This is a genomic window from Bradyrhizobium sp. Gha (assembly GCF_900113735.1).
In the GTDB taxonomy this organism is placed as follows: domain Bacteria; phylum Pseudomonadota; class Alphaproteobacteria; order Rhizobiales; family Xanthobacteraceae; genus Bradyrhizobium.
The window spans coordinates 57,218-111,338 of sequence record NZ_FOQM01000026.1 but is presented as its reverse complement, the minus strand read 5'-3'; the positions used below and the strand labels follow the sequence as shown (position 1 = coordinate 111,338).

Annotated in this window: 57 protein-coding genes and 2 pseudogenes (2 of these 59 cut by a window edge); 33 read left to right on the top strand and 26 right to left on the bottom strand. The window is 64.4% G+C overall.

Features of this window, described 5'->3' with window-relative positions:
* Positions 1 to 250, bottom strand: a pseudogene (locus tag BM222_RS27055) (IS110 family transposase); the annotation flags it as partial.
* Positions 251 to 452: 202 nt separating this feature from the next.
* Here BM222_RS27055 and BM222_RS27050 point away from each other — a divergent pair.
* The 6 genes from BM222_RS27050 (at position 453) to BM222_RS27030 (ending at position 6,289) form a co-directional block, all read left to right on the top strand.
* Entirely contained in the window at positions 453 to 2,108 is a 1,656-nt protein-coding gene (locus tag BM222_RS27050) for an acetolactate synthase large subunit (RefSeq protein WP_092234724.1), read from the top strand.
* A gap of 191 nt (positions 2,109 to 2,299) precedes the next feature.
* Positions 2,300 to 4,126, top strand: a complete 1,827-nt coding sequence (locus BM222_RS27045) for a chloride channel protein (RefSeq protein WP_177243489.1) — start codon at positions 2,300 to 2,302, stop codon at positions 4,124 to 4,126.
* Between the two features lie 24 nt (positions 4,127 to 4,150).
* Positions 4,151 to 4,498 carry a Lin0512 family protein gene (locus BM222_RS27040; RefSeq protein ID WP_092234748.1) on the top strand — a complete coding sequence of 116 codons (348 nt, stop codon included), beginning with the start codon at positions 4,151 to 4,153 and terminating at the stop codon, positions 4,496 to 4,498.
* A gap of 4 nt (positions 4,499 to 4,502) precedes the next feature.
* On the top strand, positions 4,503 to 5,195 hold the full coding sequence (locus BM222_RS27035) for a GNAT family N-acetyltransferase (RefSeq protein WP_092234722.1): 693 nt from the start codon (positions 4,503 to 4,505) through the stop codon (positions 5,193 to 5,195).
* Between the two features lie 164 nt (positions 5,196 to 5,359).
* A complete protein-coding gene (locus tag BM222_RS41335; RefSeq protein ID WP_177243488.1) occupies positions 5,360 to 5,503 on the top strand; it encodes a hypothetical protein in 144 nt (47 codons plus the stop codon).
* A gap of 81 nt (positions 5,504 to 5,584) precedes the next feature.
* Positions 5,585 to 6,289 carry a glutathione S-transferase family protein gene (locus BM222_RS27030; RefSeq protein ID WP_092234719.1) on the top strand — a complete coding sequence of 235 codons (705 nt, stop codon included), beginning with the start codon at positions 5,585 to 5,587 and terminating at the stop codon, positions 6,287 to 6,289.
* Positions 6,290 to 6,297: 8 nt separating this feature from the next.
* Here the strand turns inward: BM222_RS27030 and BM222_RS27025 are convergent, their stop codons facing one another.
* Positions 6,298 to 6,669 carry a tRNA-binding protein gene (locus tag BM222_RS27025; protein WP_092234717.1) on the bottom strand — a complete coding sequence of 124 codons (372 nt, stop codon included), beginning with the start codon at positions 6,667 to 6,669 and terminating at the stop codon, positions 6,298 to 6,300.
* Positions 6,670 to 6,776: 107 nt separating this feature from the next.
* On the opposite strand from BM222_RS27025, the gene BM222_RS27020 reads away from it, so the two are divergent.
* Positions 6,777 to 7,142 (top strand): ArsC family reductase, encoded by a 366-nt coding sequence (locus tag BM222_RS27020; protein WP_092234715.1) that lies wholly within the window; start codon positions 6,777 to 6,779, stop codon positions 7,140 to 7,142.
* Positions 7,143 to 7,149: 7 nt separating this feature from the next.
* Here BM222_RS27020 and BM222_RS27015 read toward each other — a convergent pair whose 3' ends face one another.
* Positions 7,150 to 7,833 (bottom strand): PAS domain-containing protein, encoded by a 684-nt coding sequence (locus tag BM222_RS27015; protein WP_092234713.1) that lies wholly within the window; start codon positions 7,831 to 7,833, stop codon positions 7,150 to 7,152.
* Between the two features lie 304 nt (positions 7,834 to 8,137).
* Here BM222_RS27015 and BM222_RS27010 point away from each other — a divergent pair, with 304 nt between their 5' ends.
* From BM222_RS27010 to BM222_RS26980, 7 genes are all read left to right on the top strand, one after another.
* A complete protein-coding gene (locus BM222_RS27010; RefSeq protein WP_092234711.1) occupies positions 8,138 to 8,893 on the top strand; it encodes an ABC transporter ATP-binding protein in 756 nt (251 codons plus the stop codon).
* Positions 8,886 to 9,632 (top strand): ABC transporter ATP-binding protein, encoded by a 747-nt coding sequence (locus tag BM222_RS27005; RefSeq protein ID WP_092234709.1) that lies wholly within the window; start codon positions 8,886 to 8,888, stop codon positions 9,630 to 9,632. Before BM222_RS27010 ends, BM222_RS27005 begins: the two co-directional genes overlap by 8 nt.
* A gap of 53 nt (positions 9,633 to 9,685) precedes the next feature.
* Positions 9,686 to 10,906, top strand: coding sequence for an ABC transporter substrate-binding protein (locus tag BM222_RS27000; RefSeq protein WP_092234707.1), 1,221 nt, complete (start codon positions 9,686 to 9,688; stop codon positions 10,904 to 10,906).
* A 71-nt stretch (positions 10,907 to 10,977) separates the two neighbouring features.
* A complete protein-coding gene (locus BM222_RS26995) occupies positions 10,978 to 11,841 on the top strand; it encodes a branched-chain amino acid ABC transporter permease (protein WP_092234705.1) in 864 nt (287 codons plus the stop codon).
* A gap of 1 nt (position 11,842) precedes the next feature.
* Complete coding sequence (locus BM222_RS26990) at positions 11,843 to 12,811, top strand: branched-chain amino acid ABC transporter permease (protein ID WP_092234703.1); 969 nt, start codon at positions 11,843 to 11,845, stop codon at positions 12,809 to 12,811.
* Between the two features lie 155 nt (positions 12,812 to 12,966).
* Positions 12,967 to 13,611, top strand: a complete 645-nt coding sequence (locus BM222_RS26985; protein ID WP_092234701.1) for a DUF47 domain-containing protein — start codon at positions 12,967 to 12,969, stop codon at positions 13,609 to 13,611.
* Between the two features lie 12 nt (positions 13,612 to 13,623).
* Positions 13,624 to 14,628, top strand: coding sequence for an inorganic phosphate transporter (locus tag BM222_RS26980; protein WP_092234699.1), 1,005 nt, complete (start codon positions 13,624 to 13,626; stop codon positions 14,626 to 14,628).
* Here the strand turns inward: BM222_RS26980 and sugE are convergent.
* Entirely contained in the window at positions 14,621 to 14,935 is a 315-nt protein-coding gene (gene sugE, locus BM222_RS26975) for a quaternary ammonium compound efflux SMR transporter SugE (RefSeq protein WP_092234697.1), read from the bottom strand. The genes BM222_RS26980 and sugE overlap by 8 nt on opposite strands.
* Positions 14,936 to 15,107: 172 nt before the next feature.
* Between sugE and BM222_RS26970 the strand changes: the two genes are divergently transcribed.
* The 7 genes from BM222_RS26970 (at position 15,108) to der (ending at position 22,708) form a co-directional block, all read left to right on the top strand.
* A complete protein-coding gene (locus tag BM222_RS26970) occupies positions 15,108 to 16,727 on the top strand; it encodes a peptide chain release factor 3 (protein ID WP_092234695.1) in 1,620 nt (539 codons plus the stop codon).
* A 231-nt stretch (positions 16,728 to 16,958) separates the two neighbouring features.
* Positions 16,959 to 17,537 carry a UCP034077 family protein gene (locus BM222_RS26965; protein ID WP_092234693.1) on the top strand — a complete coding sequence of 193 codons (579 nt, stop codon included), beginning with the start codon at positions 16,959 to 16,961 and terminating at the stop codon, positions 17,535 to 17,537.
* Between the two features lie 70 nt (positions 17,538 to 17,607).
* Positions 17,608 to 18,192, top strand: a complete 585-nt coding sequence (locus BM222_RS26960) for an NnrU family protein (RefSeq protein WP_092234691.1) — start codon at positions 17,608 to 17,610, stop codon at positions 18,190 to 18,192.
* Between the two features lie 70 nt (positions 18,193 to 18,262).
* The gene (locus tag BM222_RS26955; protein WP_092234689.1) at positions 18,263 to 19,858 is read left to right on the top strand and encodes a class I adenylate-forming enzyme family protein; all 1,596 of its coding nucleotides are present in this window, start codon (positions 18,263 to 18,265) and stop codon (positions 19,856 to 19,858) included.
* Positions 19,859 to 20,027: 169 nt separating this feature from the next.
* Positions 20,028 to 20,681, top strand: a complete 654-nt coding sequence (locus BM222_RS26950; RefSeq protein ID WP_092234687.1) for a tetratricopeptide repeat protein — start codon at positions 20,028 to 20,030, stop codon at positions 20,679 to 20,681.
* 30 nt (positions 20,682 to 20,711) lie between these two features.
* Positions 20,712 to 21,275 (top strand): hypothetical protein, encoded by a 564-nt coding sequence (locus BM222_RS26945; RefSeq protein WP_092234685.1) that lies wholly within the window; start codon positions 20,712 to 20,714, stop codon positions 21,273 to 21,275.
* 50 nt (positions 21,276 to 21,325) lie between these two features.
* Complete coding sequence (der, locus tag BM222_RS26940; protein ID WP_092234682.1) at positions 21,326 to 22,708, top strand: ribosome biogenesis GTPase Der; 1,383 nt, start codon at positions 21,326 to 21,328, stop codon at positions 22,706 to 22,708.
* Positions 22,709 to 22,867: 159 nt separating this feature from the next.
* Here der and BM222_RS26935 read toward each other — a convergent pair whose 3' ends face one another.
* The 6 genes from BM222_RS26935 to BM222_RS26910 form a co-directional block, all read right to left on the bottom strand.
* Positions 22,868 to 24,103 carry an ABC transporter substrate-binding protein gene (locus BM222_RS26935; RefSeq protein ID WP_092234680.1) on the bottom strand — a complete coding sequence of 412 codons (1,236 nt, stop codon included), beginning with the start codon at positions 24,101 to 24,103 and terminating at the stop codon, positions 22,868 to 22,870.
* Between the two features lie 190 nt (positions 24,104 to 24,293).
* Positions 24,294 to 25,034 carry an SDR family NAD(P)-dependent oxidoreductase gene (locus BM222_RS26930; RefSeq protein ID WP_092234676.1) on the bottom strand — a complete coding sequence of 247 codons (741 nt, stop codon included), beginning with the start codon at positions 25,032 to 25,034 and terminating at the stop codon, positions 24,294 to 24,296.
* A gap of 137 nt (positions 25,035 to 25,171) precedes the next feature.
* The gene (gene purF / locus BM222_RS26925) at positions 25,172 to 26,683 is read right to left on the bottom strand and encodes an amidophosphoribosyltransferase (RefSeq protein ID WP_092234674.1); all 1,512 of its coding nucleotides are present in this window, start codon (positions 26,681 to 26,683) and stop codon (positions 25,172 to 25,174) included.
* A 28-nt stretch (positions 26,684 to 26,711) separates the two neighbouring features.
* A complete protein-coding gene (locus tag BM222_RS26920; protein WP_092234672.1) occupies positions 26,712 to 27,341 on the bottom strand; it encodes a CvpA family protein in 630 nt (209 codons plus the stop codon).
* A 169-nt stretch (positions 27,342 to 27,510) separates the two neighbouring features.
* A complete protein-coding gene (radA, locus tag BM222_RS26915; protein ID WP_092234669.1) occupies positions 27,511 to 28,959 on the bottom strand; it encodes a DNA repair protein RadA in 1,449 nt (482 codons plus the stop codon).
* An 18-nt stretch (positions 28,960 to 28,977) separates the two neighbouring features.
* Positions 28,978 to 29,706: a sulfite exporter TauE/SafE family protein gene (locus BM222_RS26910; protein ID WP_092234666.1), complete on the bottom strand. Its 729-nt coding sequence runs from the start codon at positions 29,704 to 29,706 to the stop codon at positions 28,978 to 28,980.
* A gap of 509 nt (positions 29,707 to 30,215) precedes the next feature.
* Between BM222_RS26910 and BM222_RS26900 the strand changes: the two genes are divergently transcribed.
* Positions 30,216 to 30,584, top strand: a complete 369-nt coding sequence (locus BM222_RS26900) for a GFA family protein (RefSeq protein WP_092234660.1) — start codon at positions 30,216 to 30,218, stop codon at positions 30,582 to 30,584.
* Between the two features lie 6 nt (positions 30,585 to 30,590).
* Here BM222_RS26900 and BM222_RS26895 read toward each other — a convergent pair whose 3' ends face one another.
* Positions 30,591 to 31,361 (bottom strand): exodeoxyribonuclease III, encoded by a 771-nt coding sequence (locus BM222_RS26895; RefSeq protein ID WP_092234657.1) that lies wholly within the window; start codon positions 31,359 to 31,361, stop codon positions 30,591 to 30,593.
* 42 nt (positions 31,362 to 31,403) lie between these two features.
* Here BM222_RS26895 and BM222_RS26890 point away from each other — a divergent pair, with 42 nt between their 5' ends.
* Positions 31,404 to 31,622 (top strand): cysteine rich repeat-containing protein, encoded by a 219-nt coding sequence (locus BM222_RS26890; RefSeq protein WP_092234654.1) that lies wholly within the window; start codon positions 31,404 to 31,406, stop codon positions 31,620 to 31,622.
* A gap of 11 nt (positions 31,623 to 31,633) precedes the next feature.
* Here BM222_RS26890 and alr read toward each other — a convergent pair whose 3' ends face one another.
* From alr to BM222_RS26870, 3 genes are all read right to left on the bottom strand, one after another.
* Positions 31,634 to 32,911 carry an alanine racemase gene (gene alr, locus BM222_RS26885; protein ID WP_177243492.1) on the bottom strand — a complete coding sequence of 426 codons (1,278 nt, stop codon included), beginning with the start codon at positions 32,909 to 32,911 and terminating at the stop codon, positions 31,634 to 31,636.
* A gap of 46 nt (positions 32,912 to 32,957) precedes the next feature.
* Positions 32,958 to 34,469, bottom strand: a complete 1,512-nt coding sequence (locus tag BM222_RS26880; RefSeq protein WP_092234647.1) for a replicative DNA helicase — start codon at positions 34,467 to 34,469, stop codon at positions 32,958 to 32,960.
* A 757-nt stretch (positions 34,470 to 35,226) separates the two neighbouring features.
* A complete protein-coding gene (locus BM222_RS26870; RefSeq protein WP_177243487.1) occupies positions 35,227 to 36,477 on the bottom strand; it encodes a cyclopropane fatty acid synthase in 1,251 nt (416 codons plus the stop codon).
* Positions 36,478 to 36,749: 272 nt separating this feature from the next.
* On the opposite strand from BM222_RS26870, the gene BM222_RS26865 reads away from it, so the two are divergent.
* Positions 36,750 to 37,799 (top strand): hypothetical protein, encoded by a 1,050-nt coding sequence (locus tag BM222_RS26865; protein ID WP_177243486.1) that lies wholly within the window; start codon positions 36,750 to 36,752, stop codon positions 37,797 to 37,799.
* 163 nt (positions 37,800 to 37,962) lie between these two features.
* Here the strand turns inward: BM222_RS26865 and rplI are convergent, their stop codons facing one another.
* The 4 genes from rplI to rpsF form a co-directional block, all read right to left on the bottom strand.
* Positions 37,963 to 38,562, bottom strand: a complete 600-nt coding sequence (rplI, locus tag BM222_RS26860; protein WP_092234641.1) for a 50S ribosomal protein L9 — start codon at positions 38,560 to 38,562, stop codon at positions 37,963 to 37,965.
* Positions 38,563 to 38,610: 48 nt separating this feature from the next.
* Positions 38,611 to 39,579 (bottom strand): DUF2232 domain-containing protein, encoded by a 969-nt coding sequence (locus tag BM222_RS26855; protein WP_092234638.1) that lies wholly within the window; start codon positions 39,577 to 39,579, stop codon positions 38,611 to 38,613.
* A gap of 130 nt (positions 39,580 to 39,709) precedes the next feature.
* Positions 39,710 to 39,949, bottom strand: a complete 240-nt coding sequence (gene rpsR, locus BM222_RS26850; protein WP_007592020.1) for a 30S ribosomal protein S18 — start codon at positions 39,947 to 39,949, stop codon at positions 39,710 to 39,712.
* A gap of 5 nt (positions 39,950 to 39,954) precedes the next feature.
* On the bottom strand, positions 39,955 to 40,449 hold the full coding sequence (gene rpsF, locus BM222_RS26845; protein ID WP_092234635.1) for a 30S ribosomal protein S6: 495 nt from the start codon (positions 40,447 to 40,449) through the stop codon (positions 39,955 to 39,957).
* A gap of 347 nt (positions 40,450 to 40,796) precedes the next feature.
* On the opposite strand from rpsF, the gene BM222_RS26840 reads away from it, so the two are divergent.
* From BM222_RS26840 to gmk, 9 genes are all read left to right on the top strand, one after another.
* Positions 40,797 to 41,501, top strand: a complete 705-nt coding sequence (locus tag BM222_RS26840; RefSeq protein ID WP_092234632.1) for a TetR/AcrR family transcriptional regulator C-terminal domain-containing protein — start codon at positions 40,797 to 40,799, stop codon at positions 41,499 to 41,501.
* A 3-nt stretch (positions 41,502 to 41,504) separates the two neighbouring features.
* Complete coding sequence (locus tag BM222_RS26835; RefSeq protein WP_092234629.1) at positions 41,505 to 42,530, top strand: fatty acid desaturase family protein; 1,026 nt, start codon at positions 41,505 to 41,507, stop codon at positions 42,528 to 42,530.
* A gap of 169 nt (positions 42,531 to 42,699) precedes the next feature.
* The gene (fabD, locus tag BM222_RS26830; RefSeq protein ID WP_092234626.1) at positions 42,700 to 43,659 is read left to right on the top strand and encodes an ACP S-malonyltransferase; all 960 of its coding nucleotides are present in this window, start codon (positions 42,700 to 42,702) and stop codon (positions 43,657 to 43,659) included.
* A gap of 69 nt (positions 43,660 to 43,728) precedes the next feature.
* Positions 43,729 to 44,466: a 3-oxoacyl-[acyl-carrier-protein] reductase gene (gene fabG / locus BM222_RS26825; protein ID WP_092234624.1), complete on the top strand. Its 738-nt coding sequence runs from the start codon at positions 43,729 to 43,731 to the stop codon at positions 44,464 to 44,466.
* A gap of 310 nt (positions 44,467 to 44,776) precedes the next feature.
* A complete protein-coding gene (locus BM222_RS26820) occupies positions 44,777 to 45,016 on the top strand; it encodes an acyl carrier protein (protein ID WP_008130699.1) in 240 nt (79 codons plus the stop codon).
* A 106-nt stretch (positions 45,017 to 45,122) separates the two neighbouring features.
* The gene (fabF, locus tag BM222_RS26815; protein WP_092234622.1) at positions 45,123 to 46,388 is read left to right on the top strand and encodes a beta-ketoacyl-ACP synthase II; all 1,266 of its coding nucleotides are present in this window, start codon (positions 45,123 to 45,125) and stop codon (positions 46,386 to 46,388) included.
* 124 nt (positions 46,389 to 46,512) lie between these two features.
* Complete coding sequence (gene mltG, locus BM222_RS26810; RefSeq protein ID WP_092234619.1) at positions 46,513 to 47,787, top strand: endolytic transglycosylase MltG; 1,275 nt, start codon at positions 46,513 to 46,515, stop codon at positions 47,785 to 47,787.
* A 114-nt stretch (positions 47,788 to 47,901) separates the two neighbouring features.
* On the top strand, positions 47,902 to 48,789 hold the full coding sequence (locus BM222_RS26805) for a YicC/YloC family endoribonuclease (RefSeq protein ID WP_092234616.1): 888 nt from the start codon (positions 47,902 to 47,904) through the stop codon (positions 48,787 to 48,789).
* A gap of 3 nt (positions 48,790 to 48,792) precedes the next feature.
* Entirely contained in the window at positions 48,793 to 49,452 is a 660-nt protein-coding gene (gmk, locus tag BM222_RS26800; RefSeq protein ID WP_092234613.1) for a guanylate kinase, read from the top strand.
* Here gmk and BM222_RS26795 read toward each other — a convergent pair.
* Entirely contained in the window at positions 49,385 to 50,596 is a 1,212-nt protein-coding gene (locus tag BM222_RS26795; RefSeq protein ID WP_092234610.1) for a hypothetical protein, read from the bottom strand. The genes gmk and BM222_RS26795 overlap by 68 nt on opposite strands.
* 345 nt (positions 50,597 to 50,941) lie before the next feature.
* Entirely contained in the window at positions 50,942 to 51,118 is a 177-nt protein-coding gene (locus BM222_RS41330) for a hypothetical protein (RefSeq protein WP_177243485.1), read from the bottom strand.
* 36 nt (positions 51,119 to 51,154) lie between these two features.
* Positions 51,155 to 51,340: a hypothetical protein gene (locus BM222_RS26790; RefSeq protein WP_092234607.1), complete on the bottom strand. Its 186-nt coding sequence runs from the start codon at positions 51,338 to 51,340 to the stop codon at positions 51,155 to 51,157.
* A 283-nt stretch (positions 51,341 to 51,623) separates the two neighbouring features.
* Positions 51,624 to 51,851 (bottom strand): hypothetical protein, encoded by a 228-nt coding sequence (locus BM222_RS26785; RefSeq protein ID WP_092234604.1) that lies wholly within the window; start codon positions 51,849 to 51,851, stop codon positions 51,624 to 51,626.
* 74 nt (positions 51,852 to 51,925) lie between these two features.
* Positions 51,926 to 52,984, bottom strand: coding sequence for an alcohol dehydrogenase (locus BM222_RS26780; protein ID WP_092234601.1), 1,059 nt, complete (start codon positions 52,982 to 52,984; stop codon positions 51,926 to 51,928).
* Between the two features lie 22 nt (positions 52,985 to 53,006).
* Complete coding sequence (gene rsmA, locus BM222_RS26775) at positions 53,007 to 53,864, bottom strand: 16S rRNA (adenine(1518)-N(6)/adenine(1519)-N(6))-dimethyltransferase RsmA (protein ID WP_092234598.1); 858 nt, start codon at positions 53,862 to 53,864, stop codon at positions 53,007 to 53,009.
* Positions 53,864 to 54,121 (bottom strand): annotated as a pseudogene (locus BM222_RS26770) (4-hydroxythreonine-4-phosphate dehydrogenase PdxA) (its annotated part continues 6 nt past the right edge of the window); the annotation flags it as partial. The pseudogene BM222_RS26770 and the gene rsmA, both read right to left, overlap by 1 nt.
* Positions 54,067 to 54,121, bottom strand: the end of a protein-coding gene (locus BM222_RS26765; protein ID WP_177243484.1) for a SurA N-terminal domain-containing protein. 875 nt of this gene lie beyond the right edge of the window; 55 of the gene's 930 nt are visible here — the last part of the coding sequence; the start codon falls outside the window, past its right edge — the gene reads right to left on this strand; it ends in the stop codon at positions 54,067 to 54,069. The gene BM222_RS26765 and the pseudogene BM222_RS26770, both read right to left, overlap by 61 nt.

Sequence of the window (54,121 nt, the reverse complement as noted above, 5' to 3'; positions counted from 1 at the left end):
CCTCCTGGATGGTGATGATCGCATAACTCTCGCCCGTTCGCGCCTGTGCCTTGCGCTTCAGCTCTGCCAACAGCTTCAAAAGGTCCGCAATGTCGCCGGCTTTCACGCTGTGTCTCGACATCTTCTCGCCCTTGCCCGGCGACAGCGATGTAACCAGCCATGTCGAACGGCTCAGTTCCAATGACACAAAAATTGCGCCAAACTGTGTGCGGATAGCGGCCAGTCCGGCGGAAGGATGATCGAGCAACATCGTCGTCTCCAGGTTGGTGTGTTAGCAACCTCAGTCTGGCCTCAGACCAGGTCGCTATCCACTCCCCATGGAATCTTCGCTACGCTCGCAATGACGACGTGGAAGCAGCTGCGCCATTCTTTGTGAGTTGTGCATGCGGCCCACTCGGCTACCATGCGGGGCGCTCCTTGATCACCCGGAGCCGGCAGCACGCGGAGACGACATGAGCGAGCGGGACCACAAGGTCAAAGGATCGGACTTGTTCGTCGCGGCGCTGGAGAACGAAGGCGTCGACCGCATCTTTGGTGTCCCCGGCGAAGAAAATCTCGATCTCGTGGAATCGCTGCGTACCTCCAGGATCGATCTGGTCCTGACCCGCCATGAGCAAGCCGCCGCCTTCATGGCCGCCACCCACGGAAGGCTGACCGGCAAGCCCGGTGTCTGTCTCTCGACGCTCGGCCCGGGCGCGCTCAATTTGTCCACCGGGGCTGCCTATGCAAATCTCGGCGCGATGCCGATGATCCTCATCACCGGGCAGAAGCCGATCATGAGCAGCCGGCAGGCGCGCTTCCAGATCGTCGACGTGGTCGCGACCATGAAGCCGCTGACGAAGCTGTCGCGGCAGATCGTCAGCGCGAGCTCGATTCCAACGGTGGTGCGCGATGCCTTCCGCGTGGCGATGGAGGAGCGGCCGGGACCGGTGCATCTCGAATTGCCCGAGGACATCGCAGGCGACGAAGTCGATGCGGTTCCCGTGATCCCGGTCCACCCGATCGAGATTCCCGTCGCGCACCGCGCCGCGCTCGACCGGGCCGCCGAGATGATCCTTTCCGCAAAGCGACCGCTGGTGATGATGGGCGCCGCGACCAGCCGGCCGCGCTCGACCCATGGCATCGCCAGCTTCGTGCGGCGTACCGGCATTCCGTTCTTCACCACGCAGATGGGCAAGGGCACCGTGCCCGGCGGCACCAATCTTTACATGGGCACTGCGGCACTGTCCGAACGCGACTATGTGCATGACGCCATCGACGCCGCCGACCTGATCGTTGCGATCGGGCATGACCCGATCGAGAAACCGCCCTTCATCATGGGGCCATCGGGCCCGAAGGTCATCCACGTCAGCTACACGTCGGCCAGCGTCGAGCTGGTCTATTTTCCTGATGCGGAGGTGGTCGGCGATGTCGGCCCGAGCCTGGAGCTGCTGGCCGACCGGCTCGAAGGCAAGCTGTCGCAAGCCGCGGCGCTGTTGCCCTTGCGGGAGGAGATCCTCAACCACATCGCCGACCGCGCCACCGAGACGCGCTGGCCGCCGACGCCGCAGCGCATCGTGCACGACATCCGCCAGGTCATCCCCGAGAACGGCATCGTCGCGCTGGACAACGGCATGTACAAGATCTGGTTCGCGCGCAACTATCGCACCCGCGTCGCCAACACGCTGCTGCTGGACAATGCGCTGGCAACGATGGGCGCCGGCCTGCCGTCGGCGATGATGGCGGCGATGCTCCATCCCGACCGCCGCGTGCTCGCGGTCGCCGGCGACGGCGGCTTCATGATGAACAGCCAGGAGATGGAGACCGCCGTCCGCCTCAAGCTCAATCTCGTCGTGCTGGTGCTGGAGGACAACGCCTACGGCATGATCCGCTGGAAGCAGGCGGTCGATCACTTTGCCGATTACGGCATGACCTTCGGCAATCCGGACTTTTCGCTGTACGCCAAGGCCTACGGCGCCAACGGTCACCGCATCGACAGCATCGAGAGCTTTGGTCCGACGCTTGATGCCGCTTTTAGGGCAGGCGGCGTGCACCTGGTCTCGATCCCGATCGACTATTCGGAGAACGTGCGGGTGCTGGTCGACGAGCTGCGCGCGCGGCAGAAATAGGGACGCAGGGACCTCATCCCGAGAAGCCCGCTGAAGGCGGGCCTCGCGAAGGATGGCTGCAAAGGAAGCGCTAACCAACCTCGGAGATGCATGATCTCCTGATTGCAGGCCGGCTCATAGCAGCCATTCCTTGATATGTATCGTAGTACGATATATTGCACCTGCGAAGATTCTCCCGAAAAGAGCTATCCATGTGCCAGACCCCCGACATGACCGGCGGCCTCCCGCGTCCTCGCGGCAAGCCCGGAGATTTTACCGCCGACCGCCGCGTGCTTGTCCTGATCGGCATGGCGCTGCTGGTCGGCAGTCTTGGCGCCGGGGCCGCCTGGGTGCTGCTGAAGCTGATTGCGCTGGTGACCAATCTGGTCTGGTTCGGCCATTTCAGCACCGAGAACGTCTCGCTGGCGAATGCCCATCCGGGAATCTGGATGGTGCTGGCGCCGGCGCTGGGCGGTCTCGTGATCGGGCTGATGGCGCGGTTCGGATCCGACAAGATCCGGGGTCACGGCATCCCCGAAGCGATCGAGGTGATCCTGATCGGCGGCAGCCGGATGCAGCCGAAGGTCGCGATTCTGAAGCCGTTGTCGTCGGCGGTTTCGATCGGCAGCGGCGGTCCGTTCGGCGCCGAGGGACCGATCATCATGACAGGCGGCGCGATCGGCTCGATCTTCGCGCAATGTTTCCACCTCACCGCGGCGGAGCGCAAGACGCTGCTGGTCGCGGGCGCAGCCGCCGGCATGACGGCGATCTTCGGCACGCCGATCGCGGCGGTGCTGCTCGCGGTCGAACTGCTGCTGTTCGAATGGAAGCCGCGCAGCTTCCTGCCCGTGGTGACGGGGGCGGTGATCTCGGCGGCCTGGCGCCCGTTGCTGTTCGGAACAGGACCGCTGTTTCCGTTCGCGCAGCATCCGGACCTGCCCTGGTGGGGCCTGGCGGCTGCGACCGGCGTCGGCATCGTCGCTGGCCTGCAATCGGGACTGATGACGCGACTGCTCTACGCCGTCGAGGATCTGTTCGATCATCTGCCGGTGCACTGGATGTGGTGGCCGATGCTCGGCGGCCTCATCGTCGGTCTCGGCGGCTTGATTGATCCGAGCGCTCTGGGCGTCGGCTACGACGTCATCGCCGATCTCCTGTCCGGCCATATGGCGCGCGACGAGGCGATCCGGCTCCTGCTGGTGAAATCCGTGATCTGGGTGGTCGCGCTGGGCTCGGGCACCTCGGGGGGCGTATTGGCGCCATTGCTCATCCTCGGCGGCACGGCCGGCTGGATGGAGGGGCTCGTGCTGCCGGGTGGCACGTCGTGCTGGGCCCTGGTCGGCATGGCCGCGATGATGGGCGGCACGATGCGCTCGCCGCTCACCGGCGTGATGTTCGCGATCGAGCTGACCGGGAATATCGACATGCTGCTGCCGCTGCTGGCGGCGACCGGCGCGGCGCATGCCGTCACCGTGCTGTTGCTCAAGCGCTCGATCCTGACCGAGAAGATCGCGCGCCGTGGTCAGCACATCACGCGCGAATACGCGATCGATCCGTTCGAACTGCTGCGCGCGGCCGATGTCATGGTCACCCACGTCGATACGCTGCCGGTCGACATGTCGATCGACGCGGCAGTGGCGTTCTTCACCTCGGATCAGCGGCGCCACAAATCCTATCCCGTCGTCGCGGCCGATGGGCGGCTGACGGGGATGGTGACCCGTGCCGATGTGCTGCGCTGGCGCACCGAGGGCGATCATCAGGCGGCAACGCTCGACGACGTGGTGTCCGACACCTCGGTCGTGCTGGCGCATCCTGACGACGTGCTGGGCCGGGTCGCCGACCTCATGGTCGCTTCCGACCTCGGGCGGCTGCCGGTGGTCGATCGCGCCACTCATCGCGTGGTCGGCCTGGTCGCGCGCAAGGATTTGCTGCGGATTCGCGCGGTCGTGAACGCGCAGGAGGAGGATCGCAACGCCTATTTCCTGCGTGAAAAGGCGCTTGTGCCGGAGGCGCGGATCGCGGAAGGTCAGCCCCTCTGAACTCCAGCACCGACAGGAATGAGCATGGCGCGCGTTCGTTGTGTTACCGAGATGGGCATGGGCGTCGACGTTCACGGCAGGGACGCCACCAAGGCAGCGAAGCGGGCGGTCTCGGATGCCATCAGGCATTCGAGCCTCGGCTTCTTCCGGATGATCGGCAAGACCGCCAACGACATGTTCGTCGATGTCACGATCGGCGTTCCCAATCCCGAAGCCGTCGACAAGGAGGCGGTTGCGAAGGAGCTTCCCTACGGCACCGTGACCGTGACCGCGGTGAAGGGCGGGCTGGAGATTCCCTCGGCGACGGAAGTGGCGAATGATCCCATCCTCATCGCCAATGCGGCCGTGATCGTCAGCTTCGACAAGGATTGAGCCGGTGTCCGACAGCGATGAGGCGCTGCTCGATCGTCCGATCTGGAGCGCGCTGACGACGAGCCACAAGCATCTGGCCGAAGGCGGCGCGCGGGCGCTGCGCTATCCCGTGGACATGACGCCGTTTGCCGACATGGTCGACATGTCGGCGGAGAGCTTCACCGCGCTCGGCGATCTCATGTCGCCCTCGCAGGTTGCGGCGCTGTTCACGCTGGAGCCGGTCGATGTTCCCGCGGGCTTCAAGGTTGTGCTGGCCGAGAGCGGCGAGCAGATGATCGGCTCGCCCGCCGACAGCCCGTTGCGCGACGCGGAGATCGTGACGCTCGGCGCGGCCGACGTTCCCGCGATGATGGCGCTGACGACACTGACCAGGCCCGGGCCGTTCGCCGCGCGGACGCACGAGCTCGGCACATTCCTTGGCATCCGAGCCGGTGGCGAATTGGTTGCGATGACCGGCGAACGCATGAAGCCGGGAAAGTTCGTTGAGATGACCGCGGTCTGCGTCCACCCCGATTATCGCGGGCGCGGCTACGCGCAGGCGCTGCTCGCAGCTGTCGCGCGCCGGATCGAGGCCCGCGGCGAAATTCCGTTCCTGCATGTGTTTTCGAACAACGCGTCCGCCATTGCGCTCTATCAGCGCCAGGGCATGCGCATCCGTCGCCGCCTGCACGTGACGGCCTTCATGAAGGATGCGTAAACGCCTTTGGACAGGCCCCTTCGTTTCCCGCGAAAGGGCGCTACATCCACTGAAATGTCTGGCCGGCAGTCCGGGAAAAACAGGCAATTTATTTGAAGCATGCAGGAACTGGCGATGGTCGGTCTGCGTTCCCCGTGCGAACCGAATTGAGAGAATCTCGTGCGATGAATGATGCCAGTCAGTTCGCTACCGCGATGCTCGCGCTCGTTTTCATCGGAGCGTTGCTCCTCACCGGGCAACTCTTCATCGAGCAGCGCGCCCAGAGCGAGGTGGTCTACGCCACCAATCATCTGCTGCGACCATTGTAATCAGGTCGAATGACTCGATCTTGCGCCGTTCGATGGCTCGCCTAGACTAACCGGCATCTCAGGAACCACGCCGGGGTGCCGATGTCCGATCTCTCAACCTTTCCGATCACCAAGCGCTGGCCTGCCAAGCATCCCGATTTGCTTCAGCTCTATTCCTTGCCGACGCCGAACGGTGTCAAGGTCTCCATCATGCTGGAGGAGATCGGACTTCCTTACGAGGTTCACCTCGTCGACTTCGGCAAGGACGATCAGAAGACGCCGGAATTCCTCTCGCTCAATCCGAACGGCAAGATCCCGGCGATCCTCGATCCCAATGGCCCCGGCGGCAAGCCACTGCCGCTGTTCGAATCGGGTGCGATTCTGCAATACCTCGCCGAGAAGACCGGCAAGCTTCTGCCGCAGGACGCCGCGCGGCGCTACCAGACCCTCGCATGGCTGCACTTCCAGATGGGCGGCGTCGGGCCGATGTTCGGCCAGGTCGGCTTCTTCCACAAATTCGCCGGCAAGGATTTTGAGGACAAGCGTCCGCGCGAGCGTTACGTCAGCGAATCCAGGCGCCTGCTCGGTGTGATGGAAGCGCATCTTTCCGGCCGGCAATGGTTTATGGATGACGACTACACCATCGCCGACATTTCCATGCTCGGCTGGGTGCGCAATCTCATCGGCTTCTATGGTGCCGGCGACCTGGTCGCATTCAGCCAGTTCACGTCCGTCGCTGCCTGGCTCGAGCGCGGGCTGGCGCGGCCTGCCGTGCAGCGCGGATTGAACATTCCGAAGCGGCCGTGAGACGATCCCTAGAACAGCCGTCCGCCGTTTGGCACCGGCTTGCTCGGCTGCATTAGCACGACCTTGCCGTCGGCATCGGGGAAGCCGAGCGTCAGCACCTCAGAGACCACAGGCCCGATCTGGCGCGGCGGGAAATTGACGACGGCCGCGACCTGCTGTCCGACCAGCGTTTCGAGCGGGTGATTCTCGGTGATCTGCGCCGAGCTCTTGCGGACGCCGATGGCCGGGCCGAAGTCGATCCACAGCCGCCATGCCGGCTTGCGCGCCTCGGGAAACGGTTTGGCATCGACGATGGTGCCGACGCGGATATCGACCGCGAGGAACGCGTTGAAGTCGATGGTCGGCGAGGCGGATGCGGCGGGATCGTGAGTGACGTGCATGATGGGTCCGTTCGGAAGAGATCGAAAGCGTTGCTCGCAATGTTGTCGCGCGATCAGGAGTTTCGTACAACGCTACTGCACGTCACGACGTATGCGCGAGGATCGTCTTGCCCAACATCATCTACGGCATCAAGAACTGCGACACCATGAAGAAGGCGCGCACCTGGCTCGAGACCCATGGCGTGGCCTATGAGTTCCACGACTACAAGTCTGCGGGTGTGGAGAAGGACAAGCTCATGCAGTGGAGCGACAAGCTCGGCTGGGAGACGCTGCTCAATCGCGCCGGCACCACCTTCAAGAAGCTGCCCGATGCCGCCAAGGAAGGTCTGACTGAGAAAAAGGCGCTGACCCTGATGCTAGCGCAACCATCGATGATCAAGCGGCCGGTGCTGGAAATCGGCGGCAAGCTGCTGGTCGGCTTCAAGCCTGATGTCTACGACAAGGAAATCGGCGCCGCCTCGCGCAAGCGCTAGTCGGGAGCTAGTTCAGCTCGACGATCTCGGCGCTGACATCAGGGCCGCCGGACTGTTCGGCAAATTCGACGATGCCGGCCGCCGCGATGCGGCCCGGCGCTCGGTGAAACAGGTCGCGGTCGATCACCATGCTCAGTTTCGGACGCGGTGGCGCGTCATTTCCGCGCAGCAGATTCTTGATCTCGAAGCCGCCATCCTCGCAGAAGGTCTTGAGGGATGCGATGATGTGACTGACCTTGTCATCGGTCAGGAACGGGAGCAGTAGCCGTTCATAGGCGACGACGCGGCCATAGATGTCGTCGACGTCGGCAACGCTGTAGACCGGAAGACCGCGTGCGACGCATTGCTGATAGACCGGCATCACGAAGGGCGCGAGGCGCGGCCCAACATAATCGTCCAGCAGGATGCCCTTGCCGGTATGGCCATAGGCGCGCGAGATCCGCGTGCCCTCGCTCTGGATGGTCAGGCGCGCCGTCGGCGTCGAATCGTCCACGGTGAAGTAGATCAGGTCGGACAGCTCTTCCTCGAGGCGCGCGGGCTGATACTCCCAGATCGCCGGCACAGTCTGCTGGCGCGCGTAAAGTCGCAACCACGTGTTGAGCAGGTCACGCTGCTTGATCGACTTGACGACGGAGGGAAGGGCGCTGGTGAAGTCCAAAACAAGAATCTCGGCGCATGAAAACCCACGCATGATCCCGCTTACGGGAAAATTTTTGATGAAGGATGGCGTGCGGGGCCAAAGAGCGTTAACGACGACTTGACCGGCGTCTTGCGAACCGGGAGGCCGGCAGGCGACATCACAAGACCTCCAACTAAGGGAGCATAAGACTCCCGGCCGGAGGCCTGACCTGCTCAGCTTTCCGCCTTGCCTAACCCCCATCACCTCCGGCATATTCCGCGCCCGGAGGCGGCGTTTCGGGAAGGCTCCAAGGCCCCCGGAAAGCCGAAGGAACAAGGACAGCTCCGCGCACTTGCGCGGGCGGGGGGAAATCTGTTTGGCCGATGAGTTCATTCTCGAAACGGAAGGCTTGACCAAGGAGTTCGCGGGCTTCTTCGCCGTCCGCGACGTTGCGCTCAAGGTTCGCCGCGGGAGTATCCACGCGTTGATCGGCCCCAACGGCGCCGGCAAGACGACGTGCTTCAATCTTCTGACCAAATTCCTCAAACCGTCTGCCGGAAAGATCCTGTACAAGGGACAGGACATCACCGCGATGGCGCCGGCGGACGTGGCTCGCATGGGGCTGGTCCGCTCATTCCAGATTTCGGCGGTGTTTCCGCACCTGACCGCGCTGGAAAACGTCCGCGTCGCACTCCAGCGCCAGCATGGCAGCTCGTTCGATTTCTGGCGCTCGAAATCGGTGCTCAACCGTTTCAACCACCGCGCGCTGGAATTGCTGAACGATGTCGGCCTGAGCGAGTTTGCCAATACGCCTGCGGTCGAGATGCCCTACGGGCGCAAGCGCGCGCTGGAGATCGCAACGACGCTGGCGCTCGATCCGGAGATGATGCTGCTGGACGAGCCCATGGCCGGCATGGGTCACGAGGACATCGACAAGATTGCAGCGCTGATCAAGCGCATCTCGGCGAAGTACACCATCCTGATGGTGGAGCATAATTTGAGCGTTGTCGCCAATCTCTCCGACATCATCACCGTGCTGACGCGCGGGCAGGTGCTCGCGCAAGGCAACTACGCCGATCTCACCAAGGACGAGCGCGTCAAGGAAGCCTATCTGGGAGCCGGTCATGCCTGAGACTGCGATGGCCGAGGCTCCGGCAAGGGCCGCAATCGGCGGCAACATCCTTCAGGTCCGCAACCTCGAGGCCTGGTACGGCGAGTCCCACATCCTGCACGGGATCAATTTCGACGTGAACGCCGGCGAGGTCGTCACCCTGCTGGGGCGCAACGGTGCCGGCAAGACGACCACGCTCAAGTCGATCATGGGCATCATCGGCAAGCGTGCCGGGTCGATCAAATTCAACGATCAGGAGATCATGCGCGCGACCTCCGACAAGATCGCTCGCATGGGCATCGCGTTCTGTCCGGAGGAGCGGGGAATTTTCTCCAGTCTCGACGTGCGGGAGAATCTCCTGCTGCCGCCGGTGGTGCGCCCGGGCGGATTGCCGCTCGAACAGATCTTCGACCTGTTTCCGAACCTGAAGGAGCGGCTCAGCAGCCAGGGCACCAAGCTGTCCGGCGGCGAGCAGCAGATGCTCGCGATCGCGCGCATCCTGCGCACCGGCGCCAGCTTCCTGATGCTCGACGAGCCGACGGAAGGCCTCGCGCCTGTTATCATCCAGCAGATCGGTCACACCATCGCGCGGCTCAAGAAGGAGGGTTTTACCATCCTGCTGGTCGAGCAGAATTTCCGCTTCGCATCCACCGTCGCCGACCGCTATTACGTCGTCGAGCACGGCAAGATCATTGATGGATTTTCCAACGCGGAGCTTGCCGCCAACATGGACAAGCTCCACACCTATCTCGGCGTCTAGGACGGCCCGCGACGGCCCAGAGAGACGGCGAAGAATTTCATAAGGGAAGTGGCATGAAAAAGTCGATTGCATCGTTGTTGCTTGGTACGGCGTTGGCCGTGACCAGCGCTGGCGCCGCCTTCGCACAGGACAAGACGGTCAAGATCGGGGCGCTGTCGGATCAGTCCGGCCTCTATGCCGACCTCGGCGGACCCGGCTCAACGCTCGCCGCCCAAATGGCGGTCGAGGATTCCGGCCTCGCCGCGAAGGGCTGGAAGATCGACATCATCTCGGGTGATCACCAGAACAAGCCCGACATCGGCACCGCGATCGCGCGGCAGTGGTTCGACGTCGACAAGGTCGACATCATCGTCGACGTGCCGAATTCGGGCGTGGCGCTCGCCGTGAACAACGTCGTCAAGGAAAAGAACGGCGTCTACATCAATTCGGGCGCGGCGACCTCGGACCTCACGAACGCGCAATGCTCGCCCAATACCGTGCACTGGACCTACGACACCTACATGCTGGCCCACACCACGGGCCAGGCGCTGGTCAAGGCTGGCGGTGACAGCTGGTTCTTCCTGACCGCCGATTATGCTTTCGGTGCGGCGCTCGAGCGCGACACCACGGCCGTCATCACCGCCAATGGCGGCAAGGTCGTCGGCGGCGTCAAGCATCCGCTGAATACGCCTGATTTCTCGTCCTTCCTGCTCCAGGCGCAGGCTTCCAAGGCCAAGATCATCGGCCTTGCCAATGCCGGCGGCGACACCACCAACACGATCAAGCAGGCGGCCGAATTCGGCATCGTCAAGGGCGGCCAGAAGCTCGCGGCGCTGCTGCTGTTCCTCACCGACATCAAGGCGATCGGCCTGGAAACCGCGCAGGGCCTGAACTTCACCGAGACCTTCTACTGGGACATGAACGATCAGACCCGCGCCTTCTCGAAACGCTTTGCCAGCAAGATGAAGAACAGCGCGCCGCCGACCATGGTACAGGCCGGCGTTTATGCGGGCGTGCGCCACTATCTCAAGGCGCTGGATGCGCTGGGCGGCAATCCCCATGACGGCATCAAGGTCGTCGAGAAGATGAAGTCGATGCCGACCGAGGACGATCTGTTCGGCAAGGGCGAGATCGAGCCCAACGGCCGCACCATTCACAACGCCTATCTGTTCGAGGTGAAGAAGCCCGCGGAGTCCAAGGGGCCGTGGGACTTCTACAAGCTCATCGGGACGGTGCCGGGCGACCAGGCCTTCACGCCGCTCTCCGAGAGCAAGTGCGCGCTGCTTAAGAAGTAAGGCCAACCGCCCGCCGGCACGTCACGGCGGGCACTCGTTTGGGAACGCCGAAGGGACTGGGTGCTGGATCGATGCAGGCTCTCTACGCACAGCTACTGGTGGGACTGATCAACGGCTCGTTCTACGCGCTGCTCAGTCTCGGGCTCGCCGTGATCTTCGGCATGCTCAACATCATCAACTTCGCCCATGGCGCGCTCTACATGATGGGTGCGTTCGTCGCCTATTTCCTGCTGAACCTCGGCGGCGTCAATTACTGGTGGGCGCTGCTCCTGGCGCCCATCATCGTCGGCATCTTTGGGATGATCCTGGAACGGACCATGCTGCAATGGCTGACCGGGCTCGATCATCTCTACGGGCTGCTGCTGACCTTCGGGATCGCGCTGATCGTCCAGGGTGTGTTCCAAAACTATTTCGGCTCTTCCGGCCTGCCTTATGCCATTCCGGACCAGCTCAAGGGCGGCATGAATCTCGGCTTCATGTTCCTGCCCGTCTACCGCGGCTGGGTCGTCATCTTCTCGCTGGTGGTGTGTCTGGCGACCTGGTTCCTGATCGAGAAGACCCGACTCGGCGCGTACCTGCGCGCCGCCACGGAGAATCCGACGCTGGTGCGTGCCTTCGGCATCAATGTGCCGCGCATGATCACGCTCACTTACGGCCTCGGCGTCGGCCTCGCCGCGCTCGCCGGCGTGCTCTCGGCGCCGATCAACCAGGTGCGGCCGCTGATGGGCGCCGACCTCATCATCGTCGTGTTCGCGGTCGTCGTGATCGGCGGCATGGGCTCGATCATGGGCTCCATCATCACCGGCTTCGCGCTTGGTGTGATCGAAGGTCTCACAAAATATTTCTACCCCGAGGCCTCCAACACCGTCGTGTTCGTGCTGATGGTAGTGGTGCTCTTGGTGAAGCCAACGGGATTGACGGGAAGGGCAGCCTGATATGACAGCCTTGACGGACGACACGCTGCCGACGAGCCCGCGCGCGATGCGTGACGAGATGATCGCGTTCGTGGTGATGGCGCTGTTGCTGGCGTCGGTACCTTTTACGGGAGTCTATCCGTTCTTCGTGATGCAGGCGCTGTGCTTCGCGCTGCTCGCCTGTGCCTTCAATCTCCTGATCGGCTATGGGGGCCTGTTGTCGTTTGGCCACGCGATGTTCATGGGCACCGCCGGCTACTGCAGCGGGCACGCGCTGAAGGTGTGGGGACTGCCGCCCGAACTCGGCATCCTCGTCGGCATCGCCGCGGCATTCGTGCTGTCGCTCGTCACCGGCTACATCTCGATCCGCCGTCAGGGCATCTACTTCTCGATGATCACGTTGGCATTGTCGCAATTGCTGTATTTCATCTATCTCCAGGCGCCGTTCACTCATGGCGAGGATGGCATCCAGGGCATTCCACAGGGGCACTTGATCGGCGTGTTCGACCTGTCCAAGCCGACCATTCTCTATTACGTCGTGCTGGTCGGCTTCCTTGCCGGCTTCCTGCTGATCTACCGCATCATCAACTCGCCGTTCGGTGAAGTGCTCAAGTCGATCCGCGAGAACGAACCGCGCGCAATTTCGCTCGGCTACCGGACCGACCAGTACAAGTTCCTGGCGTTCGTCCTGTCGGGCACGCTGGCGGGCTTCGCCGGTGCGCTGAAAGTGTTCGTGGCGCAGAACGCCTCGCTCACCGACGTGCACTGGTCGATGTCAGGCGAGGTCGTGCTGATGACGCTGGTTGGCGGTCTCGGCACCATCTTCGGCCCGGTCGTCGGCGCCTTCGTCATTATCGCCATGCAGCAATATCTCGCGGGCTTCGGTCAGTGGGTGACGGTGATCCAGGGCTCGATCTTCGTGATTTGCGTGCTCACATTCCGCCGCGGCTTAGTCGGTGAAGTCGCGCATTACTTCCGGCGGTCGCTCTAAGTTATTGATTTATCCCGTGGTTTTCAGCCGCTTGAAAGCGGTGGATGATCCGGCTGTGGGGGTGTGAGATAACACGCGCGCAGGGCAAAAATGGTCTATGACGCTTTTGTGACGGCCCGTTCGGCCGGGCCATTTCCAACCGGTAGACCAGTCCCATGATGCGATGGTTTCGCGCTTTCCTCCCGAAGGAAGAACGGTTCTTCGACCTGTTCGACCGCCACGCCCAGACCGTGATCCAGGGTGCAATCGCGCTCCAGGGCATGCTGAAAGGCGGCGAGGAGACGCCGGTCTATTGTCAGCGTGTCAGCCAGTTCGAGAACGACGCGGACAATGTGACACGAGAGGTGCTGACGGCGGTGCGGCGCACCTTCATCACGCCGTTCGACCGCGGTGACATCAAGAACCTCATCACCTCGATGGACGATGCGATCGACCAGATGCAGCAGACGGCCAAGGCCGTGATGCTGTTCGAGGTCCGCAGCTTCGAGCCGCCGATGCGGGAGATCGGCGAGTTGCTGATCGAATGCGCCAATCTGGTGGGACGTGCGCTGCCGCTGATGCAATCGATCGGGCCGAACGTCGCGATGTTGACTGCGATCACGGAAGAGCTGACCAAGCTGGAGGGCCGCGTCGACGATCTCCATGACATCGGGCTGAAGGAGCTTTTCCTCAAGCATCGCGACGGCAGGGCGATGGATTTCATCGTCGGTGTCGAGATCTACGACCACCTCGAAAAGGTGGCCGATCGCTTCGACGACGTCGCGAACGAGATCAACAGCATCGTCATCGAGCAAGTATAGGGCAGGGCCGCCGTGGATGCTGCGTTGGGTGCTCCTGTCCTGGTCGGACTGATCGCCGTCGCGTTGCTGTTCGACTTCCTGAACGGTCTGCACGACGCCGCCAATTCGATCGCGACCATCGTCTCGACCCGCGTGCTGCGGCCGCAGTTCGCGGTGATCTGGGCGGCGTTCTTCAATTTCGTCGCCTTCATGGTGTTCGGCCTGCACGTTGCCCAAACCATCGGCACCGGCATCATCGATCCCGCGATCGTCGACGCCCAGGTGATCTTCGCGGCGCTCGTCGGCGCCATCGTCTGGAATCTCGTGACCTGGGCGCTGGGCATTCCGTCTTCCTCGTCGCACGCGCTGATCGGCGGCCTGGTCGGAGGTGGCATGGCCAAGGCTGGAATTCATGCTGCGGTGTGGAGCGGCTTGACCAAGGCGGTGCTGGCGATCGTGCTGTCGCCGCTGGTCGGCTTCCTGCTCGCAATGATGCTGGTCGCAATCGTGTCATGGGCTTCGGTGCGCTCGACGCCGTTCGCCGTCGACCGTGCCTTCCGCATCCTGCAATTCGCCTCCGCTTCGCTCTATTCGCTCGGCCACGGCGGCAACGACGCTCAGAAGACGATGGGCATCATCGCCGTGCTGCTCTATTCTCAGGGCCATCTCGGCGGTGAATTCACCGTGCCGTTCTGGGTGGTGCTGTCCTGCCAGGCCGCAATGGCGATGGGGACGCTGATGGGTGGCTGGCGCATCGTCCGCACCATGGGCCTGCGCATCACCAAGCTCACCCCGATGCAGGGCTTCTGCGCCGAGACCGGGGGCGCCGCGACCCTGTTCATGGCGACCTTCCTCGGGGTTCCCGTCTCGACCACACACACCATCACTGGCGCCATCGTCGGCGTCGGCGCGGCCCGCCGCGTCTCGGCGGTGCGCTGGAACGTGGCGAGTTCGATCGTCTATGCCTGGATCATCACGATCCCGGCCTCGGCCATCGTCGCGGCGCTGAGCTGGTGGGCGGTCCAGATCTTCAAGTGACGAGTTTCAGCCCGACGATGCCGGCCACGATCAACCCGATGCTGGCAAGGCGGAGCGCGGTGGCGGGCTCGCCGAGCAGGAAGATACCGAGCGTCGCAGTGCCGACCGCGCCGATCCCGGTCCAGACCGCATAGGCGGTTCCGACGGGCAGCGACTTGAGAGCTAAACCGAGCAGGATCACGCTGCCCGCCATGGCCGCGAGCGTGACGACGGAGGGCACGAGCCTGGTAAAACCCTCGGTATATTTCAGGCCGATCGCCCAGGTGATCTCGAGAAGACCGGCGACGAAAAGGAGACTCCAGGCCATGACGACCCTCCATTTAAGGCAGGGTCGTCCCCGCTAGGCCATGCTGACGAGCAGGGAGGCCGTCCTCCCCCAAGGCCAGTTTGGCCAAGGCCGATATGGGGCTGGCCGAAGCACTCCGCAATCACCACATGAGGCTTGATTGGGCCCATTTTCCCTGCCAAACGCTCCCGCCATGTCCGACATTGCCGCCACAGCCGACTCGACGGCCCGTTCCCCGCTTGCCACCGAAGTGGCGCGCCGACGCACCTTTGCGATCATCTCGCACCCGGACGCCGGCAAGACCACGCTGACCGAGAAGCTGCTGCTGTTCGGCGGCGCCATCAACCTGGCCGGTCAGGTCAAGGCCAAGGGTGAGCGGCGTAACACGCGCTCGGACTGGATGAAGATCGAGCGCGAGCGCGGCATCTCGGTCGTGACCTCGGTCATGACCTTCGAGTTCGAAGGCCTGGTCTTCAACCTGCTGGACACGCCGGGCCACGAGGACTTTTCGGAGGACACCTATCGCACGCTGACCGCGGTCGATTCCGCCGTGATGGTGATCGACGCAGCCAAGGGCATCGAGGCGCGGACACGCAAGTTGTTCGAGGTCTGTCGTCTCCGCGACATTCCGATCATCACGTTCATCAACAAGATGGATCGCGAGAGCCGCGACGTGTTCGAGCTGCTCGACGAGATCGAGAAGACGCTGGCGCTCGACACCACGCCAATGACCTGGCCGGTCGGCCGCGGGCGCGACTTCCTCGGGACCTACGACGTCGTCAATGGCGGCGTGCGCCTGCTCGAAGGTGGCGGCGCCAAGACCGGCGCCGCGCAGCAGATCGAGATCGCCGAACTCGCCAAGCTGAATGCGAATCTCGATGTCTCCGCCGTGAAGGACGAGCTCGAACTCGTCACGGAAGCTTCAAAGCCGTTCGAACTCGACGCCTTCCGCGAGGGCCATCTGACGCCGGTCTACTTCGGCAGCGCGCTTCGCAATTTTGGCGTCGGCGACCTCCTGGAAGGCCTCGGCAAGTTCGCTCCCGAACCCCGCGCCCAAGACAGCGACCAGCGCAAAGTGGAGGCGACCGATCCGCGCATGAGCGCCTTCGTGTTCAAGATCCAGGCCAACATGGATCCGAACCATCGCGATCGCATCGCGTTCGCGCGGCTCTGCTCCGGCAAGCTCAGCCGCGGCATGAAGGCGAAGCTGGTACGCACAGGCAAGAGCATGCCGCTGTCGAGCCCGCAATTCTTCTTTGCTCAGGACCGTTCGGTGGCGGACGAGGCCTTTGCCGGCGACGTCGTCGGCATTCCCAATCACGGCACGCTGCGGATCGGGGATACGCTCACCGACGGTGAAGATTTCAACTTCGTCGGCGTGCCGAGCTTTGCGCCTGAAATCGTCCGCCGCGTCCGTCTGACCGACGCGATGAAGGCGAAGAAGCTGAAGGAAGCGCTTCAGCAGATGTCGGAAGAGGGCGTCGTGCAGGTGTTCCGTCCGCGTGATGGTGCACCCGCGCTGGTCGGCGTGGTCGGCGCGCTGCAGCTCGACGTACTCAAGGCCCGGCTTGAAGCGGAATATTCGCTGCCGGTCGAATTCGAGGTCAGCGAGTTCCAGCTCGCGCGCTGGGTCTCGTCGGAGGATCGCAAGAAGCTCGACACTTTCATCGCGGCGAATACGTCGAGCATCGCCGATGACGTCGACGGCGATCCCGTTTATCTGGCCCGGAACGAATTCTATCTCGGCTACACCAGGGAGCGCGCCGACGGCATCGAGTTCACCAACGTCAAGGACGTGAAGAAGAAGGGGTAGGGCGAAGCCCGGCCGCTTGCCTCCACACCCTCAGCTGTCATTCCCCGCGAAGGCGGGGAATCCAGTACGCCGCGCCTCTCGGCTCTACAATGACCGCCTCTGGAATACTGGTTCGTCCGGTCAAGCCGGACGACGACACCGCAGTTGAACGCGAGCATGTGAACGCGCGCAGGCTTGACGCCGTCACGAACGGTGCCACGTTTCACAGATGCGACATCGCGAGATCAAAGCATGTGGCGCGGCATTCTCGTTTTTACAGTGTTGGCGACATCAATCGTTGCCGCCAACGCGCAGCACCGCCAGATCAATCCGATCCCGTTTGCGCATGAGCCGTGCAGCGTTCTCGACGGTCCGCCCTGCACGCCGTACTATTGCAGTCCGCTCGAGCCTGGCCCGTGTATTCCCGAGATCGATTATCCCTACGGCCAGAACCTCCAGCTCACGATCGAGAGCGTGCCCCCAGAGGCTGATCGGGCCAAGTATCAAAAGCCGGATCACGACATCGATACGATCGGCGATCTTTTTGCGGAGCTGCGTACGTGCTGGTCGCCGCCATCGGACAATGCGCGCGCCGGCATGCAGATGGCTGTCCGCTTCAGCTTCAACAAGGCTGGTGGTCTGATCGGCCCGCCGCGCCTGACCTTTGCGACTGCGGGCGTCCCCGCCGATACGCGAACTTCCTACCTCAACGCGATCAATTCATCGTTGAATGCCTGTCTCCCGCTGAAGTTCACCAGCGGCCTCGGTGACGCCTTGGCCGGACGGCCAATTGCGATCCGCTATGTCGATAATCGAGAGCTTGGAAAGTAGCCCGTCAGTTGCGAGCGGCGGCCAATCAATGATACCTCAGAGGCGGGGCGCTGGTTGAGGGAGGACGATCGTGGGTCTGCTGGTTATGATCCTGGGGCTGGCGCTGTTTTTTGCCGCCCATGTCTTCACAACGAAACGCGGCGCGCGCGCGCAGGCGATCGCGAGGCTTGGCGAGGGGACCTACAAGATTCTCTATTCGGTGGTCTCGCTTGCGGGCCTGGCGCTGATCGTCTGGGGTTTTGCGCATTATCGTGCCACCGGCTGGATCGACGTCTGGTATCCGCCGAAGGCGATGAAGCACCTTACGGTCGCGCTGATGCTGCCTGCCGTGATCCTGGTGGTCGCGTCCTATCTGCGCGGCCGCATCTATGCGACCCTGAAACATCCGATGCTCGCCGGCATCAAGCTGTGGGCGTTTGCGCATCTGCTGGCCAATGGCGATGTTGGCTCCATCATCCTGTTCGGCTCGTTCCTGGCTTGGGGCGTGTATGACCGTATTTCGCTGAAACACCGCAAGGATGCCGGGGCCCCGCCGATTCCCGTGGGCGGCATCACCAACGATCTCATCGCGATCGCGGTCGGCATCGTCGCCTATCTGGCGCTGGCGTTTGCGTTTCATCCTGTCGTGATCGGTGTTCCCGTGATGGGTGGCTAGCCGATCAGCGCAAGACATCACCTCGGTGTCCACGGGAAGGCTGGCAAAAGCAACAAGACGAGGGTATCCGATGGACTGGTCGCAATCTCAGATTCCGCCGATGCGGTTCGAGGCGCGCTTTGGCGATCGGGTGCTCCCGGCCTTCGTTGATCGACCGGCTAGTCTCTGGGCGATGATCGCCGAGGCTGCCGCGCGTAACGGGGACGGCGAAGCGCTGGTCTGCGGCAATGTACGTCTGAGCTGGCGGCAGGCGCTGGAGCAGTCCGCGCAGATTGCGACGGGATTTCGCAAGCTCGGCCTGCAGCGCGGCGATCGCGTCGCGATCCTGCTCGGCAACCGCATCGAATTTCCGCTGCTGCTGTTTGCCGCCGCGCACGAGGGGCTGGTTACCGTGTTGCTCGGCACGCGACAGCAGAAGCCGGAGATCGCCTATGTCCTGTCCGACTGTGGCGCAAAGATCCTGATCCACGAAGCTGCACTCACCGAGCGGCTGCCCGATTCGCAGGATGCGCCTGATGTGATGCACCGTATCGCCATCGACAGTGATCCGGCTCAGTCTCGCTTTGCGGTGCTCGCCGACAATGCGCCGGCTCGGGCCCCGGTCGACGTGAGCGAGGAGGATACCGCGATGATCCTCTACACTTCGGGCACGACGGGAAAGCCGAAGGGCGCGATGCTGGCCCATTGCAACATCGTGCATTCCTCGATGGTGTTCGTGTCCTGCTTGCAATTGACGGAAGCCGATCGGTCGATCGCAGCCGTCCCGCTCGCGCACGTCACGGGCGTCGTCGCCAACATCACGACCATGATCCGCTGTGGCGGCGCACTGATCATCATGCCCGAGTTCAGGGCGACCGACTACCTCAAGCTCGCCGCGCGCGAGCGCGTTACCTACACGGTGATGGTGCCGGCGATGTACAATCTCTGCCTGCTGCAACCGGATTTCGAGAGCTACGACCTGTCGAGCTGGCGCATCGGAGGCTTCGGCGGGGCGCCGATGCCCGTTGCGACCATCGAGAAGCTCAAGGCGACAATTCCAGGGCTGAAGCTGGCGAATTGCTATGGCGCGACCGAGACGACGTCACCGTCCACCATCATGCCCGGCGAGCTGACGGCGAGCCATATCGACAGCGTCGGCCTGTCGTGTCCGGGGGCGCACATCGTTGCGATGGCGGACGGGCGCGAGCTGCCGCCCGGGGAGATCGGCGAGCTCTGGATCCAGAGCGCTTCCGTCATCAAGGGCTATTGGAACAACCGGGAGGCCACGGCTGAGAGTTTCACGGCCGGCTACTGGCATTCCGGCGACCTCGGCTCGGTGGATGCCGAAGGCTTCGTCCGGGTGTTCGACCGGCAGAAGGACATGATCAATCGCGGCGGCCTCAAGATCTATTCGGCTGAGGTCGAATCCGTGCTGGCCGGCCATCCCGCCGTGGTCGAGAGCGCGATCATCGCAAAACCCTGCCCGGTGCTCGGCGAGCGCGTTCATGCGGTCGTGGTCACGCGCGTACAAATCGGCGGCGACGATCTGCGGGCGTGGTGCGCCGAGCGCTTGTCCGACTACAAGGTGCCGGAGACGATGACCGTGACCGCCGAGCCGCTCCCGCGCAATGCCAACGGCAAGGTGGTGAAGCGGCAGCTGCGGGAGCTGCTGGTCGGGTCTGAATAGGACCGGATCGGGGTACCCGGATATCCCGGACCGCGCGTTAACACCTTGATCGGCCTTGCTTTGCCTTGCCAGCGCCATATCGATAGGGTATCGCCGCCGCCACGTGGGGACGGGCTTTAGACGCGCGCGATCTGGCGCGCGCTCCCGGCCGGGCATGGGATTAGCTTAAGTGTCTGAATTATTTGACGAAGTCGACGAGGAAGTACGTCGCGAGCAGCTCAAGAAGCTGTGGGACAATTATTCGCACTATTTCATCGCGCTGATGGTGCTGGTCGTGGCGGCCGTGGGCGGCTGGCGCGGCTATCAGTATCTCGAGGCCAAGAAGGCCGCCGAAGCCGGCGCGATCTTCGAGAAGGCCGTGGAGCTGTCGGAGCAGGGCAAGCATCCGGAGGCCGAGACGGCCTTTGCCGATCTTGCTGCCAAGGCACCGTCCGGCTACCGCACCCTGGCGCGGCTTCGTGCCGCGGCCGAAGCATCGGCGCGCGATCCCAAGGCTGCAGCCAAGATGTACGACGATATCGCCGCTGACACGGGTCTTGGCAGCGAGTGGCGCGATCTTGCGAAGATTCGCGCCGCCGGTTTGCTGGTGGACAGCGCGAGCTATGCCGACATCCAGCAGCGGCTGGAGGCCTCCGCCGAACCCAAATCGACCTACCGCCATAGCGCCCGCGAGTTGCTGGCGCTGTCGGCCTGGCGCAACAACGACATGACCGCAGCCCGCAAATGGGTCGACGCCATCGCCGAGGACGGCGAAACGCCGCCCGGCCTGCGTTCGCGCGCCGAGGCGCTCCAGGCCTTGCTGCCGCCCGTCGCCAAAAGCTGACGGTCCTGAGAGTCCAGACGAGATATCGATATGCGCCGCACGCCTCGCTTGATCGCTGCCGCCGTCCTGATCGCCTTCACGGGCGTGCTGGGCGGCTGCTCCAGCTTCGATCCGAGCGATCTGCTCGATTTCCTCGACACCAAGAAGAAGCTGCCCGGCGATCGCAAGCCGGTCTTCCCGGAGGGCGTGCCGGGTCTCGAGCAGGGCGTGCCGAAGGAGCTGTACAAGGGTGCGCAGCAACAGCAGGATGCGAACGCGCCTGCCGTCGCGGCGCTGCCGGCCGAACCGCCGCCTGCTGAGCCGGCGAAGCCGTCGAAATCCCCCAAGGGCAAGAAGACCAGACAGCCGGCCGCGACCGCGGCGACACCGGCTGAAGCGCCGGCCGGCGAAATCGATGGCGAGGCTCAGCCGGAAGCTGCGCCAGCGCCTGCCGCCCCGCCGCCCAAGCACAAGATCGTCCGCAAGCGCACCACCGCGCCGCCGCCGGACCAGCAATCCGCACAGCAGCCGGTACAGCCGGCGCAGACCACCCAGCAACCGCAGACGCAAGGGGCTTTCCCGGCGCCAATGCCCAGCGGCAGTTTCTCCCGCTGATATTTCTCACAGAATTGACAGTCGCCACCTCCGCGGCGCACGAATGACCAATGTCCTTTACGATTGCCATCATCGGCCGACCCAATGTCGGCAAATCGACGCTGTTCAACCGTCTGGTGGGACAGAAGCTCGCGCTCGTCGATGATCTGCCCGGCGTCACCCGCGACCGCCGCGAGGGTGAGGCCAAGCTCGGCGACCTCGAATTCACCATCATCGACACTGCCGGTCTTGACGAGGGCGCCAAGGGCTCGCTGACGGCACGCATGCAGGAGCAGACCGAGGCCGCGATCGCGCAGGCCGATGCGCTGTTCTTCGTGATCGATGCCCGGATCGGCCTCACCCCGACCGACCGCGCTTTCGCCGACTTCGCCCGCAAGGCCAACAAGCCGGTGCTGCTGGTCGCCAACAAGAGCGAAGGCAAGCATGGCGATGCCGGCGCCATGGAGGCATTTGCGCTAGGCCTCGGCGATCCCATCCAGATCTCGGCCGAGCACGGCGAGGGCATGGGCGAACTTTACGACGAACTCGCCAAGCTGCTGCCGGAGCCCGTCGACGAAGACCAGATCGAGGACGACGAGCCGCTCACCGAGGAAGAAGCCGCGACGCGCCCGATCCGGGTGGCCGTTGTCGGCCGTCCCAATGCCGGCAAGTCGACCCTGATCAACCATTTGCTCGGCGAGGAACGCCTGCTGACCAGCCCGGAGGCCGGCACCACGCGCGATTCCATCGCGGTCGAGATCAACTGGAAGGGCCGCGATTTTCGTGTGTTCGACACCGCAGGTCTTCGCCGGCGCTCGCGCATCGAGGAGAAGCTGGAGAAGCTCTCGGTTGCGGACGCGCTGCGCGCGGTGCGCTTTGCCGAAGTCGTCGTGATGATGATGGACTCCCAGAATCGCTTCGAGGAGCAGGATCTGCGCATCACCGACCTGATCGAGCGCGAGGGCCGCGCGGTCGTGCTGGCCGTCAACAAATGGGATCTGATGGAGACCAAGGGCGGCGGCGCGATCTCAGGCCTGCGCCGCGATGCCGACCATTGGTTGCCGCAGCTCAAGGGCGTGCCGATCGTCGCCGTATCCGGACTGATGGGCGAAGGCATCGATCGTCTGATGCAGGCGATCCAGGATGCCTATGCACTGTGGAACAGGCGCGTGCCGACGTCTGCGCTCAATCGCTGGTTCGAGCAGGCGGTCCAGGCCAACCCGCCGCCTGCCGTGTCCGGCCGCCGGTTGAAGCTGAACTACATCACACAGACCAAGGCGCGGCCGCCGAGCTTCGTGTTGTTCTGCTCGCGCGCGGATGCGGTGCCGCAGTCTTATCTGCGCTATCTCATCAACTCGATGCGCGAGGCCTTCGACCTGCCGGGTACGCCGGTGCGCATCACCCTGCGCGAGAAGACCAATCCCTTCGCCCACAAGCGCAAGCGGCCATCGTGAGCGTGCTGCTCGACACGCCCGCGCTTGGTGGGATCGCATCTCGACCGGTGAGGGCGGTGAGCAGTCGCTGAATCGCCATTCCGGGCGACGCGGAGCATCGAACCTCTCGAGATCCCGGGTCTGGTGCTAGCGCACCATCCCGGGATGACTGTTACGCGGTCACTTCTTCACCAGCGGACACTCGCTGTCCTTGAGAGGCCTGGCGGCATCTTCCGCGGAGATGGTGGCGACCAGCTTGTAATAGTCCCACGGTCCCTTCGATTCCTCCGGCTTCTTCACCTCGAACAGATAGGCCGGAATGATACGGCGGCCGTCCTCGCGCAGCGGGCCCTTGCCGAACAGCGCATCGGCGGTCGGGATTTGCTTCATCTTGGCGACGACCTTGGCGCCGTCATGCGGATTGCCGCCGAGCGCCTCGAGCGCCTTGAGGTAATGGATCACGCCGGCATAGTTGCCGGCCTGGGTCATTGACGGCATCGCGTGGTTGGCGACCTTTTCCTGGAACTTCTTCGACCAGGCGCGGGTGCCGTCGTTGAGATCCCAATAGAAGGATTCGGTGAAGGTCAGGCCGTGTGCGGTCTTGAGGCCGAGCGAGTGGACGTCGTTGATGAAGAGCAGAAGCGCCGCGAGCTTCTGGCCGCCTTCGACGATGCCGAACTCGGCCGCCTGCTTGATTGCGTTGGTGGTGTCGCCGCCGGCGTTGGCGAGCCCGACGATCTTCGCCTTGGAGTTCTGTGCCTGGAGCAGGAACGACGAGAAATCCGAGGTGTTGAGCGGGTGCTTGACGCCGCCGAGCACCTTGCCGCCGTTCGCAGTGACAACGGCACTGGTGTCGCGCTCGAGCGCGGCGCCGAAGGCATAGTCGGCGGTCAGGAAGAACCAGCTATCGCCGCCGGCCTTGGTCAGCGCCTTCCCGGTGCCGTTGGCGAGCATATAGGTGTCGTAGGTATAGGAGATGGTGTTGGCGTTGCAGGCCTTGCCGGTGAGGTCGGCGCTGGCACCGCCATTGTTGAGCAGGACGACGTTCTTTTCCTTGGCGACGTTGCTGACCGCCAGCGCCACGCCGGAGTTCGGCGTGTCGGTGATCATGTCGACCTTCTGGGTGTCGATCCACTGCCGCGCAATGTTGACGCCGATGTCAGGCTTGTTCTGGTGATCACCGCTGACGACCTCGATCTTCCAGCCCTTGGCCAGCAGACCGGAATCCTCGACCGCCATCTTGACGGCCGCCACGGAGCCGGGACCACCGATGTCGGCGTAAAGGCTCGACATGTCGTTGAGCACGCCGATGGTGACCGTCTTGTCTTGCTTATCCTGGGCAAAAGCAGATGTGGCAAAGCCGAAAGCGGCGCAGGCGAGAAGGGCCGCTGAGCGGCGCGCGAAATTCGTCGTCATAAAGGGTTTCCTCCATTGTCAAATATGCGGACGGCTCTCTTGCGGAGCCTTGGTCCGGCGAATTTCCGTAGCCTGTCCCCGGAACGGCGGCAATGCGCCTAAAGCCGGATGATGCTGCGTCGTAGCGTCATCCGTCGGTTAACTTTTGGGCAAAATGCGTTGAGGCGCCATTTCAGCGCGTCCGAGTCGATCACGCCGGCGCGCGGAAGCTCATCAGGCTGCGCGTCTTGTAGTCGTAGAACTTGCCGGTCTCGGTCCAGTCGGGCGTGCACAGCGGGACGATGAATTCGGCGACCTGCTCGGGCGTGTCGAGCGTTGCGGGATCTTCGCCCGGCATCAGGGTGGCGCGCATGCGGGTGCGGATCGGGCCGGGGTTGAACAGGTTGACGCGAATGGCCGTGTTCGCGGTCTCCTGCGCCCAGGCGCGCGCCAGTGTCTCCAGCGCGGACTTTGAGGCAGCGTAGGGGCTGACATAGGCGGTCGCCTTGCTGGCAGCGCCTGAGGTGATGAACACGGCGCGGCCGGCGTCGGATTGCTTCAGCAGCGGCTCCATGCAGCGGATCAGCTGGAAGTTCGCGGAGACGTTGACGGCCATGACGTCGTTGAACGTCTTCAGCTCGATATGGCCGACCGGTGAGGAGGGGCCGAGCACGCCGGCATTGCCGACGAGAATGTCGAGCTTGCCGTAGCGCTCATGCAGGCCGGCGCCTAACCGCGCGATCCCGTCGGAATCGGTGAGGTTGAGCGGCACCAGCGTGGTGCTGCCGCCCACCTTGCGGATTTCGTCGTCGAGCTCCTCGAGCCCACCCTGCGTGCGCGCGGTCGCAACGATATGTGCTCCGGCTTTTGCAAGCGCGAGCGCCGTGGCGAAGCCGATGCCGCGAGAGGCGCCGGTGACGAGAGCGATGCGGTTGGCGAGAGGCTTTGTCATGCCCGGGTTTTACAGGCGTGGCTGGCTCGCACAAGCCCCACGACACCCGTCATTCCGGGCGGTCCAGAGGACCGAACCCGGAATCTCGAGATCCCGGGTTCGATGCCTCGCATCGCCCCGGGATGACGGCTGCGCCGTCAGCTCGCCTCCGCCAGCAGCGACAGCTGCCGCGGCTGCGGCTCGATCTGGGTCTGGTCGGTGAGGTGGGTCGGATAGACGCCGGTGAAGCAGTGATCCGCAAATTTCGGATTGGCGGGGTCGCGGCCGGGCTCGCCCATCGCGCGGTACATGCCGTCGATCGACAGGAAGGCGAGCGAGTCGGCGCCGATCAGCTCGCGCATCTCCTCCAGCGAATGCGTCGCGGCCAAGAGGCCGCCGCGGTCGGGCAGGTCGATGCCGTAATAGTCAGGATAGAGGATCGGCGGCGAGGCGAGGCGGAAGTGCACCTCCTTGGCACCGGCATCGCGCATCATGCGCACGATCTTCTTCGACGTGGTGCCGCGCACCAGGGAGTCGTCGATCAGGATGATGCGCTTGCCTTCGATCGCGGCGCGGTTGGCCGAGTGCTTCATGCGCACGCCGGATTCGCGGATCGCCTGTGTGGGCTGGATGAAGGTGCGGCCGACATAATGGTTGCGGATGATGCCGAGTTCGAACGGCACGCCCGAATGCTGGCTGTAGCCGACCGCGGCGGGCACGCCGGAATCCGGCACCGGCACCACGACATCGACAGGCACATGGCTCTCGCGCGCGAGCTGCGCGCCAAAGGCCTTGCGCACCTCGTAGACCGAGCGGCCGTGGACGATGGAGTCAGGACGCGAGAAGTAGATGTATTCGAAGATGCACGGGCGCGGCGCCATCGGCGGGAACGGCTTGTGGATGTCCTGGCCGTTCTCGTCGAACACGATGACTTCGCCGGGCTCGATGTCGCGCACGAAGCGCGCGCCGATGATGTCGAGCGCGCAGGTCTCCGACGTCAGGATCGGGCAACCGTCGAGCTCGCCGAGCACCAGCGGACGGATGCCGCGCGGATCGCGCGCGCCGACCAGCTTCTTGTTGGTGAGTGAGACCAGCGCATAGGCGCCTTCGATCTCGCGCAACGCGTCGATATAGCGCTCGATGAAGCGGCTTCGCCTGGAGCGCGCGACCAGATGCAGGATCACCTCGGTGTCGGAGGTCGACTGCATCATCGCGCCGTTCTTGACGAGTTCGCGGCGCAGCGTCAGGCCGTTGGAGAGGTTGCCGTTGTGAGCGACGGCGAGACCGCCGGCATTGAGCTCGGCGAACAGCGGCTGCACGTTGCGCAGGATGGTGGCACCGGTCGTGGCGTAACGGACGTGGCCGACTGCCATGGTGCCGGGAAGGCGGTCGATGACCTCGCGGCGGGAGAAGGTGTCGCCGACGAGGCCGAGGCGGCGTTCGCTGTGGAAGCGGCCGCCGTCGTAGGAGACGATACCGGCGGCTTCCTGGCCGCGGTGTTGGAGCGCGTGGAGGCCGAGCGCCGTGATGGCGGCAGCATCAGGGTGTCCGTAGATGCCGAAGACGCCGCATTCCTCGCGGACCGTATCTCCGTCCAGGTCGTCCTGAAGCTCTAGCGCGGCGGAGCCGGGATCGAGTTCAGTATGGGCGTCCTGGTCAGGGTGTCGCATCTCGTCCGCGCCTCTCTTTAGGGCTCAATCAACGCGCTGCCGGTTTCTCGATCAGCTTCTTCAGGCTGTCACGAGCAGGTTTACTGTACCCGTCGCCGCTGCCCGAAGGCTGCTGCTCGGTGTCAGCTTGATCATCATCTGGTTTGTTTTTCTTGAATCTCTTCAAGATGGTGTTCTCGGGGTCGTCAGGCAAGAGGGACATCAGCCAATCCCCGGTTCCCTGGAGCACCACGCGGGACTTCGCCCCCGAGACCCAGTCCGGGCGCTGCTTGTCCGGCACCAGCCACGTGAAGAACAGGAAGGCGACCACGACGATCAAAAGCCCGCGAGCGAGGCCAAACAGGAACCCGAGAGTCCGGTCCAGCGCGCCGATCCGCGAATCCAGGATCATGTCGGAGATCCGGACCGTGATGACGGAGACCACGACCAGGGTCCCGACGAACACGCCGGCGACCACGACCACGCTCGCGACGGTGTCGTTGTTGAAATAGGTCTTGGCGGTCGGAAGCAGCTTGGAAAAGGAGTACAGCGTCACGATCGCGGCGGTGCCCCAGGCTGCAATCGAGAGGATTTCGCGCATGAAGCCGCGGACCATGGCGAGCAGGCCCGAAATCAGCATCACACCGAGCAGGATCAGGTCGAGGAGTGTTACTGGCATCGGCTGGTCTGGTCCGCTCGTACGCTCAAAGGGTGCTCAGCGCATCGGGTGTTTGGCGGCCGCCCTAAATGATGGACAGACGGCGCTTCCGGCAAGGCCGCAAGCACACAATCCCATGCTGCTTTTGTGACGGCTGTATAGCGGCGGGGGCGCTTGACGTCACCTCCACCTAACCCTCTCCACGGCGGAATCTTGCCGGTGTGGCATTTTTCTCCGCCGATGGCGGCGCGTCGCCACGGCGGGAGCCTTTGGCTGCGATTTCGGCGACCAGGGTGGTCAGGCTATTGACCGCGTTCAGGGTCAGTCCGGCGTCACCGGCCGCATCGCCGCCCCGGGCCGATTCGGGCAGCACGGCGCGCTTGAAGCCGAGCTTGACCGCTTCCTTGAGCCTTGCAGGGGTCTGCGCCACCGGGCGAATGACGCCGGAGAGCGAAATCTCGCCGAAATAGACTGCATCGGTGGGTAACTGCGCATTAACCAGCGACGACACCAGCGCGGCAGCCGCGGCCATATCGGCCGCCGGCTCGTGGATGCGCAGACCGCCTGCGACATTAAGATACACGTCGTGGCCTGAGAGCTTGACCCCGCAATGGGCCTCCAGCACCGCCAGCACCATCGAGAGCCTGCTCTGATCCCAGCCGACCACGGCGCGGCGTGGGGTGCCGAGCGAGGTGGGCGCCACCAGCGCCTGCAATTCGACCAGAACGGGCCGGGTGCCTTCGATGCCCGCGAAGACTGCCGTGCCGGGGGTGCCGAGATCGCGCTCGGACAGAAACAGCTCCGACGGGTTGGTGACCTCACGCAGGCCAAGCCCGGTCATCTCGAACACGCCGATCTCGTCGGTTGGACCGAAGCGGTTCTTGACGGCGCGCAGGATGCGGAATTGCTGCGAGCCTTCGCCCTCGAAGGACATCACGGCATCGACCATGTGTTCGACGACACGGGGGCCGGCAATCTGGCCGTCCTTGGTGACGTGGCCGACGAGGATGATGGCAGCTCCCGTCTTCTTGGCGAACCGAATGAGCGCCTGCGCCGAGGCGCGCACCTGCGTCACAGTGCCGGGTGCCGATTCCACCGTGTCGGTCCACATGGTCTGGATCGAGTCGATGACGATCAGGCGCGGGACGGCGCCTTCCGACAGCGTCGAGACGATGTCCTCGACCGAGGTCTCCGCCGCGAGTTGCACCGGCGCATCCGACAACCCAAGTCGCTCGGCGCGCAGCCGCACCTGGGCGATGGCTTCTTCGCCGGAGATGTAGACGATGCGGTGGCCGGCGCGTGCCATCATGCTGGTCGCCTGCGTCAGCAGCGTCGACTTGCCGATTCCGGGATCACCGCCGACCAGCAGCACCGAGCCGCGCACGAAGCCACCGCCGGTGACGCGGTCGAGCTCGGTCATGCCCGATGACATCCGCGGCGCCTCCGGGCTCTTGCCGGCCAGGCTCTCCAGCGCGAACGTGCGGCCCTTGCGCTTGGAGCGGATCGAGACCGGCACGCTGCCGGACGTGTCCTCTTCGGCCAGCGTGTTCCACTCGCCGCAGGACTCGCACTTGCCCTGCCAGCGGTTATAAGCCGCGCCGCAGTTCTGGCAGACGAAGGAAAGCGTATTCTTGGCCATGGCGGGGTGAATCGGGGGTCAGGGGGATTGAGCGGCGTTCCATAGCATGGAGAGCCCCGCCGCGACCATGATCGCATCCATCACCATGCGGAACATCTCGGGCTTCAGGTGCATGACGAAGCGTTTCGCGATGAAGGCGCCTGACATCAGCGAGGAGCCAGCGATCACGCCTTTGATGAAGACGTCCTGCGTCAGCGCCCCGAAATGCTCGAACGTCACTGATTTCGCGAAGTAGAGGCCAAGCGAGGCGGCAGCCTCTGTCGCGAGGAAGGCACCTTTGCTGAGGCCATAGAACAGGAACAGCGGCACGCTGAGCGGGCCGGTCGAAACCACGATGCCGGTGAGATAGCCGATGACGGCGCCGCCGATCGCGAGATGCCAGAGATTGGCCTTCAGATCGTGCCGTGCCAGCCAATGCCGCACCGGTACCATTGCGATCAGGAAGAGTCCGATGGCCAGATCGACGGCATGCGAGGGCAGGGCCAACAGCGTTCGGGCGCCCAGCACCGCGGCCGGAATGCCCGTCACGGAATAGGCCGCGCAGGCGCGCCAGTCGACCTCGCGCCACCAGGCCATAATCCGCGAAAAATTCGCCATCACGGAGGCAACAGCCATGATCGGCACGGCCTCCTTCGGCCCATAGGCATAGACCAGCACCGGCATCAGCATGATCGACGAGCCCGTGCCGACGATGCCGGAAATGGTGCCTGCGAGCAGGCCGACGCTGAGGACGAAGAGGAAGGCCAAGCGCGGAGCTCCCGGGAATCGCTATCAGTGTAGCCGGATTTTGCCACTCTTGTGTCCCGGACGCGGTGCAACGCGCCAGCGTTGCGGCGCAGAGCCGGGACGAAGGCCTCGATACTATGGACCCCGGCTCTGCAGCGCATCACACCGGACGACGCTGCGCGTCGCCGGGAGCGCTGCGCAGCGTCCGGAGCGCGAGAGCTGAGTTTGTTGGGCACAACTGCCTCCACGTCGTCATTGCGAGCGCAGCGAAGCAATCCAGAATCCCTCCGCGGAGAGACGCTGGATTGCTTCGTCGCAAGGGCTCCTCGCAATGACGGAGTGTGGGGTGACACGGTCGTTCTCCAGCTCGCATCGGTCTCGCAGACACGTTTTCGCATCCTTGCGGCACGTCGCCCGAGCTTTGCTTTCTCGCCGCACCCTCCTTTGCCGGGCTTCCGGTTCTGCTGCTGACAGCATGTTGGCAGCAGGGGGTGGCTATGACCATCTCCTGACAAAACGGGGATCGGGTCATGCGGATCGAGGCAAGCTGTCATTGCGGTGAGACGGTGTTCGAGGTGACGGAGGCGCCTTCGAGCGTGACCCGCTGCACCTGCTCGCTCTGCGCGAAACGTGGCGCGTTGTGGGCCTATTATACGCCGGCGCAATTTCGCCTGCTGTCACCCGCCGAGAATGTTGCGACCTACCTCTGGGGCAGCCGCACCGTCAAACATCACTACTGTGCGAACTGCGGCTGCGGCACCTATTCGGAGTCGCCGGACTGGTCGAGTGGCAAGCCCGACTTCGACAATCCCAAGGTCGGCGTCAACGCACGCCTGTTCGACGATTTCGATCTGGAGGCCGTGCCCGTCAACGTGATCGACGGCAAGAATCTGTGGTGATGCCACTCACCGCAGCATCACCCACGCCGGCGCATGATCGCTCGCGCCTTCTTCGCCCCGCACGTTCTTGTCGACGCCGGCTCTTGCCAGGCGGGAGACGAGCGCTCGGCTGAGCAGCAGATGATCAAGCCGCAGTCCCGCATCGCGCGACCAGCAATTCCGCTTGTAGTCCCAGAAGGTGTAGACGCGCTGCGCGGGGTGCAGTTCGCGGATCGCATCGCACCAGCCTTGTTCGACAAGCGAAGCGAATGAAGCGCGGCTTTTCGGCTGGATCAGCGCATCCTTGTCCCATGAGCGCGTCGGATAGATGTCGATTTCCGTCGGCGCGACGTTGTAGTCGCCGGCGAGCACCACGGGCAGATCCTGCTTGATGAAGGTCTTGGCGTGTCGCTTGAGGCGCGCAAACCAATCGAGCTTGTAGTCGAACTTCGGCCCCGGCTGCGGATTGCCGTTCGGCAGGTAGATGCTGGTGACGATGACACCGCGCACGGCGGCCTCGATATAGCGCGCCTCGAGGTCGTCGGGCCGTCCCGGCAGCCGGTCGCGCGTCAGCACAGGCTCGGCATTTCGGGCGAGGATGGCGACGCCGTTCCAGGTCTTCTGGCCGCGCCAGACGGCGCCGTAGCCGGCTTTTTCGAGGGCCGCTGCCGGAAATTCGCCATCACTTGCCTTCAATTCCTGAAGCGCGACCACATCGGGCTTTGCCGCCCGCATCCATGCGAGCAGATTGGGCAGCCGGCGGTTGATGTTGTTGATGTTGAATGTCGCAATCTTCATGTAGAGCTACCGGCTCCTGCCTTCAGTCCCCCCGGAGATACAATGTCCAAATTGAGCTTTGCCGCCATTGCGTTCGTCGTCGCGTTCTCCGGGAGCACTTCGGCACAATCGGCCGATCCGCGCGGCGCGTGCAAGGCGGACTATGACAAATTCTGTGCCGGCATCGCGCCGGGCGGCGGCATCGTCGCCTGCCTCAACGGCAAGCGCGATCAGCTCAGCGCGACGTGCAAGGCGGCGCTGGACAGCAGAAAAAAGAAGTAGCCGGTGCGGTTCTAGGTCGGCAGCGGCGGCGGGGCCGCCGGCTGCTCGACCGCCGGCGGTGAGGGCGGCTGCCCGGTCGGCTCCGCGGGCTCCGGTTTCGTCAGCGGCCCGACGACCTCGCCACCCTTGTAGACGCGGGCGTAGCGGCGGCCGAGGCTGGTCAGCACCTCATAGCCGATCGTGCCGAAATGGTGGGCGAGCTCGTCGACGGTGATGCCCTCGCCAAGCAGCGTCACCATGTGACCGCGGCGGGCGGCGTTCGGCGGCAGATCGGTGATGTCGATGGCGATCAGGTCCATGGAGATGCGGCCCGCAACCGGGCAGCGCTTGCCGGCGACGATCACCTCGGCGCCGCGGGTGCCGTCATTGGAGCTGGCGGCGCGGAAATAGCCGTCGGCATAGCCGACCGCGATGATCGCGAGCCTGGTCGGCCGCCGCGCGGACCAGGTGCCGCCGTAACCGACGGTCTCGCCCCGCTCGATATTGCGGATCTGCACGATGCGGGCCTTGAGGTCGACCACGGGCTGCATCGGATTGTCGGCTTCCGGCGTCGGGTTGACGCCGTAGAGCGCCGCGCCCGGCCGCACCATGTCGAACTGGAACGGCGCGCCGAGAAAGATGCCGGAGGAGTTGGCGAGGGCCGCTGGTACGCCGGAAAATTCGCTGGCGATGCCGCGGAAGGCCGCGAGCTGCCTGGCGTTGACGGAGCTGTTGAGATGCTCGGCCGAGACCAGATGGCTCATCACCAGTGTTATGCCGTGATCGCCGGCATTGATGCGAGGAATGATGGCCTGCGCTTCCGCGAGCGTCAGACCGAGCCGGTTCATGCCGGTGTCGATGTGGATTGCGGCGCCACCGGACCAGCCGGTGCGGCGGCAGAACACATCCCATTCGGCGAGCTCGTTGAGGTCGCCGATCACGGGGCGGCAGTTGATTTTCGCGTAGTGCTCGCCGGTGTTCTGGAAATAACCGCCGAGCACGTAGATCGTGGCGTCCGGCAGCGCTGCGCGCGCGGTGCGCGCCTCTCCGATGGTGGCCACGAAGAAGGTCTTGCAGCCTGCCTTGTTCAGCGCCTGCGCGACCTGCGCGGTGCCGCAGCCATAGGCATCGGCCTTGATCACCGCGGAACACTCGGCCGGCACCGCGGTCTTCTCGAGCTTGCGCCAGTTGGCGATGATGGCGTCGAGATCGACGGTGAGCACACCGCCGAAGGCAGCGAGCGCGGCAGCCTGGTTGGCCTCCGCGGAGAGAAGACCGGATTGCGGGATCATGTTCGGCTCGGACGCCATTGTCATGGCGCCGTTTTACGCAAGAGGCAGGCCGGGTTCAAGAAACTCAGTAATCGTTGCCGCTGCGCGCCGGCAGCTGACTGTCCGGTGCGAGGTCGCCGAACCGCGTGACCGAGGCTTCGAACGCCAAATCGACGGTGCCGGTCGGGCCGTGGCGCTGCTTGCCGATGATGACTTCGGCCTTGCCGTGCGCAAGGCTCATGTCAAGCTGCCACTTCTCGTGTTCAGGCGTGCCCGGGCGCGGCTCCTTCATGGCGAGGTAATATTCCTCGCGATAGACGAACAGCACGACGTCGGCGTCCTGCTCGATCGAGCCGGATTCACGCAAGTCGGAGAGTTGCGGCCGCTTGTCGTCGCGGGATTCGACCTGGCGCGAGAGCTGGGACAGCGCGATCACGGGAACGTTGAGCTCCTTCGCGAGCGCCTTCAGGCTGGTCGTGATTTCCGTGATTTCCTGCACGCGGCTGTCACCGGCGCGCTTGCCTGAGCCCGACAGCAGCTGGATGTAGTCGATCACGAGCAGATCGAGGCCCTTCTGCCGCTTCAACCGGCGGGCGCGTGCCATCAGCTGCGCGATCGACAGGCCGCCGGTCGCGTCGACGTAGAAAGGCAGCGACTGCAACTCGATCGAGACTTCCCGGATCTTGTCGAAATCGGCCTCCGAGATGCCGCCGCGGCGGATGTGGGAAGAGGGGATGCCGGTGCGCTCGGCCACGATACGCGTGGCGAGCTGGTCGGCCGACATTTCGCAGGAGAAGAAGCCGATCACGCCGCCGTTGGCGGCTTTCATGGTTCCGTCGGCCTGGAGCTCGCCCACATAGGCCTTGGCGACGTTGTAGGCGATGTTGGTCGCCAGCGATGTCTTGCCCATGCCGGGGCGCCCCGCGACGATGATGAGGTCGGAGTGCTGCAGGCCGCCCATCTTGGTGTCGAGATCGCGCATGCCGGTCGAGATGCCGGAGAGCTTTCCGTCGCGCTGGAACGCCTTTGCCGCGAGATCGACCGCAACCGCCAACGCCTGCGAGAATTTCTGGAAGCCGCCGTCATAGCGGCCGGATTCCGCAAGCTCGTAGAGTCGGCGCTCGGCGTCCTCGATCTGGGCTCGCGGCGCGAAATCGACCGGGGCGTCATAGGCTACGTTGACCATGTCCTCGCCGATGCCGATCAGGTCACGCCGCAACGCAAGATCGTAGATGGTCCGACCATAATCCTGGGCGTTGATGATGGTGGTCGCTTCGGCCGCAAGCCGCGCCAGATACTGGCCGATCGTCATGCCGCCGACGTCGGTGTCGGCGGGGAGGAACGTCTTCAGCGTCACGGGCGTCGCAATCTTGCCCATCCGGATCAGGCTGCCGGCGGTCTCGAAAATGGTCTGGTGCAGCGGCTCGAAATAATGCTTCGGCTCCAGGAAGTCGGAGACACGATAGAAAGCGTCGTTGTTGACCAGGATCGCGCCCAGAAGGCTTTGTTCCGCCTCGATATTATGTGGTGCGCTCCGGTAAGCGGGGGTTCCGGGCTCGGGCGCGAGCTTGAGGACGTTCGAATCAGTCAGGGCCATGGTCGGACGTGCTTAGCAATTTTCTGGGCGGATGCGGGGCCGGGATAAAGCGCCGCGAACAACCAAAGCGGAAGCAAAAGCTCGTCACTATCAACCGATCTTAAAAGCGGTGGATGATTGCCAACCGCAGCCTTCGCGGCGCTTGACGGATTTTCGCGGAACTCGCGTCGGACCGGAGGTGGCCGCGATCCCGCCACGGAAAAATCCCGTAACGGTGAACCTAATGAGTTGAGCTGCAGACGTATTTGAAGCGCGCAAAACCGCGCGTTGGAGCGATCGGTGCGGGTTCAGACCAGCAGGAGGTAGACCAGCGCGATCACCGCCGCGCCGACGCCGGTGGCGATCAGGGCGTAGTCCGTGCGGAGGTCGTCCTGAACGTCCAATGATGTTTTGGTCTCTTTGCGCATGGTGACGGTCTAAGGCAGGGCGGTCGAGAGGCATGTGAACCAGATCACATCTCTCCGGATTCTTTCGGGGTACCACCGGAACAGGTGGACGGGCAGGGGGTTGTCTCCGACGACCCGCCAACAGGGAACGAGGCAAGACGATGCGGCCAGAACGGCAGCACCAGATTTGGCGAAGCGAGGCAGGTAGCCGGCTTTGGTTGTCCGGCCTGATCGCTGCGATGCAGCATGCCGAGCAGCCCGAAATCCGGCGTCAGCCGGTCGCACCCGAGGTTATCGCGGAATTGAAGGCGCAGCTGGGGCTTACGGCATCTTACCGCTCCTCCCCGATATCGATGCTGCGTCACTAGATCCTATTCACCAGCAAGCTTCAGCTTCGGCTTGGCGCTGCCTTCGAGCGAGCGCAGCCGGCCTTCCTCATGCGCAATATAGTCGCGGGTCATGGGCACCACGCCTTGGCGTTTGGTGAGCTGGATCTGGAAGTTCATCATGCCCTGCTTGCGGAACGTCATCTCGCTGGCGGCGAGATAGAACTCCCACATCAGCGCAAAGCGCTCGTCATAGAGCTGCACGGCCTCCTCGCGCCGCGCCATGAAGCGTTCCCGCCAGGCTTTCAGCGTCTCGGCATAATGCAGGCGCAGGATCTCGATGTCGCAGACCAGGAGGCCTGCGTCCTCGATTGCCGGCAGCACCTCCGACAGCGAAGGGATGTAGCCGCCGGGGAAGATGTATTTGGCGATCCAGGGATTGGTCGAATCCGGACCTTGCGAGCGGCCGATCGAATGCAGCAGCATGACGCCGTCCTCGCTCAGCAGCTCGGCGCAGCGCTTGAAATACGTGCTGTAGAACTGTGCTCCGACATGCTCGAACATGCCGACCGAGACGATACGATCGAACGGTCCCTTGGTGTCGCGATAATCCTGGAGCAGAAAGCGCGCCTGTCGCGTCAGCCCCTTTTCGGCCGCGCGCGTGTTGGCGACCTGCAGCTGCTCTGTCGACAGCGTCACGCCGGTGACCTCGGCCCCTGCGATCTCGGCGAGATAGAGGCCGAGCCCGCCCCAGCCGCAGCCGATGTCGAGCACGCGCTGGCCGGGCTTGACGAGCAGCTTTGCGCTGACGTGCCGCTTCTTGGCGAGCTGCGCGTCGTCGAGCGTGGCGTCCGGCGTCTCGAAATAGGCGCAGCTATATTGCTTGTCCGCGTCGAGGAACAGCGAATAGAGCCGCGCGTCGAGGTCATAATGATGCGCGACATTGCTACGCGAGCGTGCCCGCGGATTGAACTGCCTCAGGTGTCGGACGAGATAACGCAAGTGCCACCAGGGCTTCGCCCAGTGCGGCAACAGGTCGGGCTGATCGAGGAGAATCGCCAGCGCATCGGCTATGCTGCCGCGCTCGATGACGAATTCTCCGTTCATATAGGCCTCGCCAAGCCCGAGCTCGGGATTGATGAGGATCTTCCGTTCGGCGTCGGCGGTGACGAAGCGGACTTCGACCGGCTCGCCGGAGCCGTCACCGACGGTGAATGTCGTGCCACCCGCCGTGGTCACCGTCATCGACCCGCGGCGGATGAATTGGGACAAGAACTTACGCAGCAAGCGGTCCATAGGCACCAACCTGTCGGGCGAACCCGAAAAGATGCGACTACCCGGCCATCATACCGACGCCTAGGCAATATATTGGTTCCAATGCGTTCGCATGTAAATCTAGGCAACCTCTCCACACCTCGCTATTGCGCTGTGTTCAAAGCCGATATCCGAAAATCGCGTGTTCACATGCCCGGTGAGTGCGCTTCCATTCGCAGCGCAATCGGCTAAAAGGTGACCGCCGCTGCACCGGATGCCGGTCGTATCTATCGGATTTCATGGAGATGATGGGAATGTCGAGCCGAGCGCTCAGCCTCGCCACGGTGCTATTTCTGATTGGCTTCGGCAGCACCGATGCCGTTCTGGCACAGGCGACGAACCTCGAGGCCGGCAAGGCCCCCTCCCAGCTTTTCGCGCAAACCTGTACCGCCTGTCACAAGAGCCCGCGGGGGCTGTTGAAGACGGTCGCGCCGGGCTCGCTGCCGGGCTTCCTGCGTCAGCACTACACCACCAGCCCGGACATGGCTGGCGTGCTGGCTTCCTATCTCGTCTCTAACGGTGCCACTGACGCCCGTTATCAGGCCAAGGACGGGAAGGAGAAGAAGGACGGCGCCCGGGAAAAGGAGGCCAACACGAACCCGGGGCAGGCACCCGAGCACCAGGGCCGCCGCCAGCGCTCGCAGGAAGCGACCGGCCCGGAGGGCAGGCCGGACGGAGAGGGTGCGCCGGCGGCCCATGAGGGTCGCCAGAAGCGCGCGGCCCGGGCGAGTGAGGAAGGTGCCAAGGAAGGTGCAAGGCCCGAAGCCACCACCGAGCAGCCACCGGAGGGCCGCAGAGGTAAACGACTGAGCAAGCGCGGCAAGCCCGAGACCGGGGACGCGGCTGCGCCAAAGAGTGAGCCCAAGGTCGAGTCCAGGGGTGAGCCCAAAGCTGAGCCCAAGGCTGAACCCAAGGCTGAAGCAAAGAGCGACAGCGCGAAGGTCGAATCCGGTCGCGACGAATCCAAGCCCGACAGCACCAAGCCGGCTGAGGCCAAGCCTGAGAGCGCCAATCCTGAGAGCGCCAAGCCCGAGAGCGCCAGGATCGAGCCGAGCGGAAGCGCGGCGCCGGCCGTGCGCCCCGATGATCCGGTGCCGCAGGTGACGCCGGCCGCGCCGGCGGCCGCTGCTCAGCCGGCAGAACAGGCGGCGCCCAAGCCTGCCGAGGCCGCCGTTTCCAAACCAGCCGAGCCTGCGCCCAGCTCCGAGCCGGTAGCCAAGCCGGCAGAGCCTGCAGCCGCCGCGTCGCCATCGCCGGCACCGGCGGAGTCGTCCGGCCCGCCGGCTCCGCCGATCTCACGATAAGCAATTTGTATCGTTGATTTGCGAAGGCCGCGCTTGGCGCGGCCTTCGTCGTTTGGACCATCGCTGGAGCTGTACTCTGACGCCGAGCGAGCATGTCGCCCCCAAAACAAAAAGCCCGGCTGCCTGAGGCAGCCGGGCTTCGCAGCCTGCGCAAATGCGAGGCTTACTTCTCGTTCTCTTCCGCGGCCGGCGCGGTGTCGTCGTGCTGGGCTTCCGGATCGAAGAACTCGCCAGCGGCGGCGATTGCCTCTGCGGCCGCGTCGCGGTCCTCGTTGCGGGTGGAGATGTCCTCGCCACGGTTGATGCGCTCGGCCTCGTCCTGGCTGCGCGCAACGGTGACGGTGATCTCGACCTCGACCTCGGGGTGGACGGCGACGGTGATCGAGCGCTTGCCGATGGTCTTGATCGGCGCGTCGAGCTGGATCTGCGGGCGGGCCAGCGAGATGCCGTCGGCCTCGAAGGCGGCGACGAGGTCACGCACGTTGACCGAGCCGAACAGCTGGCCGGCTTCCGAAGCCTGACGGATCACGATGATGTTCTTGCCCTCGATCTTCTCGGCGACCTTGGACGCCTCGCCCTTCGACGCAAGATTGCGAGCCTCGAGGTCGGCCTTCATGCCGTCGTACTTGGCGCGGTTGTCGGCGGTGGCGCGCAGCGCCTTGCCGCGCTTGAGCAGGAAATTGCGGGCATAACCGTCGCGAACCTTCACGACTTCGCCCATCTGGCCGAGCTTGCTCACGCGTTCCAGCAAAATGACTTCCATATTCGTTCTCCTTTTGAAGTGCTCTGGGTTTTCAGTTTCGGGTTGAACTCAAGATGTCGGCAATGGCGGCGGTTGCCGGTTGCGCAGGAAGCGCTCGCGAACGCCGAACACGGCGTCCGCGAGCCCAAGGGCGGTCATCAGGACCAGGCTCACGCTGAACATGAGGATGACGGCGTAGACGGCCGCGAGCCAGAATCCGCGATTGGCGAGATCGCGCGTGACGGTGTGCAGAACGGCGAGGCCGACCAGCGCAAAGGCCATCATCAGGACGGTCGTGACGACGACCGCGAGGGTGCCGGTCATTCCGCCCAAGAAGCTGAAGGCAAGCGCGACGCAGAGTGCCACGAGGGTCATGGGGGGCAAGCTCGTGCTGCTGAGATCCGGCCATGGCCGGTGCAATCGCCCGGACACAGCCGCGACCTTTGCGGCGAGCCAGAGGTTCAAGATCAGGGTCGCCATCTGCGATGCGGCGACCAGAACCGGGATCACTGTGACCATGACGGCGACGCGTGGATCACTCTCCGGAACGGTGGTCTCGGTCACCAGTGAAAGAATTTTGGCGAAGCCGCTGCGCATGGCCTCGCTGATGGCGGACTCGTCACTTCCCAGCGAAAACAGGGATATTGCGGTCAGCAGCGCCGCGAGCGCCGCGATCCACAGTAGGATTCGTCCAAGCGGGTACCATTCGACGTGAGGGGGGGCGGTATCGTCGCCGGCGCCGCTGTCAACGTGGGGCCTTCCCAGCATCGCGAGATGTCCAAGCCACCAGGCCGGCAACGCGAACGCGAGACCATAACCGAGCGCGAGCGGTGGGCTGAGCGCGCCTGCGATCAGAATCGTCGCCACGAGACCGCCAATCGCGCCGCAGAACGGCCCCCAGGCGATCGCGGCGAGCATCAGGGGCAGCGGAGCAAGGTAAACCAGGACGAGCGAGATCAGCGCGCCCGAAATGATCGAGGCGAACATCAGGGCCGACGCAGCGCCGGCGATCAGGGCGATCAGTCCAAATACCATCATCAGCTGTCCCGCTCCCTTCGAGCGGTTAGAGGCGCTTCGGCCCCAACCATCGGCGACCGGACGACCCGGAAGCCTTATGAGTACAGAAAGTCACGGCCGGCGACGTGGACCGCCGCCGGCCGAATTCGTCTTAGCGAATGACGTAGGGCAAGAGGCCCAGGAACCGCGCGCGCTTGATGGCGCGGGCGAGCTCACGCTGCTTCTTCGCGGACACCGCGGTGATGCGGCTCGGCACGATCTTGCCGCGCTCGGAGACGTAACGCATCAAGAGCTTGGAGTCCTTGTAGTCGATCTTCGGCGCATTGGCTCCCGTGAACGGGCAGCTCTTGCGGCGACGGAAAAACGGGCGGCGTGCACCAGCTTCAGCCATTGTTCTTACTCCCCATCCGTCGTTTCAGCTTCGTCGCGCCCACGGCGCGGGCCGCGATCGCCGCGGAAGCCACCGTCACGATCACCACCACGGAAACCGCCTTCGCGGTCGCCACGGAACCCGCCTTCGCGCTCACCGCGGAAGCCGCCGCCACGGTCGTCGCGCTCGCGATCACGGTCGGCCTTGCGCATCATCGCGGACGGGCCTTCCTCGAGCTCTTCGACGCGGACGCTGAGATAGCGGATCACGTCTTCGCTGATGCGCTCCTGGCGCTCGATCTCGGCGATCGCCGCGGACGGCGCGTCGATGTTGAGCAGCACGAAGTGCGCCTTGCGGTTCTTGTTCATGCGGTAGGTGAGGGAGCGAACGCCCCAATTCTCGGTCTTGGTGACCTTGCCGCCGAGACCCTCGACGATGCCGGTCATCTGCGCAGTCAGCTCTTCGACCTGCTGCGTGCTCGCGTCCTGGCGCGCGAGAAAAACATGCTCATAGAGAGCCATTGTCGTCCTTTCCTCGTGTTGGCGCATTGCCCGGCGTCAAGCCCTTAAGAGACCTTCGGAAAGGACTCTGGGATTAAGCTCAGAAGGCGGAAACACGGGACGACGGGCCGACTGGCCCTGCCACACCAAAATCACTGAGGATTTGCTGAGACCGTCCGTTCAGCTCCCGGCCGGGGTCTGCGGATGCGCGCGTTATAAGGATTTTGGCCGGCTTGGCAAGGTTTGAGGCCTGAGTTTTTGGCTCAGATCGTCCCGGTGGGCTGGCCCGGGCAGATCGAGCCGCGCCACATTCGCCCTTGAATTCTTTGTTTGTATATCATACAAATAAATTGGACGGGAGGACTTCCATGCCGGAAAAGTCGGTCCATGAGCCGGTTCAGGTGGCTGGCGACCCCAAGCATGCGGCGCGGGCGACGCGCTCGGCCGGCCGCAAGATGCGCTCGCTGCTCTTGGACGCCGCGAGCCCGCTATTTCGCGAGCGGGGGCTGTCGGGCACCGCGATCACCGACATCGCAGCCGCCGCCGACGCATTCCCGAGCCAGATCACCTATTACTTCCGTACCAAGGAGGCGCTGTTCGTCGAATGCGCCTGCCGTGATCTCCTGTATCTGGCGCGCGCGACCGAGCAAGCGGCGCTGAAGGCTCATACGCCGCGGGAATACACTCACGCGCTGGCCGAGACTGTGACCGCGAGCGATTCGATCGCGTTCTTTGCGGAGGCACTGACGCTGACGCGGCGGCGCCAGGATTTGGCGCCGCTGGTCGAGCGCACGATCGAGCGTCTGCACGCTGAAGGCGCGCGCGCCTATGCGGGCCAGGTAGCGCGGCACGGCTGGCGCTCGCTGCGTGCGCCCGACGAGAGCTCGCGTCGGTTCTGGGCCATCGCCATCGGGGTCATGCTCGAAGGCTATGCCATGGGCCGCTCGCCAGAGGCGCTCTGCGCCGAGATGCTGCGCGTGCTCGGGGAGCAGGCGAAATCCACCGCTGACACCGCGCGCCTGCGTCTTGTCGATGCGCGTGACGCGTCCGGCAATTCGAACGAGGAGGGCTAGGCCATGACCGCGCTTCGCATGCGTGCCCGCGATTTCCTGACCGACGATCAATTGGCCGACGTGCGTCAGCGCGTGACCTGGAAAGGCGTCGCGATGATCGCCCATGCCTGGGCGCTGATCATTGGCGCGATCGCCTTGGTCGCGTGGTGGCCCAATCCGATCACCTATATTCTTGCGGTCGCCATCATCGGCTCGCGCCAACTTGGCCTGGCAATCCTCATGCATGACGGCGCTCATGGCTGCCTGTCCGCTGACGAGAAAACCAACCTGGCGCTGAGCCAGTGGCTGTGCGCCTATCCGATCTTTGCGGAGACGCGCAGCTATCGGCGCTATCACCTGCAGCATCACGCGCGCACGCAGCAGGAGGACGATCCCGATCTCGTGCTGTCGGCGCCGTTTCCGATCACCAGGCTGAGCTACCGCCGCAAGTTCATCCGCGACATCAGCGGGCAGACCGGCTACCAGCAGCGCAAGGCGCAATTGCTCAATGCGCTCGGGCCGAAGGACTGGCCCTGGCGACAGCGCGCCGCGCATTTCCGGGACAAGCTCGGCCCGCAATGCCTGGTCAACGCCGCGATGTTCGCTGGCCTCGCGGCCGCCGGCGTGTGGTGGGCCTATCCGCTGCTGTGGCTGGTCCCGTTGTTGACCTGGATGATGGTCATCACCCGCATCCGCAACATCGCCGAGCACGCTGTCGTGCCTGACAGCGGCGATCCCCTACGCAACACCCGCACGACGCATGCGAACGTCTTGGAGCGTCTGTTCATCGCGCCGTACTACGTGAATTATCACCTCGAACATCATCTGCTGTTCTACGTGCCCTGCTACAATCTTCCGAAGGTCCATCGCCTGCTCAGCGAGAGCCGGCATGCAGGCCGGATGGAGGTGCAGCCCGGCTACGCAGCGGTGCTGCGGCTCGCAACCGCGAAGCCCGATCGCGATGACCGTCCCGGCAAGCTGGTGAACAGCGCGCGCCGCGCTCAGGCGGGGGCGGCGGTCGATGCCAATCAGACCAACGGTGGCTTCTAGGGGCCGCATCCCCAGGGGAATGCCGGGCGAAGTGCCCAACTCAGCTTGACATTTTAGCCCTGGCCGGGTCTACGGCCCCTTTCGGAGCATGGTCGGGAACCAAGGCTCGGGCCGGACGTCATCGGCTGCCGGGTTCTCATAGGGCTTGAGCAATCCAGGGGAGCGCCGAATGACGGCAGCATTCACATTTCCGGGGCAGGGTTCCCAGGCTGTTGGGATGGGCAAGACCTTGGCCGACGCCTTTCCGGTGGCGCGCGCCGTGTTCGAGGAGGTCGATGCCGCCCTTGGAGAGAAGCTGACGGCGATCATTTGGGATGGTCCCGCGGAGACGCTGCAACTGACCGAGAACGCCCAGCCGGCCTTGATGGCCGTCTCCGTGGCTACTCTGCGCGTGCTGGAGGCCGAGGCTGGCTTTTCCGTAGGGCAGGACGCTGCCTTTGTGGCCGGCCACTCGCTTGGCGAATATTCGGCGCTGGCTGCTGCCGGCAGCCTGACGATCTCGGACACCGCGCGGCTGCTTCGCACCCGCGGTCTCGCAATGCAAAAGGCCGTGCCTGTTGGGGCCGGTGCCATGGCCGCGCTGCTCGGCCTCGACTACGAGGCGGCCATGGAGGTCGCCAAGGAGGCGGCGCAGGGCCAGGTCTGCCAGGCTGCCAACGATAATGGTGGCGGGCAGGTGGTCGTGTCCGGCGACAAGGCCGCGGTCGATCGCGCCGTCGAGATTGCCAAGACCAAGGGCGCCAAGCGCGCGATGCTGCTGCCGGTGTCCGCGCCATTCCACTGCCAGCTGATGCAGCCCGCGGCCGACGCGATGGCGGAGGCGCTGTCCAAGGTCACGATCAAGCCGCCGGCTGCGCCGCTGGTGTCGAACGTACTGGCATCAGCCATCACCGATCCCGACGAGATTCGTCGCCGGCTGGTTGAGCAGGTCACCGGCACGGTGCGCTGGCGCGAGTCGGTTGCCTACATGGCAGGGCAGGGCGTCACCCGGTTTTTCGAGATCGGCGCCGGCAAGGTGCTGACGGGTCTCGTCAAGCGCATCGCCGACGGCGCCGTCGGCGTTGCAGTCAGTGGCCCCAACGATATTGCTGCCGCCAAGGATGCATTGGCCGCTGCCAAGCAGGCTTGAGTTTGCGCACGATCTGTCCGGAAAACCGCTGCACACTTTTCCGGATCGTGCTTTGGAGGAGTTGTTTCGATGTTCGATCTGACTGGCAAGAAGGCGCTCGTCACCGGCGCGACCGGCGGCATCGGCGGCGCGATTGCGCAGGCGCTGCACGCGCAGGGCGCCACCGTCGCGATCTCTGGAACGCGCAAGGACGTGCTGGACGAGCTGGCCGGCAAGCTCGGCGAGCGTGCCTTCGTGCTGCCCTGCAATCTCTCCAAGGCCGACGAGGTCGAGGCGCTGGTGCCGGCTGCCGAAGCGGCAATGGGCCAGCTCGACATTCTCATCGCCAATGCCGGCATCACGCGTGACAATCTGTTCGTTCAGCTCCGCGACGAGGATTGGGACGAGGTCATCAACGTCAATTTGACCGCGACCTTCCGGTTGGCGAGGGCCGCCACCAAGCTGATGATGCGCAAGCGCTTCGGCCGGATCGTCGCCATCACCTCTGTGGTGGGCGTCACAGGCAACCCCGGGCAAGGCAATTACACCGCGTCGAAGGCGGGCCTGATCGGCATGATCAAGACGCTCGGCGCCGAATACGCCAAGCGCGGCGTCACCGCCAACTGCATCGCGCCCGGCTTCATCAAAACGCCGATGACCGATGCACTCAATGACAAGCAGCGAGAGACGATTCTGACCAAGGTTCCGGCCAACCGCCTGGGGACGCCCGAGGACATTGCGGCCGCCGCCGTCTACCTGAGTTCGAACGAAGCAGCCTACGTCACCGGCCAAACCATCCACGTCAACGGCGGCATGGCCATGATCTGACGCGCCGTTCCGCACTGCCCACATCGGCGGGGGCGGAAGCGGCAACGGACGTTTCCGGAGCGAATTGAGGCGTGTAGTCAAGGCAGTTGAAGTATGATAACCGGACGCTCAACGGATGGGCAAAGAACGCCATTGCAGGTTTTTGAAACCCTGTATATTGGCGATGCAGAGCCTTGGCCGTCGTTCGCCCGGTCCTGCATCGTCTAGGGTGGGACCACATCAAAGTTCGTAAGCGAAGGCAGTCAACGACCACGACGGCTCGTATCGTCCCGGGGGGTCGGGTCTACAGGGAACAACACGAGGTTATGCAATGAGTGACATTGGCGAGCGGGTTAAGAAGATCGTGGTCGAACACCTTGGTGTTGAACCCGAGAAGGTTGTCGACGCAGCGAGCTTCATCGACGACCTCGGCGCCGACAGTCTGGACACCGTCGAGCTGGTGATGGCGTTCGAAGAAGAATTCGGCTGCGAGATTCCGGATGATGCCGCGGAGACGATTCTCACCGTCGGCGACGCCACGAAGTTTCTCGAGAAGAACGCGAAGAGCTAAGGCTCTTCATTCGCGGGGACAACATTGAAACCGGACGGGCCGCTTCCCAGCGGTCAGCCGGTTTCTTGTTATTGGCCGTGAATCTTTCGATGCGGAGTTTTCGGACATGAGGCGGGTTGTCGTCACGGGTCTCGGCATGGTGTCGCCGCTCGGCTGCGGCGTCGAGCCGACCTGGAAGCGCATTCTCAACGGTGAGAGCGGTGCACGTCCAATCGAGAGCTTCGATGTCTCCGATCTGCAGACCAAGATCGCCTGCACGGTGGTGCGCGGCGACGGCAGCAACGACACCTTCAATGCCGACAAATGGATGGAGCCGAAAGACCAGCGCAAGGTCGACGACTTCATCATCTTCGGCATGGCCGCGGCCGGCCAGGCGCTCGACGATGCCAATTGGCATCCCGAGACCGAAGAGGACAAATGTGCGACCGGAACCATGATCGGCTCGGGCATCGGCGGCCTCAACGGCATCGCCGACACCGCGATCCTCTTGAAGGAGCGCGGACCACGCCGGGTATCCCCGTTCTTCATTCCCGGCCGCCTGATCAATCTCGCCTCCGGCTATGTTTCGATCGCGCACGGGTTGAAGGGACCGAACCATTCGGTGGTCACGGCCTGCTCGACCGGCGCGCACGCCGTCGGCGACGCCGCCCGGCTGATCGCGCTCGGCGATGCCGACGTGATGGTTGCCGGCGGAGCGGAGTCGCCGATCAGCCGCATCGGCATTGCCGGCTTCAACGCGGCGCGGGCGCTGTCGACCGGGTTCAACGAGACGCCCGAGAAGGCCTCCCGTCCCTACGACAAGGACCGTGACGGCTTTGTCATGGGCGAGGGCGCCGGCGTCCTCGTTCTGGAGGAGCTCGATCACGCCCGGCGACGCGGCGCGAAGATCTATGCCGAGGTGATCGGCTACGGTCTGTCGGGCGACGCCTATCACATTACGTCGCCTGCGCCAGACGGCGATGGCGGCTTCCGCAGCATGTCCGCCGCGCTCAAGCGGGCCGGCCTGACGGCATCCGACCTCGACTACATCAACGCGCACGGCACCTCCACGCCGCTCGGCGACGAGATCGAGCTCGGCGCAGTGGAGCGGCTGCTTGGCAATGCCGCGTCCAAGGTCGCGATGTCCTCGACCAAATCGTCGACCGGCCATCTGCTCGGCGCTGCCGGTGCGATCGAGGCGATCTTCGCCATCCTCGCGATTCGCGATAACGTCGTCCCACCGACCATCAATTTGGACAACCCGTCGATCGAGACCGCGATCGATCTCGTGCCGCACAAGGCGAAGAAACGTGACGTGAACGTTGCGTTGTCGAATTCGTTTGGTTTCGGCGGTACCAATGCGTCGGTGATCGTCCGGCGACTAAGCCAATAGTTTGTGTTCGCGACGAATCCACCGTTTTGCCGTATTCGGCGATAGTCATGTCTGTGGGCGCGTGTAGTTGGCTCGGCAAGTGATGCCCGGCTGCGATTGAACCGGCAGGATTCAGGTTGCTTCGATGAGTGAAAGGCCGCCCATTTCGCCCCGGAGTCCGCGGGCAGCGCTCGAACCCGAGCAGGTCCCGCCGCCGCCGAAGCGTTCGGAGCGGGCGCGCAATCCCTTCGTCGTGGTCGGCAACGCCATCATCACCTTGCTCTTGATCGGCATGATCGGCGCAGGCGCGGCCTATTATTACGGACGGCAGGTGCTCGAATCGCCCGGGCCGCTGAAGGACGACAAGGTCGTCAACATTCCCCAGCGCGCGGGCAAGCGCGACATCGCCGAGACCTTGAACCGGGAAGGCGTCACCGACGTCAATCCATGGGTGTTCATCGGCGCCGTGGCTGCGCTGAAGGCGAGCTCGGACCTGAAGCCCGGTGAGTATTCGTTCCAGAAGAACGCGTCCCTGCGTGACGTCATCGCGACCATCGTCGAAGGCAAGGTTGTCCAGCACGCCGTGACGATTCCGGAGGGCCTGACCTCCGAGCAGATCGTGGCGCGGCTGTCCGACAACGACATCTTCACCGGCAGCGTTCACGAGGTGCCCCGTGAGGGCACGCTGCTGCCCGAGACCTACAAGTTCCCGCGCGGGACCCCGCGCGACCAGGTGATCCAGCGCATGCAACAGGCGCACAAGCGCGTGCTCGCGGAGATTTGGGAGCGCCGTAGCCAGGATCTTCCCGTCAAGACGCCGGAGCAATTGGTGACGCTTGCCTCGATCGTCGAGAAGGAGACCGGCAAACCGGACGAGCGCAGCCGCGTCGCCGCCGTGTTCGTCAATCGCCTGAAGCAGAAGATCAAGCTGCAGTCCGATCCGACCATTATCTACGGCCTTGTCGGCGGCAAGGGCACGCTGGGACGTCCGATCAAGCGCAGTGAGATCACTCAGCCCTCGCCCTACAACACCTATGTGATCGAGGGACTGCCGCCGGGTCCGATTGCCAACCCCGGCCGCGCCTCGCTGGAGGCCGCCGCCAACCCGGCCCGCACCCGCGACCTCTTTTTCGTCGCCGACGGTTCGGGTGGGCACGCCTTCACCGAGACCTACGACGCGCACCAGAAGAACGTCGCCAAGCTGCGCGCGATGGAGAAGCAGATCCAGAACGACATGGTCGAGCCGGCCGATGATGCGCCCGCGCCGGCCACCGCGGCGCCTGCCGCCACGGCGCCGGCAGCCGCAGATACGGCTCCCACCGCCACGACGCCGGCACCACGGCCGAGGAAGCCGGCCCGGCCTGCGGCGCCCGCCCGCCAGGGCGCGGTGCAGCCGTCGCCGCCGGTGGTCCAGCGCTAGGCTGGCTGCAGACGTGCTACGGACTTTGCGGATTCCACTTTCCTGCAAAATAGTCTTAAGATTCCCGTGGCCTGATGGCCTCGCGAATCCCATGTTTCCGGAGAAACTGACCTGATGGCGCTGTCGTCCATGACCGGCTTTGCCCGAAGCCACGGCGCAAGCGGGCCGTATACGTTCGAATGGGAATTGAAGTCGGTCAACGCCAAGGGCTTTGACTTGCGGGTGCGGCTGCCGCAGGGCTTCGACGAGCTCGAGGCCCACGCCAAGAAGCGCGCCGGCGAGCTTTTGTCGCGTGGAACCGTCTATGCCAATCTCAACGTCAAGCGCGCCAACGCAGCCGCCACCGTCCGCGTCAACGAGGACGTGCTCAACGCCGTGCTGAAGGCCGCTGCCGTCATCGCCGGCAGGGTCGACGCGGTTGCGCCGAGCATCGACGGCCTGCTCGCGATCAAGGGCGTCGTCGAGGTCGCCGAGCCCGAGGGCGATGAGGAGGAGGACAAGGCTGCGCGTGCCGCTGCAGCCGATGCGTTCGACAAGGCGCTCGACGAGCTCGTGGCGATGCGCAAGCGCGAGGGCATCTCACTCGGACAAATCCTGACCCAACGGGTCGACGAGGTCGAGCAGCTGGCGAAGAAGGCGGAAGGTTCGCCCGGCCGCAAGCCGGAGGCGATCAAGGCGAGGCTCGCCGAGCAGATCGCCGCGTTGCTCGACACCTCCGATCGTTTCGATTCCGACCGCCTGATGCAGGAAGCGATCCTGATCGCGACGAGGGCCGACATCCGTGAGGAGCTCGACCGCATCGCCTCGCACATCGCGCAGGCGCGCGAGCTGATCGGCAAGGGCGGCCCGATCGGCCGCAAGCTCGACTTCCTGGCGCAGGAATTTCACCGCGAGGTCAACACCTGCTGCTCCAAGTCAAACGACATCGAGTTGACCAATACCGGGCTCGCCATGAAGAACGTGGTCGAGCAATTCCGCGAGCAGGTCCAGAATCTGGAGTGATCGATGACGACGGGCGGCCACGGAACTGATGGTGTCGAGCGGCGCGGATTGATGTTCGTGCTGTCCTCGCCGTCAGGCGCGGGCAAGACGACGCTGTCGCGTTTGTTGATCGAGCGCATGCCGGGCTTGAGAATGTCGGTCTCCGCGACCACCCGCGCAATGCGGCCAGGCGAGGTCAACGGCACGGATTATTCATTCGTCGACAAGGCCACCTTCGAGGCGATGGTGAAGGCCGGCGAACTGCTGGAATGGGCCACCGTGTTCGACAACAGCTACGGAACGCCGCGCGGCCCGGTCGAAGCGGCGCTGTCGGCCGGGCAGGATGTGCTGTTCGACATCGACTGGCAGGGCACGCAGCAGCTGCGCGAGAAGGCGCGTGCGGATGTCGTCAGCGTGTTCATCCTGCCGCCGTCGGCCAGCGATCTCGAGAAGCGCTTGCATTCACGCGCGCAGGATTCCGACGAGGTGATCCGCAAGCGCATGAGCCGCGCCAGCCACGAGATGAGCCACTGGGCCGAGTACGACTACATCGTGATCAACCACGACATCGACGAGGCCTTCGCCGAGGTGCAGTCGATCCTGAAGGCCGAACGCCTCAAGCGCGAGCGGCGGACGGGCCTCGTCGGCTTCGTGCGTGGTCTGCAAGCTCAGCTTCAGGGCTAGGCTGCGACAGCCGCGGGCCTTCGTTCAGCAGCCGTTCCAGCATCGTCGTGATCACGTCGACATCGGCGTCCTGGATTCTCGTATCCTCGGCACGATCGGCCGGCGCTTCGTCGTGGGGTGCGTTGGCCGCGAGCCGCGGCGCTGACGGCTCGATCTCGAATTCTCCGTTGAAGATATTGGCCTCGTCCAGCTCTGCGGCCGCGTTGCGGGCTGGCGGTACGCGCGCGTCGATCACATCGATTTCGCGATCGATCGCTTCGAGCTGCGCGCCTTGCCGGCGTGCGGCATCGAAATCGACCGGGCGCGGCTGCCGCGCGTGCGGCACCGCGGCCGGCATCGCGGCGAGCCAGGGCGCATGGCCGTCGTCGCGAGCCTGCGGCTCGAAATTGTCCCAGTTGACGCGGCGATGGTTGGCGGCCTGGCGGCGGCTGCGCCCGCTGGCGAAGCGATAGATGATGCTGGCGAGGATGCCGGCAAGCGCCAGCGCGCCGCCGATCGCGAGCAGCAGCATCTGGAGGGAGCCGGTCGGCTTGTCGGCGGCGCTGTCGGCCGCGGCCAGAGCAATCGCAGACTTCGCCGGCTTCACGCTCGGCTGCGCGGCGACCGCGACCGGGGCGGGCGACGGCTCCGCCGCGGGCGCGGCGGACGCCGTGGAGGCGTCGGGCCAGCGTCCGGCGAGGGCGGGCTGCTGCGCGTTGGCGTCAGCGGAGGGAGATGCCGCTTGTTGCGTCGGCGCCGGTTGTGTCTGAGCCGGTGCGCTTGGCGTGCTCGGCGCAGGAGCGTTGTGCGCCGTCACATATTCAGCGCGCGCGTCCTGCACCGCGTGCTGCTGCGGCGCGGCTGACTCTGCTACCGGCTTTTCGGGCTTTTCGGGCGCAGGCGCAGCCTGTGCAGTTTGTGTGACCTTGCCGCCTTCGGCACGCAGATACCAGCATTGCCGCTTGGTCGCGCGCTCGAGCCGATAGTGCCAGTGCTGTCCCTGCGGCGCGACGCCTTTGGGCGACGCCAGGCAGTCGCCCGCGGCATTCGCGCTGCTTGTGGCAGGGGGCGCGCTGGGCGCGTCCTGGGAGACAGCGGCCAATGGTACGCCCGCGACGATGCTGCCAATCAGCGCGGATATGAACTTTGCGGTGCGGTTGCCCATTCTGGTCTCCCGGTTACGCATGACGCAACTCGTTACGGGCGCTTTCTCGACAAAGAGTTAGGTGGCAATGAGCCCCAAATCCGGAGAGGATGTGGCTTGAATCGGGCCTGCGACGTGTTCGTTCCATCCGAATTAAGTCATTTCGGGGGCGTTTGGTGGTTCGCGGTTCCACAAACTGGCCAGTTTCGGATCGCGGTGAGCAGCAGACAGGCGCCGCCGGCTGTGATCGACAGAAAGCGGATCGCAATTGCGATGGCCCTGGCGAAAATGCGGGCTCATTCATGCGGGATGATAATCGTGCGGGCCGCCCGGCGCTTCGCCGCGGTCAAGCGGCGGGCGAAGACGTCACTTGGTGGCGCAGCAATCGACCAACAGGCGCCAGATGCGCTGGATCTCGACTGACCTCTGCAGCTCGAGCACGTGGTTCTCGCTGGAATGAAGAGATGCTGCTTCGGAATGTTGTTCGCGCGGTGCGATCCAGCGCTCTGAGATCGGGTCGTACCACTTGCTCGGCGTCACCACGTTCGTATCTCCTCTTCATCCCCCTGGTTTCTGCGCCTATCCCATGCGCCGGTTGCTGGTGTTCTGGGTGAGATTGCCGTGAGCTGCCTGCTCACGGATGTTCTGCTTCTCGTCGTCGCGATGGCCCTTGGTGGTGTCGACGGGAGCGTCCGGCGCGCTGCCGGCGCCTTTGTGGCTCTGGTTCTCGTCGGGAACGGGCTGGACCGTTTTTGTCTTCGTCATGCGCTCGGACTCCGTCGTTGCGTTTGACAAGAGGCCAACGCACTCGGGGCGCGGGACGTTCCTAAGCCTGGATCCGAAGTGATGGGGCCGGCGTTGGTGCTGCAATAGGTTTTCTCCGCCTGAGGACGAACTCTCCCGGATGCGGAGCCCGTGGGCTGCCGACTCGGCGCGCTTTGCGGTACTTTCCGATCACGGCGTCCAGCAGCGGCGGTCATCCGCGGAACTATGCAGCCTTCCTCAAGTCACACCGCAAGCCGCGGGGCGAGGGCATGGGCTGACGCCGCTAGCCGAGGCGCGCTTCGCGTGCGGCAGGCTCGCGGTTCAAGTAGCGATAGGTGTCGATCGCCCTGTTGGCGAGCATCAGTGGACGGCGCTCACCGGTCTTCAGCTGCGCTTCGATCGCGTCGAGAATGACGTTTGCCGAGATGTCAGGCGGGCCAAGCTCGCCGCTCTTCTCGAGGAAGCTCCAGGCGATGAAGAATGCGCTCTCGACCGTGCAACGAATGGACATGCGCTGCCAACGCCGCGCGGCGGCAGGCGTTCCGTGAGCGGCGGCTAGATATGCATCTCGCCGCCGGCTGAAACTCAGTTCTTCAGCACGATACGGCCGACCACCTTGCCGGCGCGAAGTTCGTCGATCCACTTCTGCACGTCGGCCATCGGCTCTTCGCGCATCGGCGTCGGCTTGATCTTGCCGGCGCGGGCAAGCGCCATCAGCTCGTGAGCCTCCGCGAGCGTGCCGACCATGAAGCCTTCAACGGTGAGACGCTTGTAGACCCATTGCACCATCGGCAGCGTGAACTGGCCGCCCATCAGGCCGGAGACGACGACCTTGCCGCCGCGCGCGGCGACCGCGACCGCAAACGCCATCGACTTCTCGTTGCCGGCGAAGTCGACGACCTCGTCGAAGCCGCCGTCGGTCTCCTTGAGGATGCGCTTGATCACATCGGGCTCGGACGGATCGTAGGCATTGGCTGCGCCGTTCTCGAGCGCCGTCTCGCGCGCGGCCGGCGAGAGATCGGCCACCGTGATCGGCTGCTTGAACATGGCTTGCGCGAACGACAGGCCCATCATGCCGACGCCACCCAGACCAATCAGCAACAGGTTGCGCTGGCGCGGACGGTCGACCAGGCGCTTGAGTGCGCCATAGGCGGTGACGCCGGAGCACATCAACGTCGCCGCCTGGTTGACGGGCAGGGGATCATAGTCGAGTAGATATTTCGCGTCGGGCACGAGCACATGGGTGGCGAAGCCGCCATCGATGGAGACGCCCAGGAAGCGCTGTTTCGCGCACAGATTCTCGTCGCCGTTCTTGCAGTCGCGGCACTGGCCGCAGCCGATCCACGGAAACACCGCCTTCTTCGTACCGACGAGACCCGCCGGCACGTCGGGGCCGACTTCGTCGACAATGCCGGCGATCTCGTGGCCGAGGGTGAACGGCAGCGTCATGCCACGGGTGGTATCGAGCTTCTTGCCGCCGCCAAGGTCGGCATAGCCGTCCTGGATGTGCAAGTCGGAATGACAGAGGCCGCAGCGCTCGATGCGCACCAGAACCTCGGCGCCTTGCGGTTTTGGTGTGTCGACGATGGTCTCGCACAGCGGCGCATCGAACTTGACCAGCGATTGACGACGCATCAACGCCATTTTCTTTCCTCCGGAATATGGATTATTGCGCTTCGCCGCGTATATCCGCCAATTCACGCGCCATGGCAACAAAGCCCGAGATCGGAACAGTCTCGGCGCGCCGCGTCGCATCGACGCCGGCGGCCTGCGCAAGTCGCGCCGGATCGACACCCAACGATTTCAGGCTCTGGCGCAGCATCTTGCGGCGCTGCCCGAAGGCTGCGGCCGCGACCTGTTCGAGCAGCTTGCGATCGCAGGGCAACGGCTCCGCGCGCGGCGTGAGGCGAACGACGGACGAGGTGACTTTCGGTGGCGGCACGAAAGCGGATGGCGAAATGTCGAACAGGATCCTCGTCTCTGCGCGCCAGTTGGCGAGCACGCCGAGCCGGCCATAGGCCTCCGCGTCCTCGTGCGCGACGATGCGCTCTGCGACCTCGCGCTGAAACATCAGCACCATCATGTCGTACCAGGGCGGCCAGGGCTCGATGGTGAGCCAGTTGATCAGGAGCTGGGTCGCGATGTTGTAGGGCAGATTGGCGACGATCTTGGCGCGCTCGCCGCTAAGCAGCGGCCGCGGATCGAAGGTCATGGCGTCGCCATGCACGATCTCGAGCCTGTCAGGATAGCGCGCGGAAATATCCTCAAGCGCCGGGATCGCGCGTTCGTCGTGCTCGATCGCAATCACGCGTCTGGCGCCGAGCGCAAGCAGCGCGCGCGTCAGCCCGCCGGGACCGGGGCCGATCTCGACGATGGTGGAGTCTTCGAGAGGCGCGGCCGCGCGCGCGATGCGCGCGGTGAGATTGAGGTCGAGCAGAAAATTCTGGCCCAACGATTTGCGGGCCGACAGCGCATGCTGGCGAATGACCTCGCGAAGCGGCGGCAGGTCGTCGATCGCGCTCATCAGCTGTTTGCGGCCGCCATGCGGCTCGCGAGCGTGAGTGCCGCAATCAGGCTCGCCGGATTGGCTTTGCCGGTACCGGCGGTGTCGAAGGCGGCGCCGTGATCGGGCGAGGTGCGGATGAAGGGCAGGCCGAGCGTGAGGTTGACGGAGTCGTCGAACGCCACGGTCTTGATCGGGATCAGCGCCTGGTCGGGAGCCCCCATCAGCGGTTGCGATACTCGATCATCGCGGCTTTGCGGAGCTCGTCGAGATAGGCC

Excerpts from the sequence above, each read along its gene's own strand:
- BM222_RS27050 (WP_092234724.1), top strand. The coding sequence starts at position 453 with ATGAGCGAGCGGGACCACAAGGTCAAAGGATCGGACTTGTTCGTCGCG.
- BM222_RS27045 (WP_177243489.1), top strand. The coding sequence starts at position 2,300 with ATGTGCCAGACCCCCGACATGACCGGCGGCCTCCCGCGTCCTCGCGGC.
- BM222_RS27040 (WP_092234748.1), top strand. The coding sequence starts at position 4,151 with ATGGCGCGCGTTCGTTGTGTTACCGAGATGGGCATGGGCGTCGACGTT.
- BM222_RS41335 (WP_177243488.1), top strand. The coding sequence starts at position 5,360 with ATGAATGATGCCAGTCAGTTCGCTACCGCGATGCTCGCGCTCGTTTTC.
- BM222_RS27030 (WP_092234719.1), top strand. The coding sequence starts at position 5,585 with ATGTCCGATCTCTCAACCTTTCCGATCACCAAGCGCTGGCCTGCCAAG.
- BM222_RS27025 (WP_092234717.1), bottom strand. The coding sequence starts at position 6,669 with ATGCACGTCACTCACGATCCCGCCGCATCCGCCTCGCCGACCATCGAC.
- BM222_RS27015 (WP_092234713.1), bottom strand. The coding sequence starts at position 7,833 with ATGCGTGGGTTTTCATGCGCCGAGATTCTTGTTTTGGACTTCACCAGC.
- BM222_RS27005 (WP_092234709.1), top strand. The coding sequence starts at position 8,886 with ATGCCTGAGACTGCGATGGCCGAGGCTCCGGCAAGGGCCGCAATCGGC.
- BM222_RS27000 (WP_092234707.1), top strand. The coding sequence starts at position 9,686 with ATGAAAAAGTCGATTGCATCGTTGTTGCTTGGTACGGCGTTGGCCGTG.
- BM222_RS26995 (WP_092234705.1), top strand. The coding sequence starts at position 10,978 with ATGCAGGCTCTCTACGCACAGCTACTGGTGGGACTGATCAACGGCTCG.
- BM222_RS26990 (WP_092234703.1), top strand. The coding sequence starts at position 11,843 with ATGACAGCCTTGACGGACGACACGCTGCCGACGAGCCCGCGCGCGATG.
- BM222_RS26985 (WP_092234701.1), top strand. The coding sequence starts at position 12,967 with ATGATGCGATGGTTTCGCGCTTTCCTCCCGAAGGAAGAACGGTTCTTC.
- sugE (WP_092234697.1), bottom strand. The coding sequence starts at position 14,935 with ATGGCCTGGAGTCTCCTTTTCGTCGCCGGTCTTCTCGAGATCACCTGG.
- BM222_RS26970 (WP_092234695.1), top strand. The coding sequence starts at position 15,108 with ATGTCCGACATTGCCGCCACAGCCGACTCGACGGCCCGTTCCCCGCTT.
- BM222_RS26965 (WP_092234693.1), top strand. The coding sequence starts at position 16,959 with ATGTGGCGCGGCATTCTCGTTTTTACAGTGTTGGCGACATCAATCGTT.
- BM222_RS26955 (WP_092234689.1), top strand. The coding sequence starts at position 18,263 with ATGGACTGGTCGCAATCTCAGATTCCGCCGATGCGGTTCGAGGCGCGC.
- BM222_RS26945 (WP_092234685.1), top strand. The coding sequence starts at position 20,712 with ATGCGCCGCACGCCTCGCTTGATCGCTGCCGCCGTCCTGATCGCCTTC.
- der (WP_092234682.1), top strand. The coding sequence starts at position 21,326 with ATGTCCTTTACGATTGCCATCATCGGCCGACCCAATGTCGGCAAATCG.
- BM222_RS26935 (WP_092234680.1), bottom strand. The coding sequence starts at position 24,103 with ATGACGACGAATTTCGCGCGCCGCTCAGCGGCCCTTCTCGCCTGCGCC.
- BM222_RS26930 (WP_092234676.1), bottom strand. The coding sequence starts at position 25,034 with ATGACAAAGCCTCTCGCCAACCGCATCGCTCTCGTCACCGGCGCCTCT.
- purF (WP_092234674.1), bottom strand. The coding sequence starts at position 26,683 with ATGCGACACCCTGACCAGGACGCCCATACTGAACTCGATCCCGGCTCC.
- BM222_RS26920 (WP_092234672.1), bottom strand. The coding sequence starts at position 27,341 with ATGCCAGTAACACTCCTCGACCTGATCCTGCTCGGTGTGATGCTGATT.
- radA (WP_092234669.1), bottom strand. The coding sequence starts at position 28,959 with ATGGCCAAGAATACGCTTTCCTTCGTCTGCCAGAACTGCGGCGCGGCT.
- BM222_RS26900 (WP_092234660.1), top strand. The coding sequence starts at position 30,216 with ATGCGGATCGAGGCAAGCTGTCATTGCGGTGAGACGGTGTTCGAGGTG.
- BM222_RS26895 (WP_092234657.1), bottom strand. The coding sequence starts at position 31,361 with ATGAAGATTGCGACATTCAACATCAACAACATCAACCGCCGGCTGCCC.
- BM222_RS26890 (WP_092234654.1), top strand. The coding sequence starts at position 31,404 with ATGTCCAAATTGAGCTTTGCCGCCATTGCGTTCGTCGTCGCGTTCTCC.
- alr (WP_177243492.1), bottom strand. The coding sequence starts at position 32,911 with ATGGCGTCCGAGCCGAACATGATCCCGCAATCCGGTCTTCTCTCCGCG.
- BM222_RS26880 (WP_092234647.1), bottom strand. The coding sequence starts at position 34,469 with ATGGCCCTGACTGATTCGAACGTCCTCAAGCTCGCGCCCGAGCCCGGA.
- BM222_RS26870 (WP_177243487.1), bottom strand. The coding sequence starts at position 36,477 with ATGGACCGCTTGCTGCGTAAGTTCTTGTCCCAATTCATCCGCCGCGGG.
- BM222_RS26865 (WP_177243486.1), top strand. The coding sequence starts at position 36,750 with ATGTCGAGCCGAGCGCTCAGCCTCGCCACGGTGCTATTTCTGATTGGC.
- rplI (WP_092234641.1), bottom strand. The coding sequence starts at position 38,562 with ATGGAAGTCATTTTGCTGGAACGCGTGAGCAAGCTCGGCCAGATGGGC.
- BM222_RS26855 (WP_092234638.1), bottom strand. The coding sequence starts at position 39,579 with ATGATGGTATTTGGACTGATCGCCCTGATCGCCGGCGCTGCGTCGGCC.
- rpsR (WP_007592020.1), bottom strand. The coding sequence starts at position 39,949 with ATGGCTGAAGCTGGTGCACGCCGCCCGTTTTTCCGTCGCCGCAAGAGC.
- rpsF (WP_092234635.1), bottom strand. The coding sequence starts at position 40,449 with ATGGCTCTCTATGAGCATGTTTTTCTCGCGCGCCAGGACGCGAGCACG.
- BM222_RS26840 (WP_092234632.1), top strand. The coding sequence starts at position 40,797 with ATGCCGGAAAAGTCGGTCCATGAGCCGGTTCAGGTGGCTGGCGACCCC.
- BM222_RS26835 (WP_092234629.1), top strand. The coding sequence starts at position 41,505 with ATGACCGCGCTTCGCATGCGTGCCCGCGATTTCCTGACCGACGATCAA.
- fabD (WP_092234626.1), top strand. The coding sequence starts at position 42,700 with ATGACGGCAGCATTCACATTTCCGGGGCAGGGTTCCCAGGCTGTTGGG.
- fabG (WP_092234624.1), top strand. The coding sequence starts at position 43,729 with ATGTTCGATCTGACTGGCAAGAAGGCGCTCGTCACCGGCGCGACCGGC.
- BM222_RS26820 (WP_008130699.1), top strand. The coding sequence starts at position 44,777 with ATGAGTGACATTGGCGAGCGGGTTAAGAAGATCGTGGTCGAACACCTT.
- fabF (WP_092234622.1), top strand. The coding sequence starts at position 45,123 with ATGAGGCGGGTTGTCGTCACGGGTCTCGGCATGGTGTCGCCGCTCGGC.
- mltG (WP_092234619.1), top strand. The coding sequence starts at position 46,513 with ATGAGTGAAAGGCCGCCCATTTCGCCCCGGAGTCCGCGGGCAGCGCTC.
- BM222_RS26805 (WP_092234616.1), top strand. The coding sequence starts at position 47,902 with ATGGCGCTGTCGTCCATGACCGGCTTTGCCCGAAGCCACGGCGCAAGC.
- gmk (WP_092234613.1), top strand. The coding sequence starts at position 48,793 with ATGACGACGGGCGGCCACGGAACTGATGGTGTCGAGCGGCGCGGATTG.
- BM222_RS26795 (WP_092234610.1), bottom strand. The coding sequence starts at position 50,596 with ATGGGCAACCGCACCGCAAAGTTCATATCCGCGCTGATTGGCAGCATC.
- BM222_RS26790 (WP_092234607.1), bottom strand. The coding sequence starts at position 51,340 with ATGACGAAGACAAAAACGGTCCAGCCCGTTCCCGACGAGAACCAGAGC.
- BM222_RS26785 (WP_092234604.1), bottom strand. The coding sequence starts at position 51,851 with ATGTCCATTCGTTGCACGGTCGAGAGCGCATTCTTCATCGCCTGGAGC.
- BM222_RS26780 (WP_092234601.1), bottom strand. The coding sequence starts at position 52,984 with ATGGCGTTGATGCGTCGTCAATCGCTGGTCAAGTTCGATGCGCCGCTG.
- rsmA (WP_092234598.1), bottom strand. The coding sequence starts at position 53,864 with ATGAGCGCGATCGACGACCTGCCGCCGCTTCGCGAGGTCATTCGCCAG.